This is a genomic window from Devosia sp., assembly GCF_028290435.1.
GTDB lineage: Bacteria > Pseudomonadota > Alphaproteobacteria > Rhizobiales > Devosiaceae > Devosia.
Map to the genome: position 1 here is coordinate 1 of NZ_JAQGJV010000063.1, position 50332 is coordinate 50332.

A 50332-nucleotide genomic window follows, 5' to 3' on the forward strand; every position below is an offset into this window, starting at 1 on the left:
GGTGATCCTGTCGGTCGGCTCCACCATCATCGCCTTGCTGGTCGCCATACCGGCGGCATGGTCGATGGCGTTCTCGCCGACCAAGCGGACCAAGGACATCCTGATGTGGATGCTGTCCACCAAGATGATGCCGGCGGTCGCCGTGCTGTTCCCGATCTACCTGATCTTCCGCAATCTCGGACTGCTGGACAGCCGCATCGGCCTGATGATCATGCTGATGCTGATCAACCTGCCGATCGTGGTGTGGATGCTTTACACCTACTTTCGCGAGATCCCCGGCGAGATCCTGGAAGCGGCGCGCATGGACGGCGCATCGCTCTGGAACGAGATCATCTATGTGCTGACACCGATGGCGGTGCCCGGCATCGCCTCGACCATGCTGCTCAATGTCATCCTGGCGTGGAACGAGGCGTTCTGGACGCTCAACCTGACGGCCGCCAAGGCCGCACCACTCACCGCCTTCATCGCTTCATACTCGAGTCCCGAAGGACTGTTCTGGGCCAAGCTCAGCGCCGCATCCACGCTCGCCATCGCACCCATCCTGGTGCTGGGCTGGATCAGCCAGAAGCAGCTCGTGCGCGGCCTCACCTTCGGCGCCGTGAAATAGGGGGAGATTTCAAATGGGTTCCATTCAGCTACAGCACGTCAACAAGTCCTTCGGCGCCCACGCCGTGATCCCCGACGCCAGCCTCGAAATCCGCGACGGCGAGTTTGTGGTGTTCGTCGGACCCTCGGGCTGCGGCAAGTCCACCCTGCTCCGCCTGATCGCCGGGCTCGAGGACACCACCAGCGGCCAGATCCTGCTCGACGGGCAGGACATGACCGCCGCGCCGCCGGCCAAGCGCCAGCTCGCAATGGTGTTCCAGTCCTATGCGCTCTACCCGCATATGACGGTGGCGCAGAACATCGGCTTTCCGCTCAAGATGGCCGGCATGGACAAGGGCGCCATCGACGCCAAGGTGAAAGAGGCCGCCAGCGTACTCAACCTCACCAACTATCTGGACCGCCGGCCGCGTAACCTCTCGGGCGGCCAACGCCAGCGCGTCGCCATCGGCCGTGCCATCGTGCGCGAGCCCAAGATTTTCCTGTTCGATGAACCGTTGAGCAACCTCGACGCTGAACTGCGCGTGCAGATGCGCGTCGAAATCGCCAAGCTGCACAATGATCTGGGAAACACCATGATCTACGTGACGCACGACCAGGTCGAAGCCATGACCATGGCCGACAAGATCGTGGTGCTGCGGGCCGGGGTGATCGAGCAGGCCGGCGCGCCGCTCGAGCTCTACAACAATCCCCGGAACCTGTTCGTGGCCGGTTTCATCGGCTCGCCGAAGATGAACTTCCTCACCGCCAGCATCGAGGGCGTCGATGGCAGCTCGAGCCGGCTCAAGACCGCGGGCGATAGCCTGACCCTGCCGCGTGCGGTTGCGGCGACTGCCGGGGATGCCGTCACCTTCGGCGTGCGGCCCGAGCACATCACCAACACCCAGGGCCAAGGCATCAAGCTGGCCGATGTGAAGGTCGATCTGGTCGAGAACCTGGGCGGGCAGACATTGCTCTATACCACCACCGCCGACGGGCAGACGCTGACCATCGTGCTGGAAGGCCAGCGCGAGGCGGCTTTGGGTTCCTCGGTCACCGCCTATATCGATCCGGCCCGCATCCACCTGTTCAACGCCGCCGGGGCTGCGATCTAGGCGGACTGTGCGGCACCGGCTCTCCTCCCCACCGATCTTCCCGCGGGCTTGACCCGCGGGCCATTGGCCGCTTGTGCCATGCTGATGGAGGCCTGCGGATCAAGTCCGCGGGAAGGGCGGTGGGTGGGATGGATCAAGCCAGGAACGAGCGCTCTAGCCTGATCGCCCAAGCCGCCATCGACAGCAACTAAAGAGCGCCCGCGTCCAGTCGGCGCTCTTTTTGTCGCACGCGGCATGGCGCCGTTTTCCCGCCGCATATTATTGCCAAAAGATGAATCACGGGCCCGTGAATAGGGTCTGCAATCGATTTTGGTGGGGCTGGGCGTTTCCAGTTCAAGGCAATTGGAGCGATTGGCTGCCCTTCACAATTTGCATGGCTCCCATGCAACAACTTTTACCCCATTGCCGCGTTGCCATTTTGCCGAAAAAGGTAGTCCGCGTCAGGTCTTGAGTAACTTGTTTTGACCCTCCCCGTTTCCGCTTCACGTCCCAGCCGCCGTCTTGTTCTGCAAGGCATCGGTGCCAGCATCGCTTTGCTCTCGACCACGGCGCTGACCGGTCCCGGTTTTGCCCAGTCCGAGGCGAGCGAAAGCTTTGCTTTCAGCTTCGATGACCTGAGCGCGCGGATGCGCGACACGGCCGCCGGGCCCTATGAGCATGCGGCATTCAAGATGCCCGAACTGTTCGCCGGGCTGGACTATGACGCCTATCGCAAAATCCAGTATCGGCCTGGTCGCGGTAAGTGGGCCGACCTCAATGCGGGCTTCCAGGTCCAGGCCTTCCATCTGGGCTGGCTGTTCCCCGAGCCGATCAAGCTTTATGAACTGGCGGACGGCAAAGCCACGCCGTTCTCGTTCGCTTCGGCCGATTTTGAATATCATGATACCGCGCTCGGCGCGGAAGCCGCCAAGGTGGATTTCCCCGGTGTCGCCGGCTTCCGCCTCAACTATCCGCTCAATACGCCCGACAAGGTCGACGAGCTGGTCTCGTTCCTTGGCGCCAGCTATTTCCGGGCTCTGGGCCGCGACAATCTTTACGGTCAGAGCGCCCGTGGCCTGCTGCTGAACTCGTGGCTCGAAGGCCCCGAGGAATTTCCGCGCTTTTCCGAATTCTACCTTGAGCGCCCCACCGCCGGCGCGCCGCTGGTGCTCTATGCCGCGCTCGACAGCCAGAGCGTGACCGGCGCCTATCGCTTCGAGATCACCCCCGCCAATGACGGCGAGCAGGCCACCATCATGGATGTGACCGCACGCCTGTTTTTCCGCAGTGACGTGGAACAGCTCGGCGTCGCGCCGCTGACCTCGATGTTCCTCTATGCCGAAACCAACCGTAATAATTTCGACGATTACCGCCCGCAGGTGCACGACACCAACGGCCTGTCGATTACCCGCGAGACCGGCGAGACCATGTGGCGCGCCCTCGACAATGTGGCGGCGCGTGGCGACTCCTATTTCTGGGAAAACAATCCGCGCGCCTTCGGGCTCGACCAGCGCGGCCGCGATTTCGAGACCTATCAGGATGCCGGCGCGCATTACGAACTGCGCCCTTCCGCTCGGGTCGAACCGGTCGGCGATTGGGGCCAGGGCAATATCCGCCTGATCGAAGTGCCCTCCACGCTCGAGGTCGATGACAATATCGTCGCCTTCTGGGTGCCGGCCGATCCCGTCAAGGCCGGCCAGGAGCGCGAGTACCGCTACAAATTGCTCTGGGGCAATCTGGTGCCCGATGGCAAGGCGCTCGCCTATGTGGTTGAGACGCGGGCCGGCGCCGGTGGCGTCTCGGGCGTCACCAATGCCCATAATTTGCGCAAATTCGTCGTCGATTTTAAAGGCGGCGCATTGGAGAGCTGGAACCCCGAGACGCCACCGGACGTTCTCGCAAACGTGTCCAGTGGCACGATCAAAACATCCACCGTATCCAAGATTGCCACCAACGGCGTCTGGCGGCTGGTCATCGATGTGGAAGCGTCCGGGGAACCGGCGCCCATGGAACTCAAGGCTTATCTTGTCGGGGGCGGCAAGCAATTGACAGAAACCTGGCTCTACCAGTGGAGAGCGGAAGTATGAAATACGACACGGACCTGATTTTTGCCAACGCCCTCCCGAACGCCCCCATGTCCATGCCCAAGCAGCGGCTTGAGCGGCGCCATACAATGATGGCGACCCTGCGCAACATGCTGGCAGTATTGCCCTGGCTGTGACTTACGCTGTTTTTGCCATGATTGACGCCCGGAGCGCGCCATGACGCGGGCCTTTTTGACACGCAGCGTCGCCTTGGGCGCAGCAGCGGTGCTGAGCCTGCTTGGCGGCTATGTGTTCCTCGGTTTTGCCAGCACCGGGGGCATCTCGCCGCTCGACGTTCTGCGCACCGCGCTCGTCGTGCTGTCGGGCTTCTGGCTGGTCTGGGGCGGCGCTGCGGGCATTATCGGCCTGTTCGTGCGTCACCGTGCATCATCGTTCGATGCCCAGCAATTGCCGCGCGGCCTGACTGCCATTCTGGTGCCTATATATAATGAGGACCCGTTGGTGACTTTTGCGCGCGTCGCGGCGATGAACCGCAGCCTGCGCACCCTGGGCATTCAGGAGCGTTTTCACATCGCCATCCTGAGCGACACCACGGCGCTGGAAGTGGCCGCCATGGAAGCCGTCTGGTTCCAGCAACTGGTGGCCGAACCCGAGAGCGCCGGGCGCATCTTCTATCGCCGCCGCGAGCAGAATATCGGCAAGAAGGCCGGCAATATCGAGGATTTCGTCACCAGTTCCGGCGGCGCCTACGATTACATGCTGATTCTCGATGCCGACAGCCTGATGGAAGGCGCCACTATCGGCGAGATGGCGCGCCGCATGGATGCCGATCCGGACCTGGGCCTGCTCCAGACCCTGCCCCGGATCATCAATGCGCGCTCCTTCTTTGGTCGCTCGATGCAGTTTTCCTCGGCCTACCTGTCGCCGGCCTTTTCACGTGGCGCCTCGGTGCTGCAGGGCAATGAGGGTCCCTATTGGGGGCACAACGCCATCGTGCGCGTTTCGGCTTTCGCCGCCAATTGCGGCTTGCCGGTGCTGTCGGGCAAGCCACCCTATGGCGGCCATATCCTGAGCCACGACTACGTCGAGGCGGCGCTGCTGGCGCGCGGTGGCTGGAAGGTGCATCTCGATCCGTCCCTGGGCGGCTCGTTCGAGGAAGGCCCGGAAAATCTGGTCGAATATGCCAAGCGCGATCGCCGCTGGTGCCAGGGCAACCTGCAGCATCGCCGCCTGATGTTCGCGCCTGGCCTGCGGCTGTGGAGCCGTTTTATCTTCCTGCAGGGCATCATGGCCTATCTGGCCTCGCCCCTGTGGCTGGTGCTGATGGGTGTCAGCATTCTGGCGGCCATGTTGCCGGAGCCGGCCGCGCATCCGGCCTCCGAGATGTTTATCGACGGGGTCTGGTCGCTGGCCGCCGGCGTGGCGCTGCTGCTGGTGCTGCCCAAACTCCTGATCCTGATCCGTGGCATCTTCGATGGCGAAAATCGCCGTTTCGGCGGTACGCTGCGGGCCGGCTCCTCGGTGCTGATGGAAATCATCTTTTCAACTCTGTTGGCGCCCATCCTGCTGATGCTGCAAAGCCGCGCCGTCATGCAGGTGCTGCTCGGGCTGGATGGCGGTTGGCCCGCCACGCAGCGCTCGGAAAATCACCTCGATATGCGCGATTCTTTTGCCAATAGCTGGTGGATCATGTTGATCGGCGCCGTCACCATGCTGGCGACACTGGTGTTTGCGCCCAAGATCGCTCTGTGGGTTGCGCCCGCCATGTTGCCCGCGGTGTTCGCCCCGGTGCTGATCTCGGCCAGTTCGCGCGTTGCGGCCGGCAAGAAGGCGCCGTGGTTCTTCCTCACCGCCTCGGAGCAGGCGCCATCGCCCGTCATTGCCGAGCATCGCACCATCATGGCGGCCTGGAGCACCCAGGGCCCGCTGGAGCCGATCATCATGGTCGAGGCGCGGCGCGTGGCCGAGCAAGTCAATGCTTGACGCGATCCCGCGCACCTGGGAGCGCATGGGGGCCGGCTGGACTAATCTGGTGACCGATACGCCCAGTACCGACATCGACGGCATTCCGGCCAAGCGCGATGCGCGGCTCGACATGTTTCGCGGCCTGGCGCTGGTGATGATCTTCATCAATCATGTTCCCGGCACGGTGTATGAAAATTTCACCAGCCGCAATTTCGGCTTTTCCGATGCCGCCGAAGCCTTTGTATTCATGTCGGGGCTGGCGGCGGGCCTTGCCTATTCGCCGCGGTTTCGCAACGGCTCGTTCTGGCTGGCCACGGCTCGCGTCTGGGCCCGCTCGCGCCATCTCTATTATGTGCACCTGACCATTACGCTGCTGTCGATTGCCATCTTCGCCGCCGCGGCATTGTGGTTCGGCCAGCACGACGTACTGACCAAGAACAACCTGCCGCGCCTGTTCAGCGAACCGCTGGCGACGTGGATCGGCATTCCGCTGCTCACTCACCAGCTGGGTTATCTCAATATATTGCCGCTCTACATCACCCTGCTGCTGGCGACGCCGCTGTTCCTGTGGGTGGGGCTGCGGCGGCCTCTGCTGCTGCTCGGCGCCTCGGTGGCGCTGTGGGCCCTTGCGGGCCAGTTCCGGTGGAACCTGCCCAATTATCCGACCCAGGGCGGCTGGTTCTTCAATCCATTGTCCTGGCAATTGCTGTTCGTCACCGGGCTGCTCTGCGGCGCCGCGATGAAAGAGGGCAAGCGCTTTTTTCCCCGCACCAAGCTGCTGTTCGGGCTGACCCTGGCCTGGGTGGTGATCGCGCTGTTCTGGGTCAAGCTGCCCGTGATCGGCAGTGCCGGCATGGCCATGCTCAGCGCCATGAGCAAGGCGGGGCTGCCGTTTTACCTCACCTGGTTCGACAAGACGTTCCTGGCCCTGCCGCGCCTGTCGCATGCGCTGGCGCTGTTCTATGTGGTGGCTTCGATCACCGCCATCCGCCAGTTCGCCAGCGCCAACTGGGCCGCGCCGCTGCGGCTGCTGGGCCGCCAGGGACTGCCGGTTTTTGCGTTTGGCACGGTGCTGTCGATGGCCTTGCAGGCGATCAAGACGCCGCTGGAAAACGACCCGCTGATCGACGGCCTGCTCTTGGCAGGCGGCCTCGGGCTGCAATTGGGGCTGGCCTGGATCCTCACGCGCACCGCCGAGATGAGCCGCGCCCGCGCTGCTGCCGCCATCGCCTGACGGGCTTCTGCTTCAGCCGCGAATAAGCGTGCGATAAAGCTCGAGCAGCGCCTGGCGGGCGCTCGTCAGTGCTTTGGCGACATTGTCCGCGAGGCTGGGCGGGTCCTGATAATCGCGCAGCATCCGCTCGGCCCAGCGATAGCCTTCCCGAATGATCAAACGCTCGTCGAGCGGCAAACCGATGGACGGAACTCTCACGGCAACCTCCTGCGTATGGTTTATGAAACCTTAACGCGGGCAGGCCCAGGTGTGTGGAGAAGTTGATTTTATGGTTATCGCCGGGCGGCTCGCTTGCCAGCCCCGGAAAAACAAAAAGGGTCCCGAAGGACCCTTTGTCACCAAGCCTTTGCCAGGACTTGGTAGTTGGAGCGGGCGATGGGATTCGAACCCACGACCCTAACCTTGGCAAGGTTATGCTCTACCCCTGAGCTACACCCGCACTCCATTCACTCGGCACTGCCTTGGCACTGCCGCGATGCGCGCCTATATGCCCAATGCGAGTTTCGATTGCAACCCATAATCTTGCCGCTTGTCATCTTCCTGACAGCTTGTCGCATCAGGGACTTGTCAGCCTGGGGTTTTGGGGCGCAAAAGATCGCTTCCGACAGTACCGCACAGCCCCAGAAGGCCCTTTGCATGTCCACTCCTTTCAATGGTGCAGCCGCTCCGGCCGCCAATGCCGTGCCCGCCGGGGCGCTGATCAAGAATTCCACCGACGCTGGTTTCAAGGCCGACGTGATCGATGCGTCGCTCGATACCCCCGTGCTGGTGGATTTCTGGGCGCCCTGGTGCGGCCCCTGCCGCGCCCTGACCCCGGCGCTGGAGAAGGTCGTCAATGAAAAGGCCGGCGCCATCCGGCTCATCAAGATCAATATCGACGAGAACCCCCAGATCGCCGGCCAGCTCGGCATCCAGTCGATTCCCGCCGTGTTCGCGTTTTCCGGCGGCCGTCCGGTCGATGGCTTCATGGGCGCCATGCCCGAGACTGAAGTGCGCAAGTTTGCCGAAAAGGTGATCGCCGGCGCTCCCGAACCGGCCCCGGCCGAAGGCTCGATGGAAGAGCAGATCAAGGCGGCCGTTACCGCCGCCGACGAGGCCCTGGTGGCCGGCGATCTCGGCCGCGCCGCGCAGATTTTTGGCATGGTGGTGCAGCACGTTCCCGATCATGCGGTGGCCCTGCTGGGCCTTGCCAAGGTCTATTTGGCCGCCGGCGAGCCCGACCAGGCCCAGACCACGCTGGATATGCTGCCGCTCGAAGCCCGCATTGGCGCCGACTACACGGCCTTGGTCAATTCGCTGCGCCTGCTGGCGGAAGCAGCTGGGCTGTCCGAGGCCGCGACGCTGGAGGCCGCCCTTGTCGCCAATCCGGACGATCATCAGGCCCGCTTCGACCTGGCCGTGGTGCTCAATGCCGAAGGCAAGCATGTCGAGGCCGCCGAGGCGCTGGTGACGCTGCTGCGCAAGGACCGCACCTGGAACGAAGACGGCGCCCGCAAGAAGCTGCTCGAACTGTTCGACGCCTGGGGCCCCAAGGACCCCGCCACGCTCAAAGGCCGTCGCCTGCTGTCGGCGGCATTGTTCTCGTAAGGAGCACGCATGCTCAAGCGTCCCGCCTCGCCCGCCGACCTGCCCAAGAGCGTTCCGGTCTTTCCATTGACCGGGGCGCTGCTGTTGCCGTTCTCGCATCGCCCGCTCAATATTTTCGAGCCGCGCTATATCGATATGGTGGACGCGGCCCTGCGCGGCGATCGCCTGATCGGGCTGATCCAGCCCGAGGATACCACCGAGGAAAGCCCCAAGGGCCGCTCGCCGCTGCAGTCCATCGGGTGCCTCGGTCGGTTGACGCATTTCGAGGAAAGCGGGGAGGGGCGCTATTTCATCATTCTGGAAGGCATTACCCGCTTCAAGATTCTGCACGAGCTGACCGTGATGACGCCCTATCGCCAATGCGTCATCGATGCGACCGGCTTTGCGGCTGACTTCGAACGCGAATATGGCGAGGACGCCGTCGATCGCCCGCGCTTCGTCAAGATGATGCGCGACTATGCCGAATTCGCCAATATCGACCTCAACTGGGAAGAGATAGAGCAGACCGGCACCGCCGACCTCGTCAATTTCTGCTGCATGGTCTCCCCTTATGGGGCTGCCGAGAAGCAGGTGCTGCTGGAAGCCCAGACCCTGGAACAGCGCGCCGAAACCCTGATCGCCATGACCGAATACGAAATGGCGCGCGGCGGCAGCGACAAGCCCAATACGCTGAACTGATGGCTCTGCCCGACCCGCGCCACGCGCTTGACGTCAAAACGCTGGAAATGCTGGTCTGTCCGCTGACCAAGACGCGGCTGACGCTATCGGGTGACAAGACCGAGCTGATCTCGGTGGCGGGCCGCCTGGCCTTTCCCATCAGCCGCGGCGTGCCGCTATTGAGCCTCGACGAAGCGCGCAGTATCGATCCCGACGAGCTGAAACGGCTGACCGCGCCTCAGCTTTGAGCCTGCCTGACCCTGGAGCCGAGCCGTGGCCGCAAGCAATCCCACCGTCGCCGTCATCACCCCGGCCTTTGCCGCCATGGGCACGCTCGTCACCACGGTGCGCAGCGTGCTGGCGCAAACCTATCCGCATTGGGAATTGGTCATCGTTTCCGATGACGGTGTGGACTATCTCCGGTTCCTGGCCGAGCACGGCATGGCCGATAGCCGGATCGGCCAGTTGAGCAGCGGCAAGGTTGGCGGCGGGGCATCGGCGGCGCGCAACCTGGCGCTCGATGCCATCACCGCGCCTTATGCGGCGATTCTCGATGCTGATGACCGGCTCAAGCCGCAAAAGCTGGAGCGGGCGGTGGCAGCGTTGGAGCACCACGGCATTGTCACCACCGCGCTGGACGTGATGGACGAGCAGTTCAACCATTTACGCGATGTGGCGGCCGGTCCTGACCGGGAGCTCACGCCCGGCGCGCATAAATGGGTCAACGTGTCGATGGATTCGATGGTGGTCTGGGATCGCGCCAAGGCCGATGCCCGCTACGACCTGACCATGAGCAACATGACCGACCTGGAATTGCTGCTGCAGCTCTACCGCACCGTGCCGGCCTCCTTCCATCTCGGCACGCCGCTGCACGACTACATCAAGCGCGCCGGCTCGATGAGCAATGGCGAAAAGACCGCGGCGGGCATGGTGGCGAGCAAGACCACACTGCTGCAGCGGCTGGGGAGCGGCTATTACCCGCTGGCGCCGGGTGGCGTAGAAGGCATGGCCGAGTTCCTGGCGGTGTCCTTGGAGGCAGAGAAGCACTATACTGCGGCGCTTGCCGCGCAACCCGGGCTGTTGTTCGAGGATCACCTGGAGCCCCGGCTTGAGGCAAAAAAACAGGCGGCTCCGTAAGGAGCCGCCCGATGATCAGGCCCGATTGGGTCGCTTAGAGCACGTAGAGAGTCACATTGGTGCCGCTGCCGCTGATGCCGACGACGTCGGACGGCGCATAGCCCTGGGCGGCGAGCGAGTTGGTGACGTACTTGTTGTTCATGACGCGGTGCTGGAGAGCAGCATTGTCGGTTTCGATCTTGAGGAAACGTGCATCAGTGGGGGTAACGGTCTCGATGGTGGCGTAGCTTGCGTCACTGAGGGCGTTCAGCGCGTTGTAGCCGCCCATGGCATCGGCAGGGTTGGCATAAGCGGCGGTAGCGCCGATCATCAGGGTTGCGGTCAGGGCGATAAGCTTGAAGGTTTTCATAATGGTTTCCTTGGTTTAGGTGACGCTCGGCTGTTGTCGAACTCATATGGATATACGCAGGCCCGTCCGGAATCGTTTCAGCATTGCCGCGTTATTCTGAACACTCATTTGTGTGCGTTCGGGCTGCAACCATATTGGAAGGGTGTTAGCCACGGCCTGCCGCGGATCATCTGAGGGCAAGGCTACAGGCAAAAAAACAGGCGGCCCCTTGTGGAGCCGCCCGATGGTCAGAGCGACAGCTAAACGCCTAGAGCGCGTAAAGCGTGATGTTGCTGCCGGTGCCGGTGATGCCGATGATATCGGAGGGCGCATAGCCCTGGGCCGCGACGGTCGCAGAAATTGCGTGGTTCTGGCGGATAAGAGCCTGCAGCGACGCCGTGTCGGTATCGATCCTGAGCGACCTGGCTTCACCGGGGTTTACCTTGAGAACGGTGGCGTAGCGGGCGTCGCTCAGGGCGCTGAGGGCATCAATGCCGCCATGGGACGAGTGGGGGCTGGCATAGGCGGCAGAGGCGCCAGCCAGCAGCGTTGCAGTCACGACGATGATCTTGAGGGTGTTCATGGTATTCTCCATAGCTTGGTAACGCTCGGCTATTGTCGAACTCATGGGCACAACGCGGCAGGCCGGGCACAAGTTTCCACATTACCACTATTTTAGTGAACACTCATTTTTGCTGGTTCATGAATAAACGGTAATGTGGCGGCCAGCTTGGACCCGCGTCACGCGCTCTTGCCTTCTCCCCCTATTCCCCCTATAGACGCCACTTCTCCGGACCGCCCGGCCAACAGGCATGCCGTGGCGGTCTTTGAAAGCGATAGGCCCTCAAGTCCTATCTACGAACACCAAGGACCCGCAAAATGCCCAAGATGAAGACGAAATCTGGCGCGAAGAAGCGTTTCAGTTTCACAGCGACTGGCAGAGTCAAAGCAGGCGTGGCCGGCAAGCGCCACCGTTTGATCAACCATTCGGCCAAGTACATTCGCACCAATCGCGGGACCAAGATCCTGCAAAAGGGTGATGAAGGTCTGGTCAAGTGGTACATGCCCTACAATCGCTAAGAACGCTGAAAGGAAGCTGACACATGTCACGCGTTAAAAGAGGCGTTACCAATCACGCCCGTCACAAGAAAGTTCTCAAAGCTGCGGAAGGCTATTATGGCCGCCGCAAGTCTACGATCCGTATCGCCAAGCAGGCCGTCGAAAAGGCCGGCCAGTACGCGTATCGCGATCGTCGCGTCAAGAAGCGGAATTTCCGCGCTCTGTGGATTCAGCGTATCAACGCCGCCGTGCGGGATTACGGGCTGACCTATGGCCGATTTATCGACGGCCTCAGCAAGGCTGAGATTGCCGTCGACCGCAAGGTGCTCTCCGATCTCGCGATCACCGAGCCCGCAGCGTTCGGTGTGCTGGTCGAAAAGGCCAAGACTGCTCTCGCGTATCTGGAATCGGTTGATGCCGTGACCCATGCCCGCGTGACCGCCGCCTAATCTGCCGTCCTCGCTGAGGCCGAAAAATTGCGCCTTGCGCCGCCCGAGAAGGGCTGGCGCGGGGCGTTTTTGTTTGCTCTAAACACCCGCGCTTTCCTACGGAACCTTGCCATGTCACTCGATAGTCAGATCGACGCCCTCCGCACCGAGCTAGCCGCCGCCATTGCGGCCGCGACCGATGACGCCAGCCTTGATGCCGTGCGCGTCGCCGCTTTGGGCAAGAAGGGCAGCGTTTCGGCGCTGCTGGCCTCGCTGGGCAGCATGGCGCCCGAAGAGCGCAAAAGCGCCGGCCCCGCCATCAACGAGCTGAAAAACGAGATTGCCGGCCTGATCGAGACGGCCAGTTCAGCCCTCAAGGGCGCGGCGCTCGAAGCCAGGCTCAAGGCCGAAACCGTGGACATCACCCTGCCGCTGCAGCCGGCGCCGACCGCGCGCGGCCGCATCCATCCGATCAGCCAGACGCTGGACGAAATCACCGCCATCTTCTCGGATATGGGTTTTTCCATCGCCGAAGGCCCCGATATCGAGACCGACTATTTCAATTTCACCGCGCTCAACTTCCCCGAGGGCCATCCGGCCCGGGAAATGCACGACACCTTCTTCATGAAGCCGGGCCCGGACGGGGTGAAGAAGCTGCTGCGCACCCATACTTCGCCCGTGCAGATGCGCGTCATGCAGCTCGGCAATGAAAAGCCGGCCGCCGGCTACATCACCCCGCGCATGGACCCGCCCATTCGCGTGGTCATCCCTGGCCGCACCTATCGCAATGACAGCGACCAGACCCATACCCCGATGTTCCATCAGGTCGAGGGGCTGGTGATCGACAAATCGAGCCATATCGGCCAGCTCCGCTGGGTGCTGGAGGAATTCCTCAAGGCCTATTTCGAGGTTCCCAACGTCACCCTGCGCTTCCGCCCCAGCTTCTTCCCGTTCACTGAGCCCAGTATGGAAGTCGACGTGCAATGCGATCGCTCGGGCTCGGAAGTGAAAATCGGCGAAGGCAGCGATTGGCTGGAAATTTTGGGCTGCGGCATGGTGCATCCCAATGTCATCCGCAATGCCGGGCTCGATCCCGACGTCTACCAGGGCTTTGCCTGGGGCATGGGGATCGATCGCATCGCCATGCTGAAATACGGCATGCCGGACCTGCGCGCCTTCTTCGACGCCGACCAGCGCTGGCTGGATCACTATGGATTCCGGCCGCTGGACCTGCCGACGCTGTTTGGCGGGCTGAGCCAGTAACATGGCGTGGACGGAACGCTGGGGCATTTCGGGCGAAATGGCGGAGGTCGAGCGTGAGCTTGGCCTCGTGCCCGGCCGCTATTCCCAGCAGCCGACCGACGAACGTGTCACGCTGCCGGACCCGATCTACCCCAAGCAGAGCCAGACCTTTTTTATCGACCTGATGACTGATGCGGTCACGGGCAAAGTCTGGAAACTCGGCCTCAACGAAATCACCAACGGCGTCTACGCGCTGATCTACCAGCCATTCGGAAACCCAAATTGACCGAAGAGCCAGTCCCAAACCCGATCTTCATCGTCACCGATATCGAGGCCGATGGCCCGACGCCGCTGCATTCCTCGATGCTGAGCTTTGCTTCGGTGGCGGTGGATGCGGCGGGCAATCGCTATGGCGAGTTCGAGGCCAACCTGCTGCCGCGTCCGGACAAGAAGCCTGACGACGTCACCATGGCATGGTGGCAGACCCAGCCCGAAGCCTGGGTGCATGCGATCCATGAAGCCGAGCCGGCGGAAATCGTCATGCCGCGCTTTGCCGACTGGGTGGATAGCCTGCCGGGCCCGCATGTGTTCGCCGCCGCGCCGATGATTTTCGATGGTCTGTGGATGGACCATTATCTCGATCTGTTCGCCGGCACGCGTGTGCTGGGCGGGCCGTTCAAGACGCGGCAGATTTTCCGAGGCGGCGGGGTCTGCCTTTATACCATGGCCGGCACTTTGCGCGGCGCGCCCTATCTGAACTGGGGCATGCAGCGTGCGCCGGCGGAGTGGTATGGCCACATCGTGCATTCCCACAAGGCCATCGACGACGCCCGCGGCTTCGCCAATGTGCTGGTCAAACTGTTCGAATTGTCTGCGGCACTGCCGCGTATCGACGCTACCGAAAGCATGTACCAATGAAATTCACCCTCGACTGGCTCAAAGACCATCTCGATACCGACGCGTCGGTCGACGAGATTTCCACGACCCTGACCACGGTTGGCCTCGAAGTCGAAGGCGTCGAGAACCAGGGCAAGCGCCTCGAAAAATTCGTCATCGCCCAGGTGGTGAAGGCCGAACCGCATCCCAATTCCGATCACCTCAATATCTGCAAGGTGGACGCGGGCACCGGCGAATTGATCGACGTCGTGTGTGGGGCGCCGAACGTGGTGACCGGTATGAAGAGCGTCTTCGCCTTCCCCGGCACCTATATTCCGGGCAAGGATTTCGAGCTGAAAGGTGGGGTCGTCATTCGTGGCGCGCCCTCCAATGGCATGCTCTGCTCGGCCGCTGAGCTCGAACTCAGCAACGACCATGACGGCATCATCACGCTGCCGAACGACGCGCCGATCGGGGCCAAATATGTCGATTATGCGGGCATCAACGGCGTGGTGTTCGATATCTCGATCACCCCCAATCGTGGCGACGCAACGGGCGTCTATGGCGTGGCGCGCGATCTCGCCGCTTTCGGCATCGGCACGCTGAAAACGACCGATATGTCGCCGGTCCCGTCCAGGGGGGAGAGCCCCATCGCGCCGCTGCCGCATCAGTTCGGCGCGGACGAGCCCAAGGCGATCCGCAAGTTCGGCGGGCGCTATATCCGCAATGTGAAAAACGGCCCATCCCCGGCCTGGCTGCAGGCGCGGCTGCGCGCCGTGGGCCTGCGGCCCATCAATGCCATTGTCGATATCACCAATCTGGTGTCGCTCGGCTGGGGCCGGCCGCTGCATGCCTATGATGCCGACAAGATTGTCGGCGCGCCGGTGCTGCGCAATGCCAAGGCGGGCGAGCAGTTCGATGCGCTCGACAACAAGATCTATGCGCTCGACGAGACCATGACGGTGATCGCCGACGATGTTGGTGCGCTCTGCCTCGGCGGCGTCATGGGCGGCATTCGCTCGGGCACGACGGACGAGACCGTCAACGTGTTCATGGAATGCGCCAGCTGGGACCCCGAGCTGATCGCCCGCACCGGCCGCAAGACCGGCATCATCTCCGATGCCCGCTACCGGCTGGAACGTGGCGTCGATCCGGCGCTGACCGAACCGGGGCTCGAGCTGGCCACGCGGCTGGTGCTGGAGCTGTGTGGCGGCGAGCCGATGGAGCCGGCGATTTCGGGCGAGGACGTGTTCGCCAATACCACGGTGGAATTCCCCTTCAATGAGGTCAAGCGGCTGACCGGGCTGACCGTCGAGCCGTTCATCGCCACCGCGATCCTGAGCAAGCTTGGCTTCGAGATCGAAGGGCGCGGCGAAGTGGTTTCGGTCAAGGTGCCAAGCTGGCGCCCGGACGTGACGCAAAAGGCCGATCTGGCCGAAGAAGTCATGCGCATGGTGGGCGTCGACAATATCCCCGTCGAGCCACTGCCGCGGTTGAACCATGTGGCGCAGCGCATGCTGACCACGATCCAGAACCGCCGCCGCATTGCCCGCCGGGCGTTGGCCGCACGCGGGCTGGACGAGGCCGTGACCTGGTCGTTCATTTCGCATGACGAGGCCGTGCGGTTTGGTGGTGGGCAGGAAACCCTGCAACTCGCCAATGCCATCGCCGCCGATATGACCGACATGCGGCCGTCGCTGCTGCCGGGTCTGCTGGCTGCGGCGCGGCGCAACGGCAATCGCGGCATTGCGGACTTGGCGCTGTTCGAAGTGGGGCAGGTGTTCTTGAGCGATGCGCCCGAGGGGCAGCATACCTATGCGACCGGCATTCGCACCGGCACGGCCAAGCTCAGTGGCTCGGGCCGGCATTGGGACGGCAAGGCGACCCCGGTCGGCGTGTTCGACGCCAAGGCTGATTTGGCCGCGGTGCTCGATGCATTGGGTGTCGATATCGACAAGGTCCAATTGCTGGCCGAGCCGGCGCCATGGAGCCATCCGGGTCGCGGCGGGCGCATTGCGCTGGGGCCGAAGGTGACGCTGGGCTGGTTCGGCGAACTGCATCCGGCCTGGATCAGCGCCATGGACCTGGAAGGCCCGATCGCAGCGTTCGAAATCGACCTCGATGCGCTGCCCGAACCGCGCAGGAAGCCGACCAAGACCAAGCCGGCGCTGGACCTGTCGGCGCTGATGCCATTGAGCCGCGACTTTGCCTTCGTGGTCGACAAGGCGGTGACCGCTGCGGTCATTCTGCGCGCGGCGCGGGGGGCGGATAAGGGTCTGATCACGGACGTGAATGTATTCGACGTGTTCGAGGGGGTTCATGTCGGCGAGGGCAAGAAATCCGTCGCCATCGCGGTTACGCTGCAGCCCAAGGACAAGACCCTGACCGACGAGGAAATCGACAAGGTTTCGGCGTCGATTGTCGGGGCGGTGACGAAGAGCACCGGCGGGGTGTTGCGGGCTTAAGCTGCCATCTGTGGCTTTTCTGGGCCCCTGAACTTTCAGTCGACACCCTCCCCCTTGCGGGGAGGGATTAAGGGTGGGGGTACGGTTGAATACCGAGCCTGTGGAAGCACACCCCCTTCCGGCTCGATCACGGACTTAGCGAAGGGCTAAGTCCTATCTCGCTCTCCCTCCCCGCAAGGGGGAGGGTGGCAGACTGCGCCATCGCGCACTGGACATAGTTCGTCCCGCCCGCTCATATCCGCCCCATGGACGCCACCACCCGATTCCCTGACGTGATGCTGCTGGCTGCGGGCCTTGGCACGCGGTTGCGGCCGATCACCGAGACCATGCCCAAGCCGCTGGTGCCCGTCGCCGGCATTCCACTGATCGAGCGGGTCATGGCCAATGCGCGCGACGAGGGCGCCAAGCGCTTCGTGGCCAATGCGCATTATCTGGGTGACCAGTTGCTGGTCCATTTCGCTGGCGGCCTCAAGATTTCCCAGGAGGAGACGCTGCTGGGCACTGGTGGCGGGGTCAAATATGCGTTGCCCATGCTGCATGCCGATCCGTTTTTCGTCATGAACACCGACGCGTTCTGGCCGGCCGGCAGCGATGCGCCGCTGGGGCGGATGATCGCGAAATTCGAGCAGGGCGATGCTGAAATCGTGCTGCTCTGCGTGCATCCGAGCGGCGCCACCGGCTTTGCCCGCAGCCACGATTTTTGCCTCGATCCGTTCGGCCGTGTCACGCGCGACTATGGTGCGCCGGTGATCTATGGCGGCGTCGCATTGGTCGCCAAATCGGTGTTCGCCGAAACGCCCGACGGCGCGTTCTCGTTCTATCCGCTGATCGAGGCGGCGCTGGAGCGCGAGACCTTGTTCGGCGTGGCGCTCAACGCGCCATGGCACCATGTCGGCGATGCCAAGGGCCTCGCTGAAGCCGAGGCCGCGCTGGCATGACGCTGTTTTCCATCGCCCCGCATGCAAAATTCCTCGAAACGCTGGCCGAGCGCGTGCTCGATGGCGCCCTGCTCAACGGTTGGGACCGCACCGGGCCATTCTGGCTCAGCGACATCACCATCGTGGTCCCCACCCGGCGCGCCAAGCTCGCACTCGCCGAGCATTTTGCCCGCCATGGCAATGGCCTCTTGCCCGATATCCGCACCTTCGGGGGCGAGGTGGAGGACGAGGAACCCTTCCTGCCGCCATTCGACCTGCCGGTCTTGCCGGGCACGGTCTCGACGCTGGAACGGCGGCTGGTGCTGAGCTGGCTGGTGTCGGCCTGGGCCAAGACCGCCAAGGGCCAGCAGGCCTTCGCCAATCCGCCCAATGCGGCGGAAATCCTGGGCATGGCGGAATCGCTGGGCGGACTGCTCGACGATCTGACCACCCAGGACGTTGGTCCCAGCCAACTCAACGGCATCGTGCCCGACGATCTGGCGGAAAACTGGCAGCAGACACTGGAGTTTCTCAAGATTGTCTTGGGTTACTGGCCGGAGCGCCTCAAGACCAACAACACCGCAGATGCCGCGCATCTGCGCAATATCCGGCTCGACCGGCAGGCCGCTGCCACCGCTCTGGTCTATGGCGATCGTCCGGTGATCGCGGCGGGCTCGACCGGCTCGATCCCCGCAACGGCGCGGCTACTGGCAGCCGTCGCCAAACTGCCGCGTGGGGCCATCGTGCTGCCCGGCTTCGATACCGGCATGACCGCACAGGGCCATGCCGATTTGCTCAACAATGCCAAGAACCCGCATGGGCATCCGCAATATGGCATGGCCAAGCTGTTGCGCGCGCTGGGGGCGGGCGTCGGCGATGTGGTCGAGCTGGCCGGGGATGCTGCCGAGCGCACCACGCTCATGCGCCGCGCCTTGGCGCTGACCGACGACACGGCGCTCTGGGCGCAGCAGAAATTGACGCCGCCCGAATTGGCGCGGGCGGTGGATGGCGTCAGCCTGATCAGCGCCCGCACCGAGGACGAGGAGGCCCGCGCCGTGGCGCTGGCGGCGCGCGATGCCCTGGCGCAGCGCCGGACGGTGGGCATCATCACGCCCGACCGTAATCTGGCGCGGCGCATCGCAGCCGAGCTCGGGCGCTTCGGTGTCACCGTCGATGACGCGGCCGGCGTGCCGCTGTTTCACTCGGCCGTGGGACGGCTGGCGCGGCAAATTCTGGCGCTGGCGGCCAATGGCTGTGGCGCGGTCGACCTGATGGCGCTGCTGCGCAACCGCGCAGCGCTGTTCGGGCTGGAGCGCGAGCGGATCAATGCGCTGGCCGACCAGATCGAACTCGGCCTTCTGCGCGGGCAGCGTGCCAGTCCGGGGCTAGCGGGTCTCAGAAGGCTGCTCGACGTTAATATTAGCGGGGATACCAAGTATCCCGTCAAACGGCTGTATGAGACGGACAGGCCTCAGATTGAAGACCTCTTCACCCGCATCGAGGCGGCCCTGTCGCCGCTGCTGGTGCTGTTGGAGACATCCGAAACCGATTCGGGTCGCTTTGGCGCAGCGCTGATGGCGGCGTTCGATGCCGTGGCGGACGGCGCGCAGCTGCCCGGCCGTCGCGAGCTGAACGATTGGTCCATCGAACTTCGGACTCAAAAAGGCGAGGGGCTCAAATTCCCGCCGCGCGGGCTCGATAATGTGCTGGCCGCGCTCATGCTGGGCTTTCAGGTGCGGACCAGCGAGATAAGGCGGCAGGATATTTTCATCTGGGGGCAGATCGAGGCGCGGCTGCAAAATCCGGACCTGCTGATCCTGGCCGCCCTCAATGAGGATAAATGGCCCGAACCGGCCGATCCGGGGCCATGGCTCAGTCGGGGTATGCGGCTGGCCGCGGGGCTGGAGCCGCCGGAACGGCAATCGGGCCTCGCCGCGCATGACTTCGCGCAGGCCCTGGGCAATGGCGCGGTGATCGTGGCCTATTCGGAGCGGCTGGGCACCAGGCCGGCGATCGCCTCGCGGCTGGTGCAGCGGCTGGAAGCCTTTGCGGGCGACGAGGCCGCAAAGGCCATGCGGGCCAAGGGCCAAGTCTGGCTGGAGGCGGCGCGGCAGTTGGATGCGGTGGCGGAGGTTCGTCAGGCCACTCCCCCGGCACCGAATCCGAGCGCCGAACTGCGACCGCGAAAACTGTCGGTTACCGAGATCGAGACGCTGATGCGCTCGCCCTATGATGTCTATGCCAAGCATGTGCTCAAGCTGCGGCCGATGGACCCGCTGGGCGAAAATCCCGATGCGCGCGAGCGCGGCAATATCATCCACGACATCTTTGCGCGCTTCGTCATCGAGCGCTGCGACGTGATGGCGAGCGAGGCGCTGGACACGCTCAACGCCATGGCGGTCGAGGGCTTTGCGGGGCTCGATGCCATTGGGGAGCGTCGCGATATCTGGCTGCGGCGCTTCGATACCGCCGCGCGATTCTTTCTGGAGTTCGAGCGCGAGCGCAATGAGCGGGTCAGGCTGCGGCATGCCGAAATCGACGGGGAGTGGAAACTGCCCAGTGGCTTCACGCTGACCGGGCGTGCCGACCGGGTGGATGAGATGATCGATGGGACGCTGGAAATCATCGATTTCAAGACCGGCTCGCCGCCGACGCCCGGGATAATGAAGGCTTTCGAAGCGCCCCAATTGCTGCTGGAGGCGGCGATGGGGGGAGCGGGCGCGATGGCGGGGATCGCCGGGGCCGATACCAGTGCGCTGACCTATGTGAAGGTCGGGCTTGGGCCTGAGGCCTTCGTGCCCAAGGATTTTACGCTGGCCGACGAATTCGGATTGATGGACGCGGCGGACGAGGCCAGCCGGCGCATGCAGCGCCATGTCGATGTTTTCCTGTTCCACGATACGCCGATGCTGGCGCGCATCCTGCCGCTGCCCAACCAGCGCTTCGCCGGCGCCTATGAGCATCTGGCGCGCATGGCCGAATGGACCGCGATCGACGGCGAGGAGGACGAGCTGTGAGAGGATTGCTGCGCGTCCCACCCCAGACCGAGGCCAATCAGCGCAAGGCGGCTGATCCGGCCTGGTCGATCTGGGTGGAGGCCAATGCCGGCTCGGGCAAGACCCATGTGCTGACCCAGCGCGTGCTGCGCCTGCTGCTGGCCAATGTGGCGCCGCAATCGATCCTCTGCCTGACCTATACCAAGGCGGCGGCCGCCGAGATGCGGCGGCGGGTGTCCAAACTGCTTGCCGGTTGGGCGACCATGTCTCCGGCTGACCTCGAGATCGAACTGCGCAAGGTGGTTCCTGGCGCCATCGACGATGATTTGCGGGCGCTGGCCCGAACGCTCTTCGCCAAGGCGCTGGAAACGCCGGGTGGGCTCAAGATCGTCACCATTCATGCCTTTTGCGAATCGGTGCTGCACCGGTTTCCGTTGGAAGCGGCGGTGCCATTCGACTTCAGCGTGATCGAGGAGGAGGAGCGGGCCGGCATGGTGCTGGCGGCGCGCGAAATGGTGCTGGCCAGCGGGCTCAAGGGGGGCGCGCATGCCGAGGCGGTCGAGACGCTATTTGGCCTGCTGAGCGATTTTTCCATCGCCGAGGCCATCGACGCGGCTCTGGCCGATGGGCGCAAGCTCAAGGCCGTGCTGGCCGACCGCGCTGGGGCGAAGGCGCGGCTGCGGGCGCTGACTGGGTTCGACAGTGGACCGGGCAGCGCGCAGATTGCCGAGATGATCGTGGGGGAGCGGCTGGTGGGGCCGGCCGAAGTGGCGCGGCTCTTGGCGATCACGCCGCCCAAGGCCATTGGCAACCGCTTCGAGGATCGGCTGGCGCGACTCAATGTCCGCCTGCCGACGGCGGCGCATTGGATGGGGGCCTTTCTCAAGGACGACGGCACCGTGCCGGCGCGGTTCCCCGTCAAGGCGGTGAGCCTGACCGATCCGGCCTTGGCCGAACTGTTGCTGGCGGAGGCGGAGCGGCTGGCGGACCTGGCGGCGCTGCGACGCCATGCGCTGCTGATCGAGCGCAGCGAGGCGGTGCTCGACGTGGTGGGCGCGATTTCCGACAATTACGAAGCGCGCAAGCGGGCAAGGGCGCTGCTGGATTTTGACGACCTGGTGCAAAAGCTCGGCGACCTGTTCGAAAATTCCGTGCTGGGGCCGTGGGTGCAATACAAGCTTGATGCGGGGATCGATCATATCCTGGTGGATGAGAGCCAGGATACCAATCCCGAGCAATGGCGGGTGGTGCGAGCGATTGCCGATGAGTTCTTCCGTGGCGCCAGCGCGGTGCAGCGGCCGCGATCGCTGTTCGCGGTGGGCGACCAGAAGCAGTCGATCTATTCGTTCCAGGGGGCCGAGCCGGCTTTGTTCGGCGAGACCGGCCAACTGTTCAAGGACCTGGCGGCCGATGCCAAGCGCGATTTCGCCTGGCTGCCGCTGCATACCAGCTTTCGGACTTTGCGCGGCATTCTGGAGGCGGTGGACAAGGTTTCCGATCGGCCGGATATCCAGGAGGCGCTGCTCTCGACCGAGAAGGTGCATCACGATACCGCCCGCTCCGAGCCCGGCGGCACGGTGACGCTATGGCCGCCGTTGCAGCAACTGGCCAGCGTCATCCAGCCCGGCGAATGGCCGACGGAGCCGGTCGATGCCGAGCGAACTGCCCCGCGGCAGGTGGCCGAGCGCGTTGCGGGCGAAATTGCCGGCTGGATCGCCACGAAACGCCCCCTGGCCAATCGCGGCAAGGCGGTCACGGCGGACGACGTGCTGATCCTGGTGCAATCTCGCAATGCGCTGTTCCAGGAAATCATCCGGGCGCTGCGGCGGCGCAATATTCCGACGCCGGGCGCCGATCGGCTGAAGGTGACCGGCCATATCGCGGTGCTGGACCTGTTGGCGCTGTGCGACGTGCTGCTCAATCCGGCCGACGATCTGCAACTGGCGGCGCTGTTGCGCTCGCCGCTGTTCGATATTTCGGAGGATGAGCTGTTCGCGTTGGCCCAGCCGCGGGCCAAGAATGAAACGCTGTGGCAGGCGCTGCACACATGCGTGCTGTCTGAATGTATGGCGGCATTCGAAAAACTGACGCGCTGGCGGGGGCAGTTGGATTTCGAGCGGCCGTTCGAATTCCTCGCGGCGGTGCTCTATGCCGAAGGCGGGCTCAAGCGCTTTCATGCGCGGCTGGGCACTGAGGTGGACGAGGTGTTTGCCGAACTGCTGGAACTGGCGCTGGGCCACGAGCAGACCGAGCAGCCGAGCCTGCAGGGGTTCGTGGCGGAAATGCGCGAAAGAGACGTGTCGATCAAGCGGGAGCTGGCCGAGGCCGGATCGGGCGTGCGAGTGATGACGGTGCATGGCGCCAAGGGGCTGGAAGCGCCGATCGTGATCTTGGCCGATGCGGCCAGCAAACCGGCCGGGCGGCAGGTCAGCAAGCCGCTCTACATGCTGCCGGACGCGCCGGGGCCGCTGCTGATCCATGCCTCGGGGGAAAAGAACCACGTGGCGCAGACGCTGGCGCAGCGCGATATCTTCAAGGGCAAGCAGGAGCAGGAATATTGGCGCAAGCTCTATGTCGGCATGACGCGGGCCGAGGATGAGCTTTACGTCACCGGGGCGCTGACCGCCGGGCGCGATGCCGGGGGACAGCTCAAGGGCACCTGGTATGAGGCCATTGAGGGCGCCCTGCGGCCGCACGCGCAGAGTGTAGCCGATGCCGACGGCGGGGAGACGGCGCTGGTCTATCCGTTGTTACGGCCAGAGCCGAAGCCGGTGGCGACGGTCGAGAATGCCGCGCCGCTGATCGATATCGCCGCGGCGCTGCAGCCCTTGCCGGCTTATGCGGCTCCGGTGATCGTCAGCCCGTCATCGGTCCACGTGAGCGCGGGAATGACCGTGTTCGATAGCGCGGCCGAGCGGGTGGCCGATGCCGATACGTCGCGCAAAAGCGGCGTCGCGCTGCATGCCTTGCTGCAGCATTTGCCCAAGCTCGATCCGGCCCTGTGGCCGGTTGTCGTGCTCAAGGCCATGCCGGTGCTATTGCCGGCCCTGCCCAGGCAGCACCAGGCGGTGGGTGCCAAGGCCATCGCTATTCTCGCGCGCCCCGAACTGGCGCATGTCTTTGGCATGAGCAGCCGGGCCGAAGTGGCATTCGCCCTCGATGTGCTCCGTGACGGAGCGCTCGTGCAACTCGCCGGGCGGATCGATAGGCTAATCGTTGACGACTCTAGTGTATTGGTGGTGGACTACAAATCCGACGCGGCCCCTCCGGCGGGGCCCGAACAGGTGCCGCAGAATTATCGAACCCAGTTGGGACTTTATGCGTTGGTTGCAGGTCAGCTGTTCCCGGGCCGTACGGTGCGGGCAGCCATCCTGTGGACCGCATTGGAATCGTTGATGGAATTGCCGCCGGCCCTGCTGGCGGAAGCTGCTGAGGGTTTCACCCTTCGGTGACACAACTTGAAGAGTGGCTGGACTCGCACCAGCTTTTGGATCACACAGACCGTCGCTTTCAACCCCAAAGGCAAACCCCAAATGACTCAACATGTTTCCGACGCCGATTTTGGCGAGGAAGTCCTTAACTCCAAAGAGCCAGTCCTCGTGGATTTCTGGGCCGAGTGGTGCGGGCCGTGCCTGGCGATCGCCCCCGTGCTCGATGAGCTGTCCACCGAGCTGAGCGGCAAGGTCAAGATCGTCAAGCTCAACGTCGACGAGAATCCCTCGACCACCGCCAAGTACGGCGTCCGTTCGATCCCCACCATGATCCTGTTCAAGGGTGGCGAAGCTGCCGACATGAAGATCGGCGCGGGTACGCCCAAGGCCGGCCTCTCCAAGTGGCTCACCAGCCACGCGGCATAAGCTTTAGCCCAATAGAATTTCAAACACCGCCGGAGCGATCCGGCGGTGTTTTTGTTTGTAGGTGGGATAGTTCGGAGCGACAGCCGAACTTGGAATGTCGTTGCTGTCGCGCATCCGCGACTCAGCCTAGTCTCGCCCTCCCTCAACCGGAGACACACCATGGCCCACCAAGTGACCGATGCCGATTTTTCTGCCGAAGTGCTGCAGGCGCACGAGCCGGTGCTGGTGGATTTCTGGGCCGAGTGGTGCCAGCCATGCCTGGCCATGGACCCAATCATGGACACGCTCTCGGTCGAGCTGGCCGGACGGGCCAAGATCGTCAAGATCGACGTCGCCAGCAATCCGGCCATTGTCAGCCAATACGGCGTGCGCGCCATGCCCACGCTGATGGTATTCAAGAATGGCCAGCCGGTCGACATCAAGGTCGGCGCCGGGCAGTCGCGGGTGCAATTGCTCAAGTGGCTGGAAAGCCACGCCGCCTGATTTGCCCAAGCCCGCCTGCCTCTGCTAAGTCTTAAGAAAAATTAGGCTTTTGGAGGATTCGAGGCATGGCACATATCGATCTGGCGGCAGCGCCGTTCAATCTCGATGACGATGCAATGGCCTGGGTGTCCACCACCCTGGCCGGGCTGGGGCCGCGCGACAAGCTGGCGCAATTGTTCGTGCTGATGGTGCGCGGCGCGCCCGAAACCTTCCTCGACACTGTTTTGCGCTTCAAGCCGGGTGGCATCACGCGGCTGTTCACGCCCGATCTCGAGAGCGAAATCGGCCTGGCGCGCGACCTGATCTCCGGCTCGGCAATCCCTCCGCTGGTCAGCGCGGACCTCGAAGGCAGCCGCATGAGCTTGCCTTTCGGCACTGCCGTGCCAAATCCCCTTGGGCTGGCGGCGGCCGACGATGTCGCGGCCACCGAGGCGATTGCCACCATAATGGCGCGCGAGGCCCATGCGGTGGGGCTCAACTGGAGCTTCACCCCGGTCGTCGATATCAATGCCGCGTTTAAGAGTGCTATTGTGGGCACCCGCTCCTATGGCAGCGATGTGGACCGCATCGAGCGCCACGCGCTGGCGCAGATCGCCGCCTTCCAGGCCAATGGCGTGGCGGCGACCGTCAAGCACTGGCCCGGCGAAGGGTTCGACGATCGCGACCAGCATCTGGTGACCACGGTCAATCCGCTGGGCTTTGCCGAATGGGACGCCAAATTCGGCCGCCTCTATCGCGCTGCCATCGAGGCCGGCGTGCTGGCGGTGATGGCTGGCCACATCGCGTTCCCCGCCTTCGTGCGTGAACTCGATCCTGACGCGGGCGGCGAAGCCTTCCGCCCCGCTTCGATCAGCGCCGTGCTCAACCAGACGCTGCTGCGCCAACGGCTCGGCTTTAACGGGCTGATCGTCTCGGACGCGACGGCCATGGCCGGGCTGGGCGATTGGGGCCCGCGGGATGTGACCCTGCCTGAAGTGGTCTCCAGCGGCTGCGACGTAATCCTATTCTCCGACGATCCCGATGCGGACCTGATGCGCCTGGTCTCGGCCATCGCCGATGGGCGGCTTACCCAGGAGCGCGTCGATGAAGCCGTTACCCGCATCCTGGCGCTCAAGGCCAAGCTGGGCCTGCACAAAGCGCAACTGCCGCCCGAGCTGGAAACGGCACGCGCTGTGCTCGGCGATCCGGGCAGCGCCATCACCGCCCATTCGGTCACCAGCCGGGTGCCGACCCTGGTCAAGGACACGCAGAACCTGCTGCCGCTGAGCCCCGCGCGGCATCGGCGCGTGCTGGTGTTTTCCGGCGATATCGTCATGCCTCTGGCGCCCGGACCGGTGGCGTTCAGCGTGCCGGAGCGGCTGGAGCGCGAGGGCTTTGCGGTGACGCTCTACACGCCCGGCATGAGCGTCAATCCGCGCGATTTCGATCTGGTGCTGTATCTGTTCGGCGACGAGACGCTGCTCACGCGCAGCAGCATTTTCCTCGACTGGATGAAGCTGACCGGAGGCCTGTTCGGCGCCATGCACCGCTATTGGCACGACATCCCGACGCTGATGATCTCGTTCGGCTATCCCTATTATCTTTACGACGCGCCGCGCGTGAAGACCTATATCAATGCCTACGGCACTGCGGAGCCGCTGCAGGAGGCGGTGGTGGAGGCGCTGCTGGGACGCACCCAATTTGCCGGCAATAGCCCGGTGGATGCGTTCTGCGGCAGCGAACAGGCGCGGTATTGAACCGGGCCTGAACGGAACCTTCCACCTGTTGCCGCAATTGCCTCATAGGTTAGGCTCGACCAATACCAACCCGATACACCAAGGGACCCGATAGTCATGATTCGTCGCGATGCACTGCTGCTTGGCCTCACTGCCGCCCTGGCCTCGACGCTGCCCGCGCTGGCGCTGGACCGCGCGCTGAGCCCCGAGGAGCAGCAGCTGATCACCGACATCGGCGCCCATAATTCGGCGATCCGCACCATGGTGGGCCGGTTTCTGCAGATCGACACCAATGGCGGGCGCACCGAGGGCACGTTCTTCCTGGAACGGCCGGACAAGATTCGCTTCCGCTACAATCCGCCCAGCAAGGAAGAGATCGTTTCGGTGGGCCGTGGTTTTTACGTGCTCAACCGGGCCGACGAAACCTATTACGCCTATCCGCAGGACTCGATCCCGCTGCGCCAGTTCCTCGGCGACAAGATCGACCTGCTGGCCGCCAATGTGCTCGACGTCACCGATGCGGATGGCTATCTGACCGTGACGCTGAGCGACGACACCGCCGCCGGCACGGTGCAGGTGTCGTTGATTTTCGACGTCGCCACCATGGATCTGGTGCAGTGGAGCCTGGTGGAGCCCAGCGGGTCGGAACTGACGTTCTCGCTCTATGACGTCGAAAAAGGCGTCGATATCCCGCGCTCGTATTTCTCGATCCCCGCGACGTACAAGGGACTGGATCCCTCGACCAAGCGGTAAGGGTCCTATGCAGGGTATCCACCACCCTCTGTTCTTCCCGCGGACTTGATCCGCGGGTCACTCTCACCCCGGCACAAACGACGGGAGGCCCGCGGATCAAGTCCGCGGGAGGGCCGGTAGGTGTGGTTGGCTAGTGGATAGCCGGCCGATCGTCGCCCTTACTTCCCGAACGCCAGGATCGCCACCAGCCCGGCGGCGCCGACGATAATCCGCCACCAGGCGAAGGGCGCAAAACCGTAGCTGGAGACGAAGTTCAGCAGGTAGCGCACCACGATCGCGCCGACCACGAAGGCGGCGGCAAAGCCGATGGCGATATTGAGCCCGGCGCTCATGTCGATCAGGTCGCGGCTTTTGTAGAGATCGTAGCCGAAGGCGCCGATCATGATCGGCAGGGCGATGAAAAAGGTGAACTCCGCCGCCGAGCGCTTGCTGGCGCCGAACAGCATGGCGCCCACCACGGTCGAGCCCGAACGCGATACGCCGGGCACGAGGCTGAGCATCTGGAACAGCCCGATGATCAGGGCGAGATACCAGGGATACTGGTAGATATCGTCGTAGATCACCCGCTTGGGCATGCGGTCGACAATCAGCAGGATGACGCCGCCAACCAAGAGGCATGAACAGATCAGCACGGGCGATTCCCACAGCGCGCCCTGGATCACGTCATGCAGCAGAACGCCGGCGATGATGGCCGGCACGCAGGCGAGGATCACGCTGAGCGCGAAGCGCCACGCATAGGCTTTGCCGGTGAGAGCATCGCGGATCAACAGCGCCAGTCGGGTGAAATAAATGGTCACGATGGCCAGGATCGCCCCGAGCTGAATCAGCACGATAAACGCTGCCGGCTGGGTCAATCCGAAGAAATGACCGGCCAATAAAAGATGCCCGGTCGAGCTGACTGGCAAGAATTCGGTAAGCCCTTCCAGAATTCCCAGGACGAGCGGCACAAAAAGACCTTGATCCACGTTCAGATGATCCCCTAATTCTGGCTGCTTGGCGCCGCGTAGGCTGCTACGCTCATAGCGTGGTTCGCGCGAGCCGCCAAGAAGCCGCTGGGGCTGGCGGCAAAATGTAATGATTTGTAAGAAAGAGCGTGCCGAATGCCCACTCTGCTGCACCATCCTCTCGATCCGTCGTCCCGCCTTGCACGATTGATGTGCGCTGAATATGGCGTGCCGCTGGACGTGGAGGAGATCAAGCCATGGTTGCGCGAACCGGGCCTGCTCGAAATCAACCCGGCCGCCACCCTGCCCATCATGATGGGCGAGCATGATGCACCGGTGGTGGGCCTGCTGGCCGTCATCCACGCCATCGAGGAGCAGTACACGCCAAGCGTGGTCGAAGGCCTGATCCCATCCAGCGCCCCGGCGCGCGCCGAGATGTGGCGGCTGATGGAATGGGTGATTTTCAAGCTCAATGACGAGGTGACCCGCTACATCCTCGAAGAAAAGATCGTCAAGCGCGACCAGCGCGGCGCCACCCCCGAGCCGTCGGTACTGCGTGTGGCCAAGGCCAATCTCAACGAGCACATGCTCTATTTCAACTGGCTGTTCGCCACCCGCCAGTGGCTCGCCGGCAATAGCCTGACCCTGGCCGATTTCGCCCTAGCGGCGCACTTGTCCACGCTCGACTATCTGGGCGATATCGACTGGGGCAAGGCCGGCGAGACGCGCCTCTGGTACTCCCGCATCAAATCGCGCCCGGCGTTCCGGACGCTGCTCAATGACCGCGTGGTGGCGATGCCGCCGCATTCGGGCTATGCCGACCTGGATTTTTAGGCTTGTGACGCGGTGAACATGTGACGGCGCAGCCTCCATCGACCGACAAGCTCATCGCCGAACTGCGGGCTCGCGCCACAGCGCTCGGCTTTGACAGTTTTGGCATTGCCTCGGCCACGTCCCGCCCCGATCTGCCGGCCAAGCTGAAAGCTGCGCTCGATGCGGGCTGGCATGGCGAAATGGAGTGGATGGCCGAAACCGCGGAGCGGCGCGGCCGCCCGAATGCGCTGTGGCCCGAGGCGCGCTCGATCATCCTGTTGGGCGTAAACTACGGGCCGGAGAGCGATCCGCTGGCCGTGCTGGCCGAACGCGATCGCGGCTCGATTTCGGTCTATGCCCGCAATCGCGATTATCACGAGATCATCAAAGGCAAGCTCAAGGAACTGGCGGGGCTGCTGTCGCGGCGGTCTGGCGCCGAGGTGAAGGTGTTTGTGGACACCGCGCCGGTGATGGAAAAGCCGCTGGCGGAAGCGGCGGGACTGGGCTGGCAGGGCAAGCATACCGTGCTGGTTAGTCGCGACTTCGGCTCCTGGCTGTTTCTCGGGGCGATTTTCACCTCGGCCGAATTGCCCGTCAGCACCCCGCATGAAGAAAGCTGCGGCTCCTGCACACGGTGCCTCGATATTTGCCCCACCAATGCCTTTCCTGCGCCGTTTCAGCTTGATGCGCGAAAATGCCTGGCCTATCTCAATATCGAGCATCAGGGGCCCATTCCACACGAGTTTCGCGTGCCGATGGGCAACCGCATCTATGGCTGCGACGATTGCTTGGCGGTGTGTCCGTGGAACAAATTCGCCAAGGTGAGCCGTGAGGCCAAGCTGCGCGCGCGGGCCGACCTGGAGCGGCCGGCGCTTGCCGATCTGGCGCGGCTGGACGATGACGGTTTCCGTAGCCTGTTCGCCGCCTCGCCAATCAAGCGGATCGGGCATGCGCGGTTTCTACGCAATGTAATGATCGCCGTGGGCAATAGCGCGGATGCCGAACTGGCGCCGCTGGCCGAGGCGCGGCTGGAGGCCGAAAGCCCGCTCGTGCGCGGCGCGGCGATCTGGGCGCTGCGGCGGCTGGCGCCGGCCAAGGCCGATGCGCAAAGGCTTGCTTCTCTGGGCCGGGAAAGCCACAACAGCGTCCGTCTCGAATGGACCGCGGACCTCTGATGTTTTTCTTTTTCGGCATGGGTTTTTCGTCGCAGGCCGCGGCGCGGGCCATTTTTGCGCATGATCCCTCCGCCGTCATCGCCGGCACCTCGCGCACGAAGGAAGGCGCCGCAGCGCTGACCCGGCATGATATTTCCGCCCATATCTTTGACGGCACTGCGCCCGGCCATACGCTGGGGACCGAGCTGCGCAACGCCACCCACGTAGTGCTCTCCATCGCCCCCGACGAGGCGGGCGATCCGGCGCTGATCCATCACCGTGCCGATCTGGACGCCGCGCCGAACCTGGCCTGGCTGTGCTATTATTCCACAGTCGGGGTCTATGGCGATTTCGGCGGCGCCTGGATCGACGAGACCGCGCCGCTGGTGCCGCGCAATGCCCGCTCCGACCGGCGCGTGCTGGCCGAGCAGGCCTGGCGCGATTATGCGGCCGAGCGCGGCGTCCCGCTGGCCATCCTGCGGCTCGCCGGCATCTACGGCCCCGGCCGTTCCACTTTCGACAAGCTCGCCGAGGGTACCTCGCGCCGTATCGTCAAGCCGGGCCAAGTGTTCAACCGCATTCATGTCGCCGATATCGGCCGGATCACCGCTTTGGCGGCGGAGCAGAAGCTGGACGGCACCTTCAACGTGTCCGATGACGAACCGGCCCCGCCCCAGGATGTGATCGCCCATGCGGCCGCGATGGCGGGGGTGACCCCGCCGCCAGAGGTCGCCTTCGACAGTGCTGACCTCACCCCGATGCAGCGCTCGTTCTATGCCGACAACAAGCGCGTCTCCAATGCGGCAATCAAGAGCGCCTTGGGCATCGACCTGCTGTTTCCCACTTACCGCGACGGCCTCGCCGATTGCCTGTCGAGACAACCATGACCGTCCAGCCCGCTAAGTTTGCTCCGCAGCGTATCGTCCTCAGCGGCAAATATGCCCGGCTTGAACCCATCGCCATCCACCATGCGGCGGATCTCTATGCTGCCTCCATCGGCGAGGGCGTGCCCGAGCGCTATCGCTGGCTCTACGAATATCCACCCGCCACGCAGGCCGATATCGAGAGCTGGATCAATGGCGTCGCGTTGCTGCATGACCAGACCTTCGTCGCGGTGATCGACAAGGCCAGCGGCCGCGCGGTGGGCCGCCAGGCCTGGCTGCGCATTTTTCCCGAGCACGCCTCCATCGAAATTGGCGGCGTTTACTGGGGCCCAGCGATGGCGCGCTCGCGCCTGGCGACCGAGGCGCTGTATCTGTTTGCCCGGCACGCGTTCGACGATCTGGGCTATCGGCGTTTTGAGTGGAAATGCAACAACCTCAACGCGCCATCGAAGGCGGCGGCATTGCGGTTTGGGTTTCAATATGAAGGCCTGTTCCGGCAGGACCGTATCGCCAAGGGAGAGAACCGCGATACCGCATGGTACTCGATCATCGACGGGGAATGGCCGGCTTTGCGGGCGGAGTATGAGCGGTGGCTGGCGCCGGACAATTTTGATGCGGATGGGGCGCAGAAGAGCAAGCTGGTGACGCGGGGGTAGGCACCGACTCTTCCTCACCTCGCCCCTCCGGGGAGAGGTCGACCCTTAGGGTCGGGTGAGGGGCCTTTACCGGGTGAGGCGCTTGCGGAAGGCCCCCTCACCCGTCGCTGCGCGCCGACCTCTCCCCGGAGGGGCGAGGTGAGAAGGGCCTTACCCCTCCACCAGCCCCATCACCGCTGCTTTCAATCGCGCCAAATCCTCGGGCCGGCTCAAGCGATGATCTCCATCGGGAATCAGCGTCAGTGTCACCGGGTCGTGCAGGATATGGGTCACCAGTTTGATCGCCGCCGCTTGCGGAACATCGGGGTCTTGCCCGCCCTGCAGGATCACAACCGGGCATCCCGTTTCGATCACGCCGCCAAACAGCAGGTGCTGTGTCCCGTCCTCGATCAGTTTGCGCGTGATGCGATACGGCGTGCTGGAATATTGCGATGGCCGGTCCACGTAGCCCACATTCTGCAGCGACTCATGCTGCTCGGGCGAAAATCCCGGCAACATGCGCTCATGGGTCATGTCGACGCCCGGCGCGATTAGCACCAGCCCCTTGGCGCGGTGGCTATTGTTCGCCAGCATCGCCTTGACCAGCAACAGCGCGATCCAGCCGCCCATTGAGGAGCCGACGATGATCTGCGGCCCGGTGGTGGTGGCGAACACCGCCTGCGCCTCTTCCAGCCAGCGGCTGATGGTGCCGTCTTCGAAATCTCCGCCCGAAACCCCGTGCGCCGAGTAGTCGAACCGCGTCACCGCCAAACCCGCCTCAGTGCCCAGCGCGTCCAGCGCCATGGCCTTGGCGCCGATCATGTCCGACCGAAATCCGCCCAGCCAGAACAGCCCGGGTGAACTACCGTCGCGCGTTTCCATGGCGATGGTGCGGGCTTCGTCCCCGGTTCCCACCGTCAGCGTCGCGCTTTGTATGTTGGGCATAGGTGGCAGCCTCTTTCGATGTTATAAAGCCTAACCAGCAATGGTGGCCCGGCGCGGGCGCAAAGGCGCAACAGGGCGCATTTTGTGCGTGTTTGCCTGTTGACTTATGCCTGCGCTAACACGATTTTATGGCCGATTTCACCATTTGGTTTGTCAATACAAGGAACGTTTGCCATTCGTCGTCCCATGAGACCAGTTGCGCCCCAGAAAGATGGGCCGCCCTCTAACGAAGATATCACCAGTGCCGATGTCCAGCTCATCGACGCTGAAGGCGAGAACCGCGGGATCGTCAACACCCGCATCGCGCTCGCAGAAGCCCAGGAACAGGGTCTGGACCTGGTCTTGATCTCTCCCAATGCCGTGCCGCCGGTCGCCAAGATGCTCGACCTCGGCCGCTTCAAATACGCCGCGCAGAAAAAAGCTGCCGAGGCGCGCAAGAAGCAGAAGGTGATCGAGGTCAAGGAAGTCCAGCTCCGGCCCAATATCGATACCCACGACTACGACACCAAGATGAAGGCGGTCGAACGCTTCCTGGATGACGGTGACCGGGTCAAGATCACCATGCGCTTTCGCGGTCGCGAAATGGCCCACCAGGATATCGGCATGCAGTTGCTGATCAAGGTCAAGGACCAGTTCGAGCCCGTGGCCAAGGTCGAGTCGCAGCCGCGCTCGGAAGGTCGTCAGATGGTCATGGTGCTGGCGCCCAAATAAGGGCTTGCCGCATAAATTGAGAAAGGCAGGCCGCTTGGCCTGCCTTTTTTGTTGGGAGCATGGTCGGCTCAGGCGATCCAGCCCAGCGCCGTCTCGACCTCGGCCGCCATGGGAATGGCCGGTTGCGCGCCCGGCTTGAGGCAGGCCAGGCTCGCCGCGACTGCCGCGCGCTTCATTGCCGCCTTGAGATTCAGCCCCGCGTCGAGTCCGGCCGCCAGATAGCCGCAAAACGTATCGCCAGCCCCCACGGTGTCGATTGGCTTAATTGGGAGCGCATGGACATGAAACAGCTCGCCCTTGGTGGCGGCCTTGGCGCCATCGCCGCCCAGCGTCACGATGACGGTCTGGTCGTGCTTGGCCGACCAGTCGAGCATGGCGGCCTCGAGTTCGTCCATGCCGCGACCGCTCAGCAGCTGGAATTCGGTTTCATTGGCGACCAGGATGCTTGCCTTGTGGGCAACGCTCGGCGTGCTGTCGAGATAGGGCGCGGTATTGAGAATGGAGACGAGGCCCCGCTCGCGGCCCAAGTCCAACGCCCGCTCGGTCGCTGCCTGCGGAATTTCCTGCTGCAGCATGACGACGCTGCCTGCCGCCAGTCCGCCCAGTGCGGCATCGGCATCCGCCGCCGTCACCGTGGCATTGGCCCCGGGCAGCACGGCGATACAGTTCTCGCCCTTGGCGTCGACGAAGATCATCGCGATCGCGGTGGCGCCGGGCGATACCTTGAGGCCGCTCAGGTCCACTCCGCCGGCTCGCAAAAGGCGTAGCGCGCTGTCCGCGAAATCATCGTCGCCGACCGCCGAAATGTGCTTCACGTCCGAACCGGCCCGCCGCGCCGCCAGCGCCTGGTTGGAGCCCTTGCCGCCCGGCGCGGTCGCGAACTCGCCGCCCAGCACCGTCTCGCCGGGCTTGGGCAGGCGTGGCACGGTGCCGATTTGGTCCAGACCCGTGGAGCCGAAAACAGTAATCATTTGGCAGCTTTCAAAACAGTGTTCCAGTTGCGCGACGTCCATAGCCGCTTTTTGCCGAAGTGCTTCCAGATCATTTCCATGCCCTGACCATAGCGGCCTTCGGCATTGCGAAATGTCAGCACGAAGACCTCGCTATCGGTCAGCTTGACCACTTCGAAATCGCCGGCCACGGCGCAGGGCATGGGGAGCGACCTGGCATCGAGATCGTCCACGAAGGTGACGTAGAGTTTGGTGTCGTCGTCTTCCACGCGACCGGCGAACGGGTCAAGCCCCACAATGTCGCGCAAGTGCGCCTGACTGCGCAGCACGGTACCGATCTCGAAGCCGAACTGCAGCGCGAGGCTTTTCTCGATGGCGCGGACGTCCACCGCATCGGCGTCGAACAGCACATTGCCGCTCGCCAGCAGCGTCTTGACGTTGTCGAAGCCCATCGCCGTGAAGGCGGTCAGCAGGTCGGCGCTCTTGACTTGGCGCTTGCCCAGGTTGACGCCGCGCAGAAACGCCGCATAGCGCGTCACGATGCACGGCTCTTGCCCTGGGGATAGATCGTCTCGCCCTTGGCGAGCATCTCGACAAAGGCTTTTATGTTTTTCTCGCGCCCCGCTGCCGTCTTCAGATTGCCGATGCGAAAGCCAAGCGCGAACCGGTTCTGGGCGCTCAGCGTCTCATAGGTCGCCAGCGCCTTGGGCTCGGCCCTGATGGCCTCCATCAGTTCGTCCGGCATCACCATGGTTTTGGAACTGCCATAGGCCGCGTCCCAGCGCCCGTCCGTTTTGGCCGCCTCGACATGTTTCAGGCCATGCTCTGTCATGCGCCCGTCGGCGACCAGCCGGGCGACATTGTCGCGGTTGATCTGGCTCCAGAGGCTCTTCTTGCCGCGGCGCGTATAGCGCTGCACGAAGGAGACATCGTCCCAGGACTTGCGGATGGCATCGATCCAGCCCCAGCACAACACCACGTCGATGGCTTCCACCGCCGTGATCGTCGGCTTGCCGGAGGCCTTCTTGAAGATGCGGATCCACACCTCGTCGTCCTTGTCATGATGGGCCTTGAGCCAATCGTAGAAGGCGTCCTGGTTGGGGAATTCCCGGATTTTTTGCGGATCGACGATGACCGGCGCCATTTAGCCGGCCTTGGGGGCTTGATCGATGATGCGCTGCAGCACCGGGTCCAGCAATTCGGCTGCGGGCAGGCCGAGGCCGAACACGCCGCTCAGCGCCTCGCGCAAGGCCTCGACGGTCTCCAGCACCTGCACCGCGTCGGGCTCGCCTGCCGCGCGCACCGTCAGCCGATTGCCCCCCAGCGTGATCCTGCGGCCGCTGGGTGACAGCGCCACGCCGAGGTCGCGGACAAATTTGGAGCCGGGATCGGTCGACACGAACAGGTTGGGCGCCGCGTAATCGGCTTCCTGCTGTTCGGCCAGCGTGAACACATAGAGCGTGCGCCAATGCTCGCCGAGTTGCACCTGCAGGTGCCAGTCGGGGTCTCCGCCGGTCAGCCGATAGGTTTCGTGCGGGGTGGTCTGCTCGATATCGGCGCGCAGCTTCATCGGCGCGGTCAGTCCCAGGCCGCCAAAACCCACATCCGCAATATAGGTCGTGCCCGCGATATCGACGGCCAGCACCATATGGGTGGGCGGACGATGGACCGCTTCGGTATCGGCCCAGACCACGCGCGCCGCCAGGCCCCGCACCGTGAAATCGAGGTCCTGCAGCACCGCCATCAGCAGCGTGTTGTGCTCGAAACAATAGCCGCCGCGGCGCTCGGCCAGCAGCTTCTGCTCAAGGCTCGCCTGGTCCAGCAGCACCGGCAGGCCAAGCAGTGGATTAAGATTTTCGAATGGAATGGTGGCTGGATGCAGGGCGTGGATCAATTCCAGCGTCGCCAGGCTCGGCGCGATCGAGCCCGCAAAACCGATGCGCTCGAAATAAGCGTTGAGATTGACCTTCCGACTCATCGACCACCCTTGTCGTTGTTTTCGATTGCGCCGCAATATGCTGCAAGCCGACCGGCTTTGTCACGTCGGGGCGCGCATTTTTGGATCAAGGGAAATCAGCATGGGCATGTTCGACTGGCTAACCGGCAGCAAATCGGCCCCCAGCGGGGTGGCGCGCCAGCCGGCTTCCGCCCTGCGCCAGCAACTGCTGGCGATCAACCGCGATACCGCGCCCTTTATCGTTCGCGACGGCGCGCCTGAAAACTGCGACCTCGTGGCCGAATGGAAGATCGTCGATGCCCGCTGGTACGAGATCTTCGCCAAGGCCGGGCTCGAAAAGACCTTCAAGGTGCTGATGAAGTTCGACGAGGCCAGTGGCGAAGTGCGCTCCGTGGATCAGGAATGGAGCGTGGAATGGCGTGCCGGCGTGCCCAGCCTCGCCCTCGCCGTCTCCAGTTTTCGCGGCCAGAAAAAGGAATTCAGCTTCGGCACCGCCTTCGCCTTCAAGGAGGAGGATCTCTCCTTCGGCAAGGTCTACGAATACCGCTTCAAGACCAGCGAAATCAAAGACCCCCTGGTTGCCGCCGCCCAGGCTGCCGGCTGGGGCTGGAAGGGCGTGGCGTTCGGGAAATTGTGAGGCACTTGAATGGAACTCCGTTTGTAGTTACATTGCGATGACTTTCGAGTGGGACGAGGACAAGAACCGCGCCAATCTGCTCAAGCATGGCATCAGCTTCGAAGAAGCTGAACTGATTTTCCAGGGACCGATATTTTCGCGTCCTGACGTTCGCTTCGACTACGGCGAGCTGCGGATCCTGAGTATTGGCATGATCCGAGAAATCGTGGCTGTTGCGGTGGTTCATACCGACCGCGATGGCGCGGTTCGCCTCATCTCTGCCCGGCTTGCCAATCGGCAGGAAAGGAAGTCCTACCATGAGCATTTCGGAGAAGCGCCTGGCTGAATTGGCGGCGCGGGGCGATGACAAGATCGACTATAGCGATATCCCCGAGCTCAACGACGCGTTCTGGGCCAATGCCAAACTGGTCGAGCCCGAAGGCACGCAGCAGGTCACATTGCGCGTCAAGAAATCCGTGCTTGATGCGTATAAGGCCACCGGCAAAGGCTACCAGACCCGAATGAATGCCGTCCTGGAATCATTTGCGCGCACATTGCGCAAGTAAGCCGCTCAGCCCTGCTGCTTGCGGATCCGGATCACCACGTCGACATGGCTCATCACCATGCCGTGCGGCACTTCGGGGAGGGTCTTGAATTCCACGGCCGTAGCCGGAATGTCGATCATGCGCTGTTCGTCTTCGACGTAGAAGTGATGGTGATCGGACGTATCGGTATCGAAATAGGAGCGCGAGGCATCCACGGCGACCTCGCGCAAGAGGCCCGCTTCGTGGAACTGGTGCAGGGTATTGTAGATCGTCGCCAGCGAAACATTGACGCTGGCCTCGTTGGCCTCGCCATGCAGTTGCTCGGCGCTGACATGGCGATGCGGGCCCCCGAACAGCAATTCGGCCAGGGCGACGCGCTGGCGCGTAGGGCGCAGGCCCGCCATGCGCAGCACGGCCGTGAGGCAGGGCTTGCGGGAGGGAAGGGCCCGAACGGTCTGGTTGCGATCTGGCATTGGGTCCTTTGGAACACGAAAAGGGCCGGAAAACTTGCCTTCCTTATAGCCATGCGGCCCCCTTGGCACAAGCGGCGCGGCGCGCCGTGGCTGCGGCCAACTGGCACTCACCCACAGGAGGCTTACTTGACCCCTTTGCCGCACCCCTCTACTAGGGTCGACAAGGGTTAATCGGGAGCTTTGGATGGCGGACCGCGCGAACGCATTTGGGTATGAAGAGCTGCTGGCACACGGTCGCGGCGAACTACCGGGGCAAATGGATGCCCGTCTGCCCGCCCCGCCCATGTTGATGTTTGATCGCATCACCCGCATCCAGGCCGATGAAGGCGCCTATGGCAAAGGCTATGTGGTCGCCGAACTCGATCTGCATCCGGACCTCTGGTTCTTCAAGTGCCATTTCATTGGCGATCCGGTGATGCCGGGTTGCCTTGGGCTCGATGCGCTATGGCAGATGACTGGCTTTTTCCTTGGTTGGTCGGGCTCGCGCGGACGCGGTCGCGCCCTTGGCGGAGAGATCAAGTTTACCGGCCAGGCGACCACCGAAAAAAAGCTGCTTGAATATCGCATCGACATCAAGCGCCACATGCGTTCCCCCTTGCCGTTCGGTATCGCCACCGGCACCGTCAAAGCGGACGGCGAAACCATCTACGTGGCCGAAAATCTCAGGGTTGGCCTCATTCCTGTCGCATGAGTGCTGAAAAGCACCTGATATGGGTGCCATGAACTTGATTTGTATAACACAATAAGAGACGCCAGCCTGAAGGCGTCCGGCGGAAGACGGAGCGAGGCAAGCAGATGAGACGGGTTGTCGTCACCGGCATGGGTATCATTTCCTCGATCGGCAATACGATCGCCGAGGTGATCACGAGCCTGCGCACCGCCAAGCCAGGCATTATCGCTGCGCCCGATTACATCGACCTGGGCTTTCGCAGCCAGGTTCATGGCGACCCCCAGCTCGATCCGTTTGCTATCCTCGATCGGCGCGTCACCCGTTTCATGGGCAAGGGCGCGGCCTGGAACTATCTGGCCATGCAGCAGGCGATCGCCGATGCGGGCCTCGAAACCAGCGACATCTCGAATCCGCGCACCGGCATCGTCATGGGCTCGGGCGGCACCTCGACCCGCACCATTGTGGAAGCCGCCGATATCACCCGCGAAAAGAAAAGCCCCAAGCGCATCGGCCCCCTGGCTGTGCCCAAGGCCATGGGCTCGACCGCCTCGGCAACGCTGGCTACCGCCTTCGGTATCAAGGGCATCAACTATTCCATCTCGGCAGCCTGCGCGACGTCCAAACATTGCATCGGCAATGCCTATGAGCAGATCATGATGGGCAAGCAGGATATCGTTTTTGCGGGCGGCCATGAGGATCTGGACTGGACGCTGAGCGACCTGTTCGACGCCATGGGCGCGATGTCCTCGGACTTCAACGATACTCCGGCCCGGGCTTCGCGCGCTTATGACCGCGACCGCGATGGCTTCGTCATCTCCGGTGGGGCGGGTGTGCTGGTGCTCGAGGAGCTGGAGCACGCCAAGGCGCGCGGCGCCACCATCCATGCCGAAGTGATCGGCTATGGGGCAACTTCTGACGGGCTCGACATGGTCGCGCCCTCGGGCGAGGGGGCCGAACGCTGCATGCGCATGGCGCTGGAAAACGTCAAACACAAGATCGACTACATCAACCCCCACGCCACCTCGACCCCGGTCGGCGACGCCAAGGAGATGGAGGCCATCCGGGCGCTCTTCGGCAATGAGGACAAGTGCCCGCCGATCTCGGCCACCAAATCGCTGACCGGACATTCGCAGGGCGCCACTGGCGTGCATGAATCGATCTATTCGATCCTGATGATGCGCGAGCGCTTCATCTGCGAAAGCGCCAATATCGAGAACCTCGATCCAGCCTTCGAAGATATGCCCATCCTGCGCCAGCGCCGCGATAATGCGGACCTGGGCGTGGTGCTGTCCAATTCATTCGGGTTTGGCGGGACGAACGCGGCTCTGGTGTTCAAGCACCCGGACGCTTAGCGCCGCGGGCTTCGCCAGCGGCCTACGCATTGATCCATCCCCACCCACCGTGCCAAGCACTGAACGCTAGTACGAAAACTCCGAGAACCGCGTGCCCTTGCTGTCATAGACCAGCACACGGCCGATCAGGGGCTCGCCGATGCCGGTGATCAGCTTGATCGCCTCCATGGCCATCAGCGTGCCGATCACCCCTGTCAGTGGCCCCAGCACGCCATTGGCCTCGCAGGAGGGCAGGTCGTCGTCACCAGCCTCTTCGGGGTAGAGGTCGGTGAATTTTGGCGCCGGGCTGCCATCTGCACGATGCAGGTGCGGCGCGAAGATCGTCAATTGGCCGTCGAACATGCCGACCGCGCCGCTTACCAGCGGCCGGCCTAAGGCCTCGCAAGCGGCGGCCACGGCCCGGCGGGTTTCCAGATTGTCCGAGCCGTCCAACACCAGATCGTAGGCATCGACCAGCGTTTGGGCATTGCCCCGATCGATGCGCACGTCATGGGCAACCACGGCCACATGCGGATTGAGCGCGGCCGCAAAGGCCACGGCGCTCGCCGTCTTGGTCTGCCCGATGGTGTCGGTGCGATGCACGATCTGCCGCTGCAGGTTGGAGAGCGACACGCTGTCATTGTCGACGACGCCGAGCGTGCCAACGCCGGCGGCCGCCAGATAGGCGATTGCCGGACTGCCTAGCCCGCCCGCTCCGACCACCAGCACACGGGCGCGCTGCAGCGCCTGCTGCCCGCCGCCGCCCATGCCCTTGAGCACCAGATGGCGGGCATAGCGGCGATTTTCTTCCGGGCTGAAGGCCATCAGAATTTGAGCGGCACGGCAATGAAGCGCCGGTCGGCCCCTTCGAAGCCCAGCGAATAGACCGACACGATGGCCAGCGCACCCGGCCCGAGTTCGGGCGCGAATGCCGCCAGGTCGTCGAATGGCGTGATTACGCCATAGAGCCGATAGCCGAGCGGGCAGCCGCGGCTTTCAGGCACGCTCTTGTCGCGATAGACTTCATGAGTTTTTCCGCCCACCGTCAGGTTCAGCGCGAAACCGGTCTCCCCCGCCTCGGTTTCCCCAACGCAGCTAGCCATGCTCAACGTCGCGGCGACCCCCGACAACGTCAGCTCATAGCTCGCCTCGGCCGGCGCCATGCTGTAGCCCGGCTGGCCGAAGCGGAGCGCCTTGTCGTCGGTCCCCACGGCGCCATCGCCGTTGAGCGCGATGACGTCGACCGGCTCGCCGATGCCCAGGCCGTCGAGCGTCGGCCGCGCTTGGTCCAGTGCCTTGGCCCTGGCAGCCGCCAGAGTGCTGTTTTCGTCCTCCAGGCGCGCCCAAACCGGCGTGTCCTTGACCCATTGGTCGGCCTGCAGGTCCAGCACATAGATATTGGCATAGGCAAAACCGGAGCCGTCCTGGATGCCGAACTCTTCGAAGGCGAAATAGCGGGCGTCTTCTGAATAGCCGATAAACCCGATGCCCGCGCGGTCTCCCGCCCAGGCCGGCGCCACCAGGACAAAAAGCGCCAGAAGGCTAGCGGCCAGTCGAGCCATGGCCGCCCTCGCCGCGTTCGGTGCCGTCCAGCACTTCGGTTTCGATCAGTGCCACGGCGCTGACCGGCGCCACCACCATCTGGGCGATGCGCTCGCCCCGGCGCACCACGAATGGCACCGTGCCATGGTTGATCAGCAAAACCTTGACCTCGCCGCGATAGTCCGCATCCACCGTGCCGGGCGAATTGAGCACGGTAATGCCATGCTTGGCAGCCAATCCCGAGCGGGGCCGGATTTGCGCCTCATAGCCATGGGGCAGGGCGATGGCAAAGCCAGTGGGGACCATGGCATAGGCCCCCGGCGCGATCTCGATGGCCTCGTCCGGCGCCAAGGCCGCCGCCAGATCAAGCCCGGCCGCACCCGCCGTCTGCTGGCGGGGTAGAGGCAGGCCCTCCCCATGGGGCAACCAGCGCAGTGCAATATTGACCGTCATTGCACTCGCACCACCGCATAGAGTTCATCGGGCAAATCGGCCGTGCCATCGATCAGCCCGAGGAACGGGATCATCTGCTCGGCCGATTTTTTGTCCGCCGACAGCGTCATATTGGTGTCTGTCACTTCGAGCCCCGCAAAATGCAGCGTGATGGCGTGGTCTTTGAAGAAGGCCTCGATCATCTGCCTGGTTTCCTCGTCCATCTTGTCGTCGACGCCGATCTCGCTCTTCATGTCGGCGGTCGGCAGGGCGACGCGAACCAGCCCCGGTCCTGCCGGCGTGAAGGTGATGGTCTGCTTCTCATTGCCCATGCTCAGCGTGGCGAAGGGGCCTTCCTCGGTCAGCACGCAGGTGGCGCTGCCGTCCTTGTTCTCGGTCAGCTCGCCCTTGGAGCAGAATTCGTCCTCGGCCTGCGCCCCGGCTCCGGCCTGCGCCGCATTGGTCTTGACCATGGCGTAAAATTCGGGCGCCATGACCTGGGTCATGACGGCTTTGGCATTGGTCATACTGGTGACGGTGACGTCGACTTTGGCATCGATGCAGCCCGCCAGCCCCACGGCCAGCAGCAGAACGCCGGCCAGCCGGCCGGCCCAGTTCAAACCCATATCCCGTCTCCCCAGACACCGGCGCACCGGGCGGCAATCTATGAGGCAGGGGAGTGGGGGGCAAGGTGGTGACGATTGATTGAGACCTAGAGCCGCGTTACCCGCCAGATCATCACCGCCACAAGAATCAGCGCCAGCCAGCCCAGGGCGAGCAGCATCCAGCGCGGGAAGACTTCGCGATTGTGCTTTTCCGCATGGAAGTCGGCCAGCGCGAGCTCGGCCTGAGCGAGGATCACCGGCACTCGCCGCGCCGCATCGGCAAAGATCTTGAGACCATCCTTGAGATCGGCGAGCTTACCCGGCGGCCCCTCTTCGCGCCGCAGCCAGTCGCCCACCACGGGTTCGGCAATGGTCCAGATATCCAGCTCCGGATCGAGAGCTCTCGCCACGCCTTCCACCAGCACCATGGACTTTTGCAGCAGCACCAGTTCGGGCCGCGCCTGCATCTGGAACAGATCGGTGATGGTGAAGAGCTGGCCCAGCACCCGCGCCATCGAAATGTCCTGCGCGGTGCGGCCATGCAATGGCTCACCAATGGAACGGATGGCGAGGGAGAAGTCATCCACCGATTGCGCCGCCGGCACATAGCCGATGTCGAAATGGCGCTGCGCCACCATGCGGTAGTCGCGCGTGATGAAGCCGAAGAGGATATCGGCGAGGAACCGCCGCTCGGCCCGGTTGATACGGCCCATGATGCCGAAATCCACCGCCACTACCGCGCCCGTGCGCGGATCGGCGAACAGATTGCCCGGATGCATGTCGGCGTGGAAAAACCCGTCGCGGATGGCGTGCTTGAGGAAGCTTTGCAGCAGCGTTTTGGCCAGCGTCTTGCGGTCGAGGCCCGCCGCGTCCAGCGCCGCAGTGTCGCGAATCGGAATGCCATCCACCCAGGTAGTGGTCAGCACATTCTGCGCGGTGTGGTCCCAACTCACGCTCGGGATGACGAAACCCTCATCGTCCTTGATATTCTCGGCAAATTCGCTGATCGCCGCTGCTTCCAACCGCAGGTCCAGCTCCAGCCGGGCCGAGCGGTCCAGCGTCTCCACCACCTGGGTGGGCTTCAGCCGACGCGTCGAGCGTACCAGCCGTTCGGCCAGCCGCGCCCCGGCATAATAGCTCTCGATATCGGCCATGAAGCGCTGCGCCACGCCCGGCCGCAAAATCTTGACCGCCACGGTTTTTCGCGCGCCATCGGCCGGCACCAGTTTGGCCTGATGGACCTGCGCAATCGAGGCCGCCGCAATTGGCGCGGACAATTCGGTCAGCTCGCCCGCCTTGCTGCCCAGCGCTTCGAGCAATATGGCCGGCACCAGCGCCGCATCAAACGGCTCCATCTTGTCTTGTAGACCCGCCAGGTCCGCCGCCACTTCGGCGCCCACCACGTCGGGCCGCGTCGCCAGCGTTTGGCCGAACTTCACATAGGTCGGGCCAAGCCGGTTCAGCGCCCGGTTCAGGCGCTCGACGTGGCCCGTGCGCCGCACCGACGGCCGCTCGATCACCCGGCCCAGGCCAATGCCAAAGCGTAATGGCAACGGCAGATCGCGCGCCACGATGATCGACAGCGCACCCTCGCGCGCCAGCACATATCCGGCCCGGACCAGCCGGAAATAGGCGGAAATCAGCATGTGGCCTAAATCTTCCAGCCGGAAAACAGCGCCGCGATATTGCCGCTGAACGCCGTGTGTTTGGCGCGCTTAAACCCCGCCGTCGTCAGCATCCCGGTAAACGCCTCAGGCGCCGGGAACTTGCGGATCGATTCCACCAGGTACTGATAGGGCTGGGCGTCTCCAGTCACCAGCTTACCCATCGGCGGGATCACCCGGTCGGAGAACGCCTTGTAAAAACTGTCCAGCCCCGGCACATCGACCTGGGAAAATTCCAGCACCATGATCCGCCCGCCACGCTTGAGCACCCGATGCGCCTCGCCCAAAGCCTGCTGGATGCGCGGCACATTGCGAATGCCGAAGGCGATCGTATAGGCGTCAAAACTGTTATCGGCGAAGGGCAGCTCTTCGGCATTGGCCTCGACGAAGCTGGCCTGCGCCGGATAGCGCCAGCTCTTGGCGCGCTCCGCGCCCACCCGCAGCATGTCCGAATTGATGTCGCTGACGACCACTTCGGCATAACCCACCGAGGCATTGATGATGCGCTCGGCGATGTCGCCGGTGCCCCCGGCCATGTCGAGCACCCGATAGGGCCGCGAGCCCGACTTGGGGGGCGCCAGATCCGCCACCATGGCGTCTTTCCACACCCGGTGGATGCCAATACTCATCAAATCGTTCATCAGGTCGTAGCGGTCGGCCACGCCATGGAACACCGCGTTGACAAGGCCCTGCTTGTCCTCTAGCGCCACGGTCCGCTCGCCGAAATGGGTGGTCTGACTGCTCTGTGCCATGGCTCGCGCCTCGCCGTTTTGATTTGGCCGCACCATAGCGAAGCGTTATGCGGTTTGCCATGGCGCAAAGCCGCGCAGGTTCAGGGGGACTTTCTCATGCCGGAATTGCCCGAAGTCGAAACCGTCCGCCGGGGTCTTGAGCCCTGGCTAGAGGGCGCCACTATCGAGAAAGTCACACTGCACCGCGCCAATCTGCGCTTTCCGTTTCCCGACGGGTTGGCGGCAGAGCTGCAAGGCCAGACCATCACCGGCGTCGGCCGTCGCGCCAAATACTTGCTGATCGGCCTCTCCAACGGCAAGACCGTGCTCAGTCATCTCGGCATGACCGGCTCCTGGCGTTTTGCCGAGCACGGCATCGACAAGCCGCCGCGCTATTACGAGACCCAGCCGGTTCCCAAGCACGACCACATGGTTTGGGAACTGAGCCATCCCAAGCATGGGTCGTCGCACCTGATCTATGCCGATCCAAGGCGGTTCGGGTTCATCGATCTTTATGACGATATAGAAGACAGCCCTTATCTTCGGGGCCTTGGCCCCGAACCCCTGTCCAATGGCTTCAATGGGGAGGAGCTGACTGCGGCCTTCAAGGGCAAGAAGTCGCCGATCAAGTCGGCGCTGCTCGATCAGCGTGTGGTTGCCGGCCTGGGCAATATCTACGTCGCCGAGGCTCTGCATCGGGCGCACATCCTGCCCACCATTCACGCCGGCACCATGCTGACCGCCAAGGGCGCGCCCAAGCCGGCCATCGAAGACCTCGTCTCGGCCGTGCGGCAGGTGCTGATCGAAGCTATCGAGGTAGGCGGCTCGACCTTGCGGGATTTCCGCAATGCCGAGGGCGGCTCCGGCTATTTCCAGCACCGCTTTGCGGTTTATGACCGGGAGGGCGAACCCTGTCCCACGCCGCTATGCACGGGGACGGTGGCGCGCATCGTTCAGTCGGGCCGCTCGACGTTTTATTGCCCCGTGTGCCAGAAGAAGCCTTGAGATTGCCGGTCCATCAGTCAACGCCCTCCCCCTTCGCGAGGAGGGGTCAAGGCTGGGGGGATGTTTAGCCCCGATCCGGGACATCGTGGCTCCGAACACCCCCACCCAACCTTCCCCGTCGAGGGGGAGAAGCCGGTCCGGTGATTGCGGTCTCTCCGTGCCACCGCCCCCTGAATCCAGTTGACCTCTCCCCCCCTTTCCCCTATAGACCGCCCGAATGGCGGCTATTCACATGCCGCCGCTTTCATTTTCACCCCGGACGCACCTCGCCTCAAGGCGATTTCGGCCGGAGGAACGCGCCCAAGAGGACCAAGATGGCCAATACTCCTTCAGCCAAGAAGGCCACCCGCAAGATCGAAGCCCGCACCGCGGTCAACAAGTCGCGCCGCTCGCGCGTTCGCACCTTCATCCGCAAGGTTGAAGAGGCTATCGTTGCCGGTGACCACAAGCTGGCCATGGAGGCCCTGGCGGTCGCCGCTCCCGAGATCAACCGCGCCGCCACCAAGGGCATCGTTCATGCCAATCTGGCCGCCCGCAAGGTCAGCCGGCTGAACCACCGCGTCAAGGCTCTCAGCGCCTGATTGGCTGCTGTGCCAAGGGCGCAGGCCTGCGGGCCTGCTTCCCCTCAAAGGGCTCCGCAAGGGGCCCTTTTTATTTGCCCCGTCACGGGCAAGGTTTTTTCGTTGGCCGCTGTCATGTGACATCAGCGTGACACTGGTCCCGACTGGGGGTTTACCCGGAGGGTAACGGTGTTTGTCGTTATCGGCCAAGGGCTTAAGGACGAGTATGTCGCAGGCGTACAATGCGGCCCGGCAGCGCGTTAGGAGAAATTGGCGCTAACGGAAAATAAATTTCTTAACCCCATATGACGGCCGCCATGGGGAATATGTGTTGAGTCACAGAGCCTTGGTTTTGTGGGTTTTGGACTGAGGCCGGATGGATTTTGACAGACCTCAGAGTCAACCCCCCATTTCAAAGATTCACCAGTTGCAGCCCCAAAATCGAGCCTCTAAAGTGATCTGGTCAGCTTGAGAAAAGACGGCCTCAAGGCACGTTTTGCCAGAGCGGACAGGGTCGTTGTTTGGGGTTTTTTCATAGGGTCGGCAGGGCAGCAATGTCCCGCCAATTGTGCCGATGACGGTTGGAATGACTGCATTATTGTGCCGTCTGGCCAAGCCCGGTCGGACGCGTATCAAGTAACCGCTGGCCGGGTCAGGCCAGGTTCAAGTGATAGTGCAATACAGCGAACGGTGGCCAAAACCGCCGATGGAATTTTGCGACCCTGTCTCTGGGGACGGGCGAAGCTATGGGCAGGCGGCCAGAAGGCTGCCGGTGATCAATTGACAGCGTCGCGGTTTTGCGGACCGCCGACCGAGCAATAACGAGGCACAGCACGATGCGACTACAGACCAGCGCTGGAGGCGAGGATTGGAACCGATCCGCTCCCCTCTCCACCACACCGGCAATAAAAGGCGATGCGTCTGCGATGACCAGTTCCGATGATCTGAGCGAAGCCCAGCGTGACCTCTGGAACCGCGTGCGCGCTCGGCTGAAGGCCTCGGTCGGCGAGGATGTGTTCACCTCCTGGTTCGCCCGGCTGGACCTCGAAGAGATCGTCGACGATCTTGCCCATCTGTCCGCCCCCACGCGCTTCCTGTGCTCCTGGGTGCAGTCCAATTATGCCGACCGGATTCTGGAAGCCTTCCGCCAGGATTCCGAGACCATTGCCCATCTGCAGATCACGCTGCGCGTCAACGGCCAGGCCCGCCCGCGCCTGACTCCCCAACCCGCCGAGGCTCCGCAAGCCGATGCGCCCGCAACCGCTGCTGCGCCCCTAGCGCCGGCCATGCCACGCCTGATCCGCGACAATACCGCGCAAAAAGGCGACGCCCTGTCCGGCAGCGCCATCGACCAGCGCATGACCTTTGAAACCTTCGTGCCCGGCGGCCCCAATGAAATGGCGCTCGGCGTCGCCAAGCAGATCGCCGCCGCCGCCGCCAACAACACCGTGACCTTCAATCCGGTCTATATTCATTCCACCGTGGGCCTGGGCAAAAGCCATCTGCTCAACGCCATCGCCCATGCGGTGCAGTCCGCCGATGCGACCAAAAACATCGTCTACCTGACCGCCGACCATTTCATGTACCATTTCATCACCGCCGTGCAGCGCCAGTCGGCGCTCGGCTTCAAGGAATGGCTGCGCCGGGTCGATCTGCTGCTGATCGACGATATGCAGTTCCTGCAGGGCAAGTCCGCCACCGAATTCGGCCATACGCTGGGAACGCTGCTGACCGGCGCCAAGCAGGTCGTGGTGGCTGGCGATGCGCCGCCGCGCGACCTTGAAATGCTCGACGAACGGGTGCGCTCGCGCCTGTCGGGTGGGCTGGTCGTGCCGATTTCCACCTTCGATATCGACCTGCGCCGCGCCATCGTGCAGCGCCGGGCCGATCAGGCCACCGCCCGCTTCGGCATGCATTTTCCGGTACCGGTGATCGATTATGTGTCCCGCGTCGTGGTCAGCCATGGCCGCGATCTCGATGGCGCCGTCAATCGCCTCGTCGCCGCCAACCAGTTGACCGGCGAGCTGATCACGGTCCCGCTGGCCGAGAAGACGCTGGGCGACCTGATCCGCAGCCACGAGGCGCGCCGCGTCCGCATCGAGGATATCCTCAAGATCGTCTCGCGCCACTACAAGGTGCCGCGCAACGAACTGCTCTCCGCCCGCCGCTCGCGCGACGTCGTGCGTCCGCGCCAGATCGCCATGTTTCTCGCCAAGGCGCTGACCTCGCGCTCTCTCCCCGAAATCGGCCGCCGCTTCGGCGGACGCGATCACACTACGGTGCTGCACAGCGTTCGCAAGGTTGAGCAGATGATCAAGGACGACATCGAGCTGGCGCAGGAAATCGAGTTGTTGAAGCGCATGCTGGAGGAATAGGGGCGGACTTATCGCGCCGAGTTTGCTCTGCGATTCCCCTCACCCGGCCTCCGCTTCGCTCGGCTTGCCCTGCCGGGCCTTGCTCGCTGAAATCGCTCCACTGGAGCGATTTCCGGGCGCTCATAAGTCTCCCCGACGGGGAGAGGAATGTTGAGAGCGCAACGATCTTTCTATTCTTCTCCCCGTCGGGGAGAAGGTGGCGCGCAGCGCCGGATGAGGGGGATTGTCGAGGCGTCAGATGGCCTGTCGGCCGCCACTTACTTCCCCGGCAAATCCCGCTTCATAAACTCCGCAAACTTTTCCTTCCACGCCGGATGCCAGCGCGATAGCGCGGGGCGGTTCTCGATGATGTCCATCGCGTTCCAGAAAATCCGTTTGTGGTCGGTCTCGTTCGGCGTCTCCTCGTCGGGGCAGAGGATGAAAAATTCCTCCCGCGCGATCGCCGCTTCCATATAGCCCACCACCTGCTCGGGCAGCCATGCGCCCGGCCGATGCTCGGCCTCGCCCGTCGTGGTCCAGCCGGGGATCAGTAGATGGGCCGAAACCCCGCTGCCTTCGCGTTCCCGCAAGTCCCGCGCCAGGTTCTGCGTATAGGCATTCACCGCCGCCTTGGACGTATTGTAAGCCGGATTGCCCGGTGGATTGGTCAGCCCCTGCTTGGAGCCGGTATTGACGATGACGCTGGGCCGGCCGGCCTTGAGCATGCCCGGCAAAAACGCCTGCACGCCATTGACCGGCCCCAGCACATTGATCGCAAACGTGCGCTGCCAGTTCTCGATTGGATCGAGAATCCCGCCCGCGCCGCCGGCAACGAAGAATGCCGCATTGTTCATCAGGAATGTCGGCGCGCCCCACCACGCCTCGACACTGTGCGCCAGCGCCACCATGGCGGCCGGATCGGCCACGTCGACCACCTCGGCGCGAACGTTCTGTCTCCCCACGACCCCGCCCAGCTCGGTCGCCGTTGCCGCCAGCTTGGCTTCGTTGATATCCACCAGCACGATTTTCATGCCAACCTGCGCCGCCCGTCGACCTGCGGCCCGGCCGATCCCGCTGGCGGCCCCGGTGATAACGGCGACGCCGCCTGCTGTAAAACTTTCCGACATGGTATTCTCCGGTTCCTGGCTGGTTTGCTGCACTCTAGCCAAAACCGCGGCGCAATGCAGCGCCGGTGGTCGGGTCTTTGCGCCCTGCGGTCAAATGCCTGTCGGCAAAATGGCTCCCGCCCTTGCGTTTCCGACTGCAAATTGTAAAGGTCTGCCCCCGGCTCGCCGGGTGTTTCCTGTCCGTTTCGGGCAGTCTCGTGTGCAAGGATTTAGGGTTATGAAGGTCACGCTCGAACGCAATCATCTGCTCAAGTCGCTGAGCCA

The 50332-nt window shown here is 63.5% G+C and carries 54 protein-coding genes and 1 tRNA gene; 36 read left to right on the forward strand and 19 right to left on the reverse strand.

The window, feature by feature from the left end; translation table 11 throughout:
• The 6 genes from JWP26_RS14010 to JWP26_RS14035 all read left to right on the forward strand — a co-directional run.
• Positions 1-607: carbohydrate ABC transporter permease (locus JWP26_RS14010; RefSeq protein WP_299728731.1), on the forward strand; the 607-nt coding region annotated here is incomplete at its 5' end.
• 13 nt (positions 608-620) lie between these two features.
• Positions 621-1697, forward strand: a complete 1077-nt coding sequence (locus tag JWP26_RS14015; RefSeq protein WP_299728734.1) for an ABC transporter ATP-binding protein — start codon at positions 621-623, stop codon at positions 1695-1697.
• A 461-nt stretch (positions 1698-2158) separates the two neighbouring features.
• Complete coding sequence (locus JWP26_RS14020) at positions 2159-3763, forward strand: glucan biosynthesis protein (RefSeq protein WP_299728737.1); 1605 nt, start codon at positions 2159-2161, stop codon at positions 3761-3763.
• On the forward strand, positions 3760-3897 hold the full coding sequence (locus JWP26_RS14025) for a hypothetical protein (protein ID WP_299728740.1): 138 nt from the start codon (positions 3760-3762) through the stop codon (positions 3895-3897). The genes JWP26_RS14020 and JWP26_RS14025 overlap by 4 nt, the downstream gene beginning before the upstream one ends.
• Before the next feature lie 40 nt (positions 3898-3937).
• A complete protein-coding gene (mdoH, locus tag JWP26_RS14030; protein ID WP_299728743.1) occupies positions 3938-5704 on the forward strand; it encodes a glucans biosynthesis glucosyltransferase MdoH in 1767 nt (588 codons plus the stop codon).
• A complete protein-coding gene (locus JWP26_RS14035) occupies positions 5697-6920 on the forward strand; it encodes an OpgC family protein (protein ID WP_299728746.1) in 1224 nt (407 codons plus the stop codon). Before mdoH ends, JWP26_RS14035 begins: the two co-directional genes overlap by 8 nt.
• Positions 6921-6932: 12 nt before the next feature.
• Here JWP26_RS14035 and JWP26_RS14040 read toward each other — a convergent pair whose 3' ends face one another.
• Both JWP26_RS14040 and JWP26_RS14045 read right to left on the reverse strand, forming a co-directional pair.
• Entirely contained in the window at positions 6933-7118 is a 186-nt protein-coding gene (locus JWP26_RS14040) for a hypothetical protein (RefSeq protein ID WP_299728749.1), read from the reverse strand.
• Between the two features lie 166 nt (positions 7119-7284).
• A tRNA-Gly gene (locus tag JWP26_RS14045) sits at positions 7285-7359 on the reverse strand.
• Positions 7360-7556: 197 nt separating this feature from the next.
• On the opposite strand from JWP26_RS14045, the gene trxA (JWP26_RS14050) reads away from it, so the two are divergent.
• The 4 genes from trxA (JWP26_RS14050) to JWP26_RS14065 are packed head-to-tail and all read left to right on the forward strand — an operon-like array spanning position 7557 to position 10301.
• Entirely contained in the window at positions 7557-8507 is a 951-nt protein-coding gene (gene trxA / locus JWP26_RS14050) for a thioredoxin (RefSeq protein ID WP_299728752.1), read from the forward strand.
• A 9-nt stretch (positions 8508-8516) separates the two neighbouring features.
• Complete coding sequence (locus JWP26_RS14055) at positions 8517-9185, forward strand: LON peptidase substrate-binding domain-containing protein (protein WP_299728754.1); 669 nt, start codon at positions 8517-8519, stop codon at positions 9183-9185.
• Positions 9185-9412, forward strand: a complete 228-nt coding sequence (locus tag JWP26_RS14060) for a Trm112 family protein (protein ID WP_299728757.1) — start codon at positions 9185-9187, stop codon at positions 9410-9412. The genes JWP26_RS14055 and JWP26_RS14060 overlap by 1 nt, the downstream gene beginning before the upstream one ends.
• A gap of 25 nt (positions 9413-9437) precedes the next feature.
• Complete coding sequence (locus tag JWP26_RS14065; protein WP_299728760.1) at positions 9438-10301, forward strand: glycosyltransferase family A protein; 864 nt, start codon at positions 9438-9440, stop codon at positions 10299-10301.
• 34 nt (positions 10302-10335) lie between these two features.
• Here the strand turns inward: JWP26_RS14065 and JWP26_RS14070 are convergent, their stop codons facing one another.
• Both JWP26_RS14070 and JWP26_RS14075 read right to left on the reverse strand, forming a co-directional pair.
• A complete protein-coding gene (locus tag JWP26_RS14070; protein ID WP_299728762.1) occupies positions 10336-10650 on the reverse strand; it encodes a hypothetical protein in 315 nt (104 codons plus the stop codon).
• 247 nt (positions 10651-10897) lie between these two features.
• Entirely contained in the window at positions 10898-11212 is a 315-nt protein-coding gene (locus tag JWP26_RS14075; protein WP_299728765.1) for a hypothetical protein, read from the reverse strand.
• Positions 11213-11508: 296 nt separating this feature from the next.
• Here JWP26_RS14075 and rpmI point away from each other — a divergent pair, with 296 nt between their 5' ends.
• From rpmI to JWP26_RS14140, 13 genes are all read left to right on the forward strand, one after another.
• A complete protein-coding gene (gene rpmI, locus JWP26_RS14080; RefSeq protein WP_299728768.1) occupies positions 11509-11709 on the forward strand; it encodes a 50S ribosomal protein L35 in 201 nt (66 codons plus the stop codon).
• 23 nt (positions 11710-11732) lie between these two features.
• Entirely contained in the window at positions 11733-12137 is a 405-nt protein-coding gene (rplT, locus tag JWP26_RS14085) for a 50S ribosomal protein L20 (protein ID WP_299728771.1), read from the forward strand.
• A 111-nt stretch (positions 12138-12248) separates the two neighbouring features.
• Entirely contained in the window at positions 12249-13379 is a 1131-nt protein-coding gene (pheS, locus tag JWP26_RS14090; RefSeq protein ID WP_299728774.1) for a phenylalanine--tRNA ligase subunit alpha, read from the forward strand.
• Between the two features lies 1 nt (position 13380).
• Positions 13381-13644, forward strand: coding sequence for a hypothetical protein (locus tag JWP26_RS14095; RefSeq protein WP_299728777.1), 264 nt, complete (start codon positions 13381-13383; stop codon positions 13642-13644).
• A complete protein-coding gene (locus JWP26_RS14100; protein ID WP_299728780.1) occupies positions 13641-14276 on the forward strand; it encodes a 3'-5' exoribonuclease in 636 nt (211 codons plus the stop codon). Before JWP26_RS14095 ends, JWP26_RS14100 begins: the two co-directional genes overlap by 4 nt.
• On the forward strand, positions 14273-16699 hold the full coding sequence (gene pheT, locus JWP26_RS14105) for a phenylalanine--tRNA ligase subunit beta (protein ID WP_299728783.1): 2427 nt from the start codon (positions 14273-14275) through the stop codon (positions 16697-16699). The genes JWP26_RS14100 and pheT overlap by 4 nt, the downstream gene beginning before the upstream one ends.
• Before the next feature lie 245 nt (positions 16700-16944).
• Complete coding sequence (locus tag JWP26_RS14110; protein ID WP_299728786.1) at positions 16945-17637, forward strand: nucleotidyltransferase family protein; 693 nt, start codon at positions 16945-16947, stop codon at positions 17635-17637.
• Positions 17634-20633 carry a double-strand break repair protein AddB gene (addB, locus tag JWP26_RS14115; RefSeq protein WP_299728789.1) on the forward strand — a complete coding sequence of 1000 codons (3000 nt, stop codon included), beginning with the start codon at positions 17634-17636 and terminating at the stop codon, positions 20631-20633. Before JWP26_RS14110 ends, addB begins: the two co-directional genes overlap by 4 nt.
• Positions 20630-24064: a double-strand break repair helicase AddA gene (gene addA, locus JWP26_RS14120; protein WP_299728791.1), complete on the forward strand. Its 3435-nt coding sequence runs from the start codon at positions 20630-20632 to the stop codon at positions 24062-24064. Before addB ends, addA begins: the two co-directional genes overlap by 4 nt.
• Before the next feature lie 81 nt (positions 24065-24145).
• Positions 24146-24469, forward strand: a complete 324-nt coding sequence (trxA, locus tag JWP26_RS14125; RefSeq protein WP_299728793.1) for a thioredoxin — start codon at positions 24146-24148, stop codon at positions 24467-24469.
• A gap of 159 nt (positions 24470-24628) precedes the next feature.
• Entirely contained in the window at positions 24629-24952 is a 324-nt protein-coding gene (gene trxA, locus JWP26_RS14130; RefSeq protein ID WP_299728796.1) for a thioredoxin, read from the forward strand.
• 65 nt (positions 24953-25017) lie between these two features.
• Positions 25018-26688 (forward strand): glycoside hydrolase family 3 N-terminal domain-containing protein, encoded by a 1671-nt coding sequence (locus JWP26_RS14135; RefSeq protein WP_299728799.1) that lies wholly within the window; start codon positions 25018-25020, stop codon positions 26686-26688.
• Between the two features lie 96 nt (positions 26689-26784).
• Positions 26785-27420, forward strand: coding sequence for an outer-membrane lipoprotein carrier protein LolA (locus JWP26_RS14140; RefSeq protein ID WP_299728801.1), 636 nt, complete (start codon positions 26785-26787; stop codon positions 27418-27420).
• Positions 27421-27578: 158 nt separating this feature from the next.
• Here JWP26_RS14140 and JWP26_RS14145 read toward each other — a convergent pair whose 3' ends face one another.
• Entirely contained in the window at positions 27579-28385 is an 807-nt protein-coding gene (locus tag JWP26_RS14145; protein ID WP_299728803.1) for an undecaprenyl-diphosphate phosphatase, read from the reverse strand.
• Between the two features lie 135 nt (positions 28386-28520).
• Here JWP26_RS14145 and JWP26_RS14150 point away from each other — a divergent pair, with 135 nt between their 5' ends.
• From JWP26_RS14150 to JWP26_RS14165, 4 genes are read left to right on the forward strand one after another with little or no spacing between them, the layout of a single operon-like run.
• Positions 28521-29198, forward strand: a complete 678-nt coding sequence (locus JWP26_RS14150) for a glutathione S-transferase family protein (RefSeq protein ID WP_299728805.1) — start codon at positions 28521-28523, stop codon at positions 29196-29198.
• 20 nt (positions 29199-29218) lie between these two features.
• The gene (queG, locus tag JWP26_RS14155; protein ID WP_299728808.1) at positions 29219-30352 is read left to right on the forward strand and encodes a tRNA epoxyqueuosine(34) reductase QueG; all 1134 of its coding nucleotides are present in this window, start codon (positions 29219-29221) and stop codon (positions 30350-30352) included.
• On the forward strand, positions 30352-31218 hold the full coding sequence (locus JWP26_RS14160; protein WP_299728811.1) for an NAD-dependent epimerase/dehydratase family protein: 867 nt from the start codon (positions 30352-30354) through the stop codon (positions 31216-31218). Before queG ends, JWP26_RS14160 begins: the two co-directional genes overlap by 1 nt.
• Positions 31215-31871 carry a GNAT family protein gene (locus JWP26_RS14165; protein WP_299728814.1) on the forward strand — a complete coding sequence of 219 codons (657 nt, stop codon included), beginning with the start codon at positions 31215-31217 and terminating at the stop codon, positions 31869-31871. The genes JWP26_RS14160 and JWP26_RS14165 overlap by 4 nt, the downstream gene beginning before the upstream one ends.
• Before the next feature lie 150 nt (positions 31872-32021).
• On the opposite strand, the gene JWP26_RS14170 is transcribed toward JWP26_RS14165, so the two are convergent.
• Positions 32022-32795 (reverse strand): alpha/beta hydrolase, encoded by a 774-nt coding sequence (locus JWP26_RS14170; protein ID WP_299728817.1) that lies wholly within the window; start codon positions 32793-32795, stop codon positions 32022-32024.
• Between the two features lie 174 nt (positions 32796-32969).
• On the opposite strand from JWP26_RS14170, the gene infC reads away from it, so the two are divergent.
• On the forward strand, positions 32970-33506 hold the full coding sequence (gene infC, locus JWP26_RS14175; RefSeq protein WP_299728880.1) for a translation initiation factor IF-3: 537 nt from the start codon (positions 32970-32972) through the stop codon (positions 33504-33506).
• Between the two features lie 68 nt (positions 33507-33574).
• Here the strand turns inward: infC and JWP26_RS14180 are convergent, their stop codons facing one another.
• From JWP26_RS14180 to JWP26_RS14195, 4 genes are read right to left on the reverse strand one after another with little or no spacing between them, the layout of a single operon-like run.
• Positions 33575-34477, reverse strand: coding sequence for a ribokinase (locus tag JWP26_RS14180; protein ID WP_299728820.1), 903 nt, complete (start codon positions 34475-34477; stop codon positions 33575-33577).
• On the reverse strand, positions 34474-34995 hold the full coding sequence (locus JWP26_RS14185) for a DUF1697 domain-containing protein (RefSeq protein WP_299728823.1): 522 nt from the start codon (positions 34993-34995) through the stop codon (positions 34474-34476). Before JWP26_RS14185 ends, JWP26_RS14180 begins: the two co-directional genes overlap by 4 nt.
• Positions 34992-35600: a YdeI family protein gene (locus JWP26_RS14190; RefSeq protein WP_299728826.1), complete on the reverse strand. Its 609-nt coding sequence runs from the start codon at positions 35598-35600 to the stop codon at positions 34992-34994. The genes JWP26_RS14185 and JWP26_RS14190 overlap by 4 nt, the downstream gene beginning before the upstream one ends.
• A complete protein-coding gene (locus JWP26_RS14195) occupies positions 35601-36434 on the reverse strand; it encodes an arylamine N-acetyltransferase (RefSeq protein ID WP_299728829.1) in 834 nt (277 codons plus the stop codon).
• Between the two features lie 100 nt (positions 36435-36534).
• Between JWP26_RS14195 and JWP26_RS14200 the strand changes: the two genes are divergently transcribed.
• From JWP26_RS14200 to JWP26_RS14210, 3 genes are read left to right on the forward strand one after another with little or no spacing between them, the layout of a single operon-like run.
• On the forward strand, positions 36535-37050 hold the full coding sequence (locus JWP26_RS14200; RefSeq protein ID WP_299728832.1) for a hypothetical protein: 516 nt from the start codon (positions 36535-36537) through the stop codon (positions 37048-37050).
• 37 nt (positions 37051-37087) lie between these two features.
• A complete protein-coding gene (locus JWP26_RS14205; RefSeq protein ID WP_299728835.1) occupies positions 37088-37375 on the forward strand; it encodes a BrnT family toxin in 288 nt (95 codons plus the stop codon).
• Complete coding sequence (locus JWP26_RS14210) at positions 37347-37595, forward strand: BrnA antitoxin family protein (protein WP_299728838.1); 249 nt, start codon at positions 37347-37349, stop codon at positions 37593-37595. The genes JWP26_RS14205 and JWP26_RS14210 overlap by 29 nt, the downstream gene beginning before the upstream one ends.
• A gap of 5 nt (positions 37596-37600) precedes the next feature.
• On the opposite strand, the gene irrA is transcribed toward JWP26_RS14210, so the two are convergent.
• Entirely contained in the window at positions 37601-38047 is a 447-nt protein-coding gene (irrA, locus tag JWP26_RS14215; RefSeq protein ID WP_299728841.1) for an iron response transcriptional regulator IrrA, read from the reverse strand.
• 184 nt (positions 38048-38231) lie between these two features.
• Here irrA and fabA point away from each other — a divergent pair, with 184 nt between their 5' ends.
• Both fabA and fabB read left to right on the forward strand, forming a co-directional pair.
• Complete coding sequence (fabA, locus tag JWP26_RS14220; RefSeq protein ID WP_299728844.1) at positions 38232-38738, forward strand: 3-hydroxyacyl-[acyl-carrier-protein] dehydratase FabA; 507 nt, start codon at positions 38232-38234, stop codon at positions 38736-38738.
• Positions 38739-38842: 104 nt separating this feature from the next.
• A complete protein-coding gene (fabB, locus tag JWP26_RS14225) occupies positions 38843-40069 on the forward strand; it encodes a beta-ketoacyl-ACP synthase I (protein ID WP_299728847.1) in 1227 nt (408 codons plus the stop codon).
• A gap of 66 nt (positions 40070-40135) precedes the next feature.
• Here the strand turns inward: fabB and moeB are convergent, their stop codons facing one another.
• The 6 genes from moeB to ubiE all read right to left on the reverse strand — a co-directional run bounded on the left by moeB (position 40136) and on the right by ubiE (position 45043).
• Positions 40136-40873, reverse strand: a complete 738-nt coding sequence (moeB, locus tag JWP26_RS14230) for a molybdopterin-synthase adenylyltransferase MoeB (protein WP_299728850.1) — start codon at positions 40871-40873, stop codon at positions 40136-40138.
• Positions 40873-41610, reverse strand: coding sequence for a DUF2259 domain-containing protein (locus JWP26_RS14235; RefSeq protein ID WP_299728853.1), 738 nt, complete (start codon positions 41608-41610; stop codon positions 40873-40875). Before JWP26_RS14235 ends, moeB begins: the two co-directional genes overlap by 1 nt.
• A complete protein-coding gene (gene dut, locus JWP26_RS14240) occupies positions 41591-42043 on the reverse strand; it encodes a dUTP diphosphatase (RefSeq protein WP_299728856.1) in 453 nt (150 codons plus the stop codon). Before dut ends, JWP26_RS14235 begins: the two co-directional genes overlap by 20 nt.
• Positions 42040-42648, reverse strand: coding sequence for a hypothetical protein (locus JWP26_RS14245; RefSeq protein ID WP_299728858.1), 609 nt, complete (start codon positions 42646-42648; stop codon positions 42040-42042). Before JWP26_RS14245 ends, dut begins: the two co-directional genes overlap by 4 nt.
• 86 nt (positions 42649-42734) lie before the next feature.
• The gene (gene ubiB, locus JWP26_RS14250; protein ID WP_299728860.1) at positions 42735-44273 is read right to left on the reverse strand and encodes a 2-polyprenylphenol 6-hydroxylase; all 1539 of its coding nucleotides are present in this window, start codon (positions 44271-44273) and stop codon (positions 42735-42737) included.
• Positions 44274-44278: 5 nt separating this feature from the next.
• The gene (gene ubiE, locus JWP26_RS14255; protein WP_299728862.1) at positions 44279-45043 is read right to left on the reverse strand and encodes a bifunctional demethylmenaquinone methyltransferase/2-methoxy-6-polyprenyl-1,4-benzoquinol methylase UbiE; all 765 of its coding nucleotides are present in this window, start codon (positions 45041-45043) and stop codon (positions 44279-44281) included.
• A gap of 96 nt (positions 45044-45139) precedes the next feature.
• Here ubiE and mutM point away from each other — a divergent pair, with 96 nt between their 5' ends.
• The 3 genes from mutM to dnaA all read left to right on the forward strand — a co-directional run bounded on the left by mutM (position 45140) and on the right by dnaA (position 48962).
• Positions 45140-46027 carry a bifunctional DNA-formamidopyrimidine glycosylase/DNA-(apurinic or apyrimidinic site) lyase gene (gene mutM, locus JWP26_RS14260; RefSeq protein ID WP_299728865.1) on the forward strand — a complete coding sequence of 296 codons (888 nt, stop codon included), beginning with the start codon at positions 45140-45142 and terminating at the stop codon, positions 46025-46027.
• 314 nt (positions 46028-46341) lie between these two features.
• On the forward strand, positions 46342-46608 hold the full coding sequence (gene rpsT, locus JWP26_RS14265) for a 30S ribosomal protein S20 (RefSeq protein WP_299728868.1): 267 nt from the start codon (positions 46342-46344) through the stop codon (positions 46606-46608).
• 905 nt (positions 46609-47513) lie between these two features.
• Positions 47514-48962: a chromosomal replication initiator protein DnaA gene (dnaA, locus tag JWP26_RS14270; protein ID WP_299728871.1), complete on the forward strand. Its 1449-nt coding sequence runs from the start codon at positions 47514-47516 to the stop codon at positions 48960-48962.
• A gap of 257 nt (positions 48963-49219) precedes the next feature.
• Here the strand turns inward: dnaA and JWP26_RS14275 are convergent, their stop codons facing one another.
• Complete coding sequence (locus JWP26_RS14275; RefSeq protein WP_299728874.1) at positions 49220-50068, reverse strand: SDR family oxidoreductase; 849 nt, start codon at positions 50066-50068, stop codon at positions 49220-49222.
• 34 nt (positions 50069-50102) lie between these two features.
• Positions 50103-50332: hypothetical protein (locus JWP26_RS14280; protein ID WP_299728877.1), on the reverse strand; the 230-nt coding region annotated here is incomplete at its 5' end.

Excerpts from the sequence above, each read along its gene's own strand:
- JWP26_RS14195 (WP_299728829.1), bottom strand. The coding sequence starts at position 36,434 with ATGAGTCGGAAGGTCAATCTCAACGCTTATTTCGAGCGCATCGGTTTT.
- dnaA (WP_299728871.1), top strand. The coding sequence starts at position 47,514 with ATGACCAGTTCCGATGATCTGAGCGAAGCCCAGCGTGACCTCTGGAAC.
- JWP26_RS14135 (WP_299728799.1), top strand. The coding sequence starts at position 25,018 with ATGGCACATATCGATCTGGCGGCAGCGCCGTTCAATCTCGATGACGAT.
- addB (WP_299728789.1), top strand. The coding sequence starts at position 17,634 with ATGACGCTGTTTTCCATCGCCCCGCATGCAAAATTCCTCGAAACGCTG.
- ubiE (WP_299728862.1), bottom strand. The coding sequence starts at position 45,043 with ATGGCACAGAGCAGTCAGACCACCCATTTCGGCGAGCGGACCGTGGCG.
- rpmI (WP_299728768.1), top strand. The coding sequence starts at position 11,509 with ATGCCCAAGATGAAGACGAAATCTGGCGCGAAGAAGCGTTTCAGTTTC.
- trxA (WP_299728793.1), top strand. The coding sequence starts at position 24,146 with ATGACTCAACATGTTTCCGACGCCGATTTTGGCGAGGAAGTCCTTAAC.
- mdoH (WP_299728743.1), top strand. The coding sequence starts at position 3,938 with ATGACGCGGGCCTTTTTGACACGCAGCGTCGCCTTGGGCGCAGCAGCG.
- fabA (WP_299728844.1), top strand. The coding sequence starts at position 38,232 with ATGGCGGACCGCGCGAACGCATTTGGGTATGAAGAGCTGCTGGCACAC.
- trxA (WP_299728752.1), top strand. The coding sequence starts at position 7,557 with ATGTCCACTCCTTTCAATGGTGCAGCCGCTCCGGCCGCCAATGCCGTG.
- JWP26_RS14025 (WP_299728740.1), top strand. The coding sequence starts at position 3,760 with ATGAAATACGACACGGACCTGATTTTTGCCAACGCCCTCCCGAACGCC.
- JWP26_RS14170 (WP_299728817.1), bottom strand. The coding sequence starts at position 32,795 with ATGCCCAACATACAAAGCGCGACGCTGACGGTGGGAACCGGGGACGAA.
- JWP26_RS14210 (WP_299728838.1), top strand. The coding sequence starts at position 37,347 with ATGAGCATTTCGGAGAAGCGCCTGGCTGAATTGGCGGCGCGGGGCGAT.
- JWP26_RS14060 (WP_299728757.1), top strand. The coding sequence starts at position 9,185 with ATGGCTCTGCCCGACCCGCGCCACGCGCTTGACGTCAAAACGCTGGAA.
- JWP26_RS14070 (WP_299728762.1), bottom strand. The coding sequence starts at position 10,650 with ATGAAAACCTTCAAGCTTATCGCCCTGACCGCAACCCTGATGATCGGC.
- moeB (WP_299728850.1), bottom strand. The coding sequence starts at position 40,873 with ATGGCCTTCAGCCCGGAAGAAAATCGCCGCTATGCCCGCCATCTGGTG.
- pheS (WP_299728774.1), top strand. The coding sequence starts at position 12,249 with ATGTCACTCGATAGTCAGATCGACGCCCTCCGCACCGAGCTAGCCGCC.
- JWP26_RS14205 (WP_299728835.1), top strand. The coding sequence starts at position 37,088 with ATGACTTTCGAGTGGGACGAGGACAAGAACCGCGCCAATCTGCTCAAG.
- JWP26_RS14235 (WP_299728853.1), bottom strand. The coding sequence starts at position 41,610 with ATGGCTCGACTGGCCGCTAGCCTTCTGGCGCTTTTTGTCCTGGTGGCG.
- JWP26_RS14190 (WP_299728826.1), bottom strand. The coding sequence starts at position 35,600 with ATGGCGCCGGTCATCGTCGATCCGCAAAAAATCCGGGAATTCCCCAAC.
- JWP26_RS14110 (WP_299728786.1), top strand. The coding sequence starts at position 16,945 with ATGGACGCCACCACCCGATTCCCTGACGTGATGCTGCTGGCTGCGGGC.
- JWP26_RS14200 (WP_299728832.1), top strand. The coding sequence starts at position 36,535 with ATGGGCATGTTCGACTGGCTAACCGGCAGCAAATCGGCCCCCAGCGGG.
- JWP26_RS14165 (WP_299728814.1), top strand. The coding sequence starts at position 31,215 with ATGACCGTCCAGCCCGCTAAGTTTGCTCCGCAGCGTATCGTCCTCAGC.
- JWP26_RS14055 (WP_299728754.1), top strand. The coding sequence starts at position 8,517 with ATGCTCAAGCGTCCCGCCTCGCCCGCCGACCTGCCCAAGAGCGTTCCG.
- JWP26_RS14140 (WP_299728801.1), top strand. The coding sequence starts at position 26,785 with ATGATTCGTCGCGATGCACTGCTGCTTGGCCTCACTGCCGCCCTGGCC.
- rpsT (WP_299728868.1), top strand. The coding sequence starts at position 46,342 with ATGGCCAATACTCCTTCAGCCAAGAAGGCCACCCGCAAGATCGAAGCC.
- irrA (WP_299728841.1), bottom strand. The coding sequence starts at position 38,047 with ATGCCAGATCGCAACCAGACCGTTCGGGCCCTTCCCTCCCGCAAGCCC.
- JWP26_RS14150 (WP_299728805.1), top strand. The coding sequence starts at position 28,521 with ATGCCCACTCTGCTGCACCATCCTCTCGATCCGTCGTCCCGCCTTGCA.
- JWP26_RS14075 (WP_299728765.1), bottom strand. The coding sequence starts at position 11,212 with ATGAACACCCTCAAGATCATCGTCGTGACTGCAACGCTGCTGGCTGGC.
- JWP26_RS14160 (WP_299728811.1), top strand. The coding sequence starts at position 30,352 with ATGTTTTTCTTTTTCGGCATGGGTTTTTCGTCGCAGGCCGCGGCGCGG.
- JWP26_RS14180 (WP_299728820.1), bottom strand. The coding sequence starts at position 34,477 with ATGATTACTGTTTTCGGCTCCACGGGTCTGGACCAAATCGGCACCGTG.
- dut (WP_299728856.1), bottom strand. The coding sequence starts at position 42,043 with ATGACGGTCAATATTGCACTGCGCTGGTTGCCCCATGGGGAGGGCCTG.
- JWP26_RS14095 (WP_299728777.1), top strand. The coding sequence starts at position 13,381 with ATGGCGTGGACGGAACGCTGGGGCATTTCGGGCGAAATGGCGGAGGTC.
- JWP26_RS14035 (WP_299728746.1), top strand. The coding sequence starts at position 5,697 with ATGCTTGACGCGATCCCGCGCACCTGGGAGCGCATGGGGGCCGGCTGG.
- trxA (WP_299728796.1), top strand. The coding sequence starts at position 24,629 with ATGGCCCACCAAGTGACCGATGCCGATTTTTCTGCCGAAGTGCTGCAG.
- ubiB (WP_299728860.1), bottom strand. The coding sequence starts at position 44,273 with ATGCTGATTTCCGCCTATTTCCGGCTGGTCCGGGCCGGATATGTGCTG.
- JWP26_RS14015 (WP_299728734.1), top strand. The coding sequence starts at position 621 with ATGGGTTCCATTCAGCTACAGCACGTCAACAAGTCCTTCGGCGCCCAC.
- pheT (WP_299728783.1), top strand. The coding sequence starts at position 14,273 with ATGAAATTCACCCTCGACTGGCTCAAAGACCATCTCGATACCGACGCG.
- mutM (WP_299728865.1), top strand. The coding sequence starts at position 45,140 with ATGCCGGAATTGCCCGAAGTCGAAACCGTCCGCCGGGGTCTTGAGCCC.
- fabB (WP_299728847.1), top strand. The coding sequence starts at position 38,843 with ATGAGACGGGTTGTCGTCACCGGCATGGGTATCATTTCCTCGATCGGC.
- JWP26_RS14275 (WP_299728874.1), bottom strand. The coding sequence starts at position 50,068 with ATGTCGGAAAGTTTTACAGCAGGCGGCGTCGCCGTTATCACCGGGGCC.
- JWP26_RS14245 (WP_299728858.1), bottom strand. The coding sequence starts at position 42,648 with ATGGGTTTGAACTGGGCCGGCCGGCTGGCCGGCGTTCTGCTGCTGGCC.
- rplT (WP_299728771.1), top strand. The coding sequence starts at position 11,733 with ATGTCACGCGTTAAAAGAGGCGTTACCAATCACGCCCGTCACAAGAAA.